The 57671-nt window shown below is 45.7% G+C and carries 39 protein-coding genes and 1 pseudogene (2 of these 40 cut by a window edge); 21 read left to right on the forward strand and 19 right to left on the reverse strand.

All coding sequences use genetic code 11. The features are described from left to right. The 3 genes from BQ7997_RS18740 to rsmA form a co-directional block, all read right to left on the reverse strand. Positions 1–827: the start of a DUF349 domain-containing protein gene (locus BQ7997_RS18740; RefSeq protein WP_073347635.1), read on the reverse strand. It extends 1027 nt beyond the left edge of the window; 827 of the gene's 1854 nt are visible here — the first part of the coding sequence; its start codon is at positions 825–827; the stop codon falls past the left edge of the window. 85 nt (positions 828–912) lie between these two features. Further along, a complete protein-coding gene (gene mgtE, locus BQ7997_RS18745) occupies positions 913–2253 on the reverse strand; it encodes a magnesium transporter (protein ID WP_022137001.1) in 1341 nt (446 codons plus the stop codon). Positions 2254–2262: 9 nt separating this feature from the next. After that, entirely contained in the window at positions 2263–3051 is a 789-nt protein-coding gene (gene rsmA, locus BQ7997_RS18750) for a 16S rRNA (adenine(1518)-N(6)/adenine(1519)-N(6))-dimethyltransferase RsmA (RefSeq protein WP_022137000.1), read from the reverse strand. A 115-nt stretch (positions 3052–3166) separates the two neighbouring features. Between rsmA and BQ7997_RS18755 the strand changes: the two genes are divergently transcribed. After that, positions 3167–4153, forward strand: coding sequence for a lysylphosphatidylglycerol synthase transmembrane domain-containing protein (locus BQ7997_RS18755; protein WP_073347636.1), 987 nt, complete (start codon positions 3167–3169; stop codon positions 4151–4153). Positions 4154–4299: 146 nt separating this feature from the next. Continuing rightward, a complete protein-coding gene (locus BQ7997_RS18760) occupies positions 4300–5757 on the forward strand; it encodes an aminoacyl-histidine dipeptidase (RefSeq protein WP_022136998.1) in 1458 nt (485 codons plus the stop codon). 631 nt (positions 5758–6388) lie between these two features. Here the strand turns inward: BQ7997_RS18760 and BQ7997_RS18765 are convergent. Next, complete coding sequence (locus tag BQ7997_RS18765; protein ID WP_044656928.1) at positions 6389–6820, reverse strand: hypothetical protein; 432 nt, start codon at positions 6818–6820, stop codon at positions 6389–6391. Between the two features lie 1540 nt (positions 6821–8360). Between BQ7997_RS18765 and BQ7997_RS18775 the strand changes: the two genes are divergently transcribed. From BQ7997_RS18775 to BQ7997_RS18805, 7 genes and pseudogenes are all read left to right on the forward strand, one after another. After that, positions 8361–8582, forward strand: coding sequence for a DUF3791 domain-containing protein (locus BQ7997_RS18775; protein WP_083589302.1), 222 nt, complete (start codon positions 8361–8363; stop codon positions 8580–8582). A gap of 3 nt (positions 8583–8585) precedes the next feature. Then, complete coding sequence (locus BQ7997_RS18780) at positions 8586–9077, forward strand: DUF3990 domain-containing protein (RefSeq protein ID WP_022139845.1); 492 nt, start codon at positions 8586–8588, stop codon at positions 9075–9077. A 9-nt stretch (positions 9078–9086) separates the two neighbouring features. Further along, complete coding sequence (locus tag BQ7997_RS18785; RefSeq protein WP_022139844.1) at positions 9087–9296, forward strand: DUF3791 domain-containing protein; 210 nt, start codon at positions 9087–9089, stop codon at positions 9294–9296. A gap of 194 nt (positions 9297–9490) precedes the next feature. After that, positions 9491–15235: an alpha-2-macroglobulin family protein gene (locus tag BQ7997_RS18790; protein ID WP_073347639.1), complete on the forward strand. Its 5745-nt coding sequence runs from the start codon at positions 9491–9493 to the stop codon at positions 15233–15235. A gap of 108 nt (positions 15236–15343) precedes the next feature. Next, on the forward strand, positions 15344–16411 hold the full coding sequence (locus BQ7997_RS18795) for a DUF1573 domain-containing protein (protein ID WP_044653345.1): 1068 nt from the start codon (positions 15344–15346) through the stop codon (positions 16409–16411). Between the two features lie 12 nt (positions 16412–16423). Beyond that, on the forward strand, positions 16424–17515 hold the full coding sequence (gene meaB / locus BQ7997_RS18800; protein WP_073347640.1) for a methylmalonyl Co-A mutase-associated GTPase MeaB: 1092 nt from the start codon (positions 16424–16426) through the stop codon (positions 17513–17515). Between the two features lie 256 nt (positions 17516–17771). Next, positions 17772–21725 (forward strand): annotated as a pseudogene (locus BQ7997_RS18805) (glycoside hydrolase family 2 TIM barrel-domain containing protein); the annotation flags it as partial. 108 nt (positions 21726–21833) lie between these two features. Here the strand turns inward: BQ7997_RS18805 and BQ7997_RS18810 are convergent. Beyond that, positions 21834–22751 carry a DMT family transporter gene (locus tag BQ7997_RS18810; protein ID WP_044653343.1) on the reverse strand — a complete coding sequence of 306 codons (918 nt, stop codon included), beginning with the start codon at positions 22749–22751 and terminating at the stop codon, positions 21834–21836. 167 nt (positions 22752–22918) lie between these two features. Between BQ7997_RS18810 and BQ7997_RS18815 the strand changes: the two genes are divergently transcribed. The 7 genes from BQ7997_RS18815 to BQ7997_RS18850 all read left to right on the forward strand — a co-directional run bounded on the left by BQ7997_RS18815 (position 22919) and on the right by BQ7997_RS18850 (position 34490). Next, on the forward strand, positions 22919–23770 hold the full coding sequence (locus tag BQ7997_RS18815) for an AAA family ATPase (RefSeq protein WP_073347642.1): 852 nt from the start codon (positions 22919–22921) through the stop codon (positions 23768–23770). A 61-nt stretch (positions 23771–23831) separates the two neighbouring features. After that, a complete protein-coding gene (locus BQ7997_RS18820) occupies positions 23832–24833 on the forward strand; it encodes a DUF4435 domain-containing protein (RefSeq protein WP_022139837.1) in 1002 nt (333 codons plus the stop codon). 31 nt (positions 24834–24864) lie between these two features. Continuing rightward, entirely contained in the window at positions 24865–26205 is a 1341-nt protein-coding gene (locus BQ7997_RS18825; protein ID WP_082073356.1) for a mechanosensitive ion channel family protein, read from the forward strand. 56 nt (positions 26206–26261) lie between these two features. Further along, complete coding sequence (locus BQ7997_RS18830; protein ID WP_044653341.1) at positions 26262–27158, forward strand: AraC family transcriptional regulator; 897 nt, start codon at positions 26262–26264, stop codon at positions 27156–27158. Between the two features lie 365 nt (positions 27159–27523). Next, on the forward strand, positions 27524–30235 hold the full coding sequence (locus BQ7997_RS18840; protein WP_073347644.1) for a TonB-dependent receptor: 2712 nt from the start codon (positions 27524–27526) through the stop codon (positions 30233–30235). Between the two features lie 43 nt (positions 30236–30278). After that, the gene (locus tag BQ7997_RS18845; RefSeq protein ID WP_073347645.1) at positions 30279–31487 is read left to right on the forward strand and encodes a hypothetical protein; all 1209 of its coding nucleotides are present in this window, start codon (positions 30279–30281) and stop codon (positions 31485–31487) included. 192 nt (positions 31488–31679) lie between these two features. After that, entirely contained in the window at positions 31680–34490 is a 2811-nt protein-coding gene (locus BQ7997_RS18850; RefSeq protein WP_073347646.1) for a sensor histidine kinase, read from the forward strand. 110 nt (positions 34491–34600) lie between these two features. Here the strand turns inward: BQ7997_RS18850 and BQ7997_RS18855 are convergent, their stop codons facing one another. The 14 genes from BQ7997_RS18855 to dxs form a co-directional block, all read right to left on the reverse strand. Next, positions 34601–36040: an NADH-quinone oxidoreductase subunit N gene (locus BQ7997_RS18855; protein ID WP_022139831.1), complete on the reverse strand. Its 1440-nt coding sequence runs from the start codon at positions 36038–36040 to the stop codon at positions 34601–34603. A 37-nt stretch (positions 36041–36077) separates the two neighbouring features. Next, positions 36078–37562: a complex I subunit 4 family protein gene (locus BQ7997_RS18860; protein ID WP_022139830.1), complete on the reverse strand. Its 1485-nt coding sequence runs from the start codon at positions 37560–37562 to the stop codon at positions 36078–36080. A gap of 13 nt (positions 37563–37575) precedes the next feature. After that, complete coding sequence (nuoL, locus tag BQ7997_RS18865) at positions 37576–39465, reverse strand: NADH-quinone oxidoreductase subunit L (protein ID WP_073347647.1); 1890 nt, start codon at positions 39463–39465, stop codon at positions 37576–37578. A gap of 92 nt (positions 39466–39557) precedes the next feature. Then, positions 39558–39866 carry an NADH-quinone oxidoreductase subunit NuoK gene (nuoK, locus tag BQ7997_RS18870; RefSeq protein ID WP_022139828.1) on the reverse strand — a complete coding sequence of 103 codons (309 nt, stop codon included), beginning with the start codon at positions 39864–39866 and terminating at the stop codon, positions 39558–39560. 36 nt (positions 39867–39902) lie between these two features. Continuing rightward, positions 39903–40415: an NADH-quinone oxidoreductase subunit J family protein gene (locus tag BQ7997_RS18875; RefSeq protein ID WP_022139827.1), complete on the reverse strand. Its 513-nt coding sequence runs from the start codon at positions 40413–40415 to the stop codon at positions 39903–39905. Positions 40416–40417: 2 nt separating this feature from the next. Continuing rightward, positions 40418–40906, reverse strand: coding sequence for a 4Fe-4S binding protein (locus BQ7997_RS18880; protein ID WP_022139826.1), 489 nt, complete (start codon positions 40904–40906; stop codon positions 40418–40420). An 11-nt stretch (positions 40907–40917) separates the two neighbouring features. Then, complete coding sequence (gene nuoH / locus BQ7997_RS18885; RefSeq protein ID WP_044653268.1) at positions 40918–41994, reverse strand: NADH-quinone oxidoreductase subunit NuoH; 1077 nt, start codon at positions 41992–41994, stop codon at positions 40918–40920. 92 nt (positions 41995–42086) lie between these two features. Continuing rightward, positions 42087–43679 carry an NADH-quinone oxidoreductase subunit D gene (locus tag BQ7997_RS18890; protein WP_022139824.1) on the reverse strand — a complete coding sequence of 531 codons (1593 nt, stop codon included), beginning with the start codon at positions 43677–43679 and terminating at the stop codon, positions 42087–42089. Between the two features lie 27 nt (positions 43680–43706). Next, entirely contained in the window at positions 43707–44309 is a 603-nt protein-coding gene (locus BQ7997_RS18895; protein ID WP_005677205.1) for an NADH-quinone oxidoreductase subunit B, read from the reverse strand. Then, a complete protein-coding gene (locus tag BQ7997_RS18900) occupies positions 44300–44650 on the reverse strand; it encodes an NADH-quinone oxidoreductase subunit A (RefSeq protein WP_022139822.1) in 351 nt (116 codons plus the stop codon). Before BQ7997_RS18900 ends, BQ7997_RS18895 begins: the two co-directional genes overlap by 10 nt. A 116-nt stretch (positions 44651–44766) precedes the next feature. Continuing rightward, positions 44767–45144, reverse strand: coding sequence for a hypothetical protein (locus BQ7997_RS18905; RefSeq protein ID WP_022139821.1), 378 nt, complete (start codon positions 45142–45144; stop codon positions 44767–44769). A gap of 111 nt (positions 45145–45255) precedes the next feature. Continuing rightward, positions 45256–46707, reverse strand: a complete 1452-nt coding sequence (locus BQ7997_RS18910) for a TrkH family potassium uptake protein (protein ID WP_097677838.1) — start codon at positions 46705–46707, stop codon at positions 45256–45258. 23 nt (positions 46708–46730) lie between these two features. Beyond that, complete coding sequence (trkA, locus tag BQ7997_RS18915) at positions 46731–48071, reverse strand: Trk system potassium transporter TrkA (RefSeq protein ID WP_044653265.1); 1341 nt, start codon at positions 48069–48071, stop codon at positions 46731–46733. A 1-nt stretch (position 48072) separates the two neighbouring features. After that, positions 48073–49977: a 1-deoxy-D-xylulose-5-phosphate synthase gene (dxs, locus tag BQ7997_RS18920; RefSeq protein ID WP_073348454.1), complete on the reverse strand. Its 1905-nt coding sequence runs from the start codon at positions 49975–49977 to the stop codon at positions 48073–48075. Positions 49978–50058: 81 nt separating this feature from the next. On the opposite strand from dxs, the gene BQ7997_RS18925 reads away from it, so the two are divergent. The 5 genes from BQ7997_RS18925 to BQ7997_RS18945 all read left to right on the forward strand — a co-directional run. Then, positions 50059–51048 carry a GSCFA domain-containing protein gene (locus tag BQ7997_RS18925; protein WP_073348455.1) on the forward strand — a complete coding sequence of 330 codons (990 nt, stop codon included), beginning with the start codon at positions 50059–50061 and terminating at the stop codon, positions 51046–51048. Further along, on the forward strand, positions 51024–53507 hold the full coding sequence (locus BQ7997_RS18930) for a bifunctional UDP-N-acetylmuramoyl-tripeptide:D-alanyl-D-alanine ligase/alanine racemase (protein ID WP_073347648.1): 2484 nt from the start codon (positions 51024–51026) through the stop codon (positions 53505–53507). Before BQ7997_RS18925 ends, BQ7997_RS18930 begins: the two co-directional genes overlap by 25 nt. A 191-nt stretch (positions 53508–53698) precedes the next feature. Continuing rightward, positions 53699–53917, forward strand: a complete 219-nt coding sequence (locus BQ7997_RS18935; RefSeq protein ID WP_007751163.1) for a Sec-independent protein translocase subunit TatA/TatB — start codon at positions 53699–53701, stop codon at positions 53915–53917. Between the two features lie 11 nt (positions 53918–53928). Further along, positions 53929–54753 (forward strand): twin-arginine translocase subunit TatC, encoded by an 825-nt coding sequence (tatC, locus tag BQ7997_RS18940; protein ID WP_073347649.1) that lies wholly within the window; start codon positions 53929–53931, stop codon positions 54751–54753. Beyond that, positions 54728–57671, forward strand: the 5' portion of a protein-coding gene (locus BQ7997_RS18945; protein WP_073347650.1) for a DEAD/DEAH box helicase. It continues 467 nt past the right edge of the window; 2944 of the gene's 3411 nt are visible here — the first part of the coding sequence; its start codon is at positions 54728–54730; its stop codon lies off the right edge, out of view. The genes tatC and BQ7997_RS18945 overlap by 26 nt, the downstream gene beginning before the upstream one ends.

Below are 57671 nucleotides of genomic sequence, written 5' to 3' on the forward strand. Positions count from 1 at the left end.
GACGCAGCCTTGAAGCGGTTCCAGATTTCATCGCGCAACTCTTTCGTTACCGGGCCCGTATCACGGAATTCCTGATGCAATTTCTGAAGTTGGTGGAAAGCGGAAACCACATCTTCCTCGTCAGCCAGTTTTTCGGCAGCTTCGCAGAGATGCGTCTTTATTTCCAGGTTCTTCTTGAAGTCATATTCGCGGAATTCGTTATTCAGTTTCAACAAATCGTAGAACTTCTCTACATATAATTGGTAATTCTTCCAAAGTTCATTCACTTTGCCTTGCGGAACCAATTTCGTCTCATTCCATTGCTGTTGCAGCTTCTTGAATTCTGTATAAGACTTGTTGGCATCGTCTCCGGATTCCACCAACTCCTTCAGTTCTTCGATAATGGAAAGTTTAACTTGCAGATTCTCTTCCTTCTGTCGTTCCTGCTCGGCAACCAGTTTGCTTCGCCTGTCTTTGATGACTCCCATCAGACGCTTGAACTCTTCTTCTGTCGGGTCTTCTTGCGGGGCAAAGTCCTCAACCGCGCCACCGTTGTCTGTAAACTCCTTTTTGGCAGCTTCCAGTTCGGCATTATGTAACTTGTAGAATGATTGTTTCAGATTGTCAATTTCCTGCTTGTTCGCATTCTCGGCATCCTGCGCAAGCTCTTTCAACAGGTTTAGTACATCTTCCTTCGTGGCAGGTTTAGGAGCTGCTTCAGGTTGAACTTCGGCAGTAACTTCTTCAGTCGGAGTCTCTGTAATAGGTTCAGAAACCTCGGCTGTTTTCTTTTCTTCTTCTAATTCCCCTTGGTTCAAGGGTTGATTAGTGTCATGAGCGTCCATCATTGTATATTAGTTTTGGGTCACAAATTAATGAAATAAAACGATTACTTCATACTATTTCGCTTATTTTTTTTTGTTTATCTTGTTTTTATGACAATAAAACCGTAATTCCCATGTACAACATCATACCGATGATGTCATTTGTAATGGCTATAAAGGGGCCTGTCGCGATGGCAGGGTCGATTTTTAGTTTCTCAAGCGTCATCGGTACCAGTGTTCCGAAAATAGAAGCGAACATCACCACGGCAAACAAGCTGATGGATACGGAATAAGTGACCGTAGCCGTCGCGCCGAACCGGATAAAGTTGTAAGTATATACCAATAACGAAATAATAGTGGCATTGATTAAAGCCACCACTGCTTCTTTCGTGATTTGCTTGAAAGTGTCTTTGGCGTCCAGTGAACTGTTAGCCAATCCCTGCACGATGATGGCCGAAGATTGTGTACCGACATTTCCACCCGTACCGCCGATGAGCGGGATATATAATGCCATCTCGGGATGAGCCGCGAAAGTAGAGTCGAAATTACCTAATATCATGGAGTTCCCGATTCCGCCAATCATACCGATAAGCAGCCACGGAAGACGTGCCGTTGTCTGTTTGAGCACGTTGTCATCGGTTTCTACGTCCTGTGAAAGACCGGAAGCCAACTGGTAGTCACGTTCCGACTGTTCACGGACTTCGTCCATGACGTCGTCGACGGTGATTTGCCCGACAAGCCTGCCGATACTGTCGACAACGGGAATCGCCACCAGGTCATATTTCTCAATCGCCTGCACCACTTCGTCGATAGGCGTATCCACATGTACGGAAGTCGGGTCTTTCTGCATCACATGTTTCACTTTCGATACAGACGGAGAAGTAATCATCTTCTTCAATGGAAAAATACCCCGCAGACGTTCGTCATCGTCGATGACATACACATAATAGATTTCGTCCAGTTCTTCCGCCTGTTGGCGCATTTCTTTCAGACATTCGGGCATACTCCAGTTCTCATTGACAAGCACCATTTCCGTACCCATCAAACCACCGGCGGTATTCTCGTCATACTTCAACAAGTCAACGATATCTCCCGCCTGTTCGATATCTTCAATGTGTGAAAGAACCTCTTCCTGTTTGTCCTCGTCAAGTTCACGCATCAGGTCTACGGCATCATCCGTATCCATGTAGTCGACGAAACGCTTGGCGATAGTCTCCGAAGGAAGCATTTCGAGAAGTTCCTTACGGGCGTCCTCGTCCATCTCGACCAGTACGTCGGCGGCTACCTCGTTATCGAGCAGCCGGTAGACTGCCTTGGCTTCTTCCGGGTTCAGGTCGTTGCATAATTCAGCGATGTCGGCCGGATGAAGGTCGATGAGAAGTTCTTTTACCTTATCTTCCTCTTTCTGTTCGATAAGATGCTTTACGTTGTCAATGTATTCCTCGTTCATTGTTGTCGATCATAAAAGTTTTAATGCTTGTTCCACTTTATTGGTCAAGTCGATAAATTCTTCTACCGATAGTTGCTCCGGGCGTTTATTGAATAATATGTCTTCTGTCAGCGGACAGTCTTTTCCTAAAATCGGCTTGATGGAGTTGCGCAATGTCTTGCGGCGTTGGTTGAAAGTTGTTTTCACCACTTGCTTGAACAGTTTCGGGTCGCATCCCAACTCTTTCGTGTCGTTGCGCGTCATTCGGATAACGGCACTTTTCACTTTTGGGGGCGGATTGAATACATGCTCGCTCACCGTGAACAGATATTCCACTTTGTACCATGCCTGTATCAGTACGCTGAGGATGCCATACGTCTTGCTGCCGGGGCCGGCGGCGATACGTTCGGCCACTTCCTTCTGAATCATACCTGTGCAGCAGGGTATAATATCCTTATTGTCCAGCATCTTGAAAAAAATCTGGCTGGAGATATTATACGGGTAATTACCGGTCAGGACGAAAGGTTTGCCGTCGAACAACCGGTTGAGGTTCATCTTCAGAAAGTCGTCCTCGATGATATGGTCTTCCAGTGACGGATAGGCTTCGCGGAGATAGGCAACCGATTCATAGTCAACTTCCACGACTTTCACCAACCGGTCTTTTTTTACCAGAAACTGGGTCAATACTCCCATGCCCGGCCCCACTTCGAGAATAGGCAATTCCGGGAAGGTGTCGACGGTATCGGCAATATCCTGCGCAACTTTCAAATCTTTCAGAAAGTGCTGTCCGAGAAACTTTTTAGGCTTTACTAATTTCATTTACCAACTAAATAATTACTTTTGCAGCCGACAAAGGTAATTCTTTTAAATGAAGAACGTGCCACTATTTAAAAAAATAAATGATGTGCCGGCGTAGCTAATCGAAGAATAAAGAATGGAGAAACTATTAAAAAAGACGCTGAAGCTAGTGTTACCGATTGTTTTGGGCGGCTTTATCTTGTTTTGGGTATATCGCGACTTTGATTTTGCAAAGGTGGGCGATGTATTGATGCACGGCACAAACTGGTGGTGGATGCTTTTCTCACTATTGTTCGGAGTCCTTGCCCAAGTGTTTCGTGGCTGGCGATGGCGGCAGACGCTGGATCCGCTGGACGCTTTTCCGAAAAGAAGCGATTGTGTGAACGCTATCTTTGTCTCTTATGCGGCCAGTCTGGTTATCCCTAGAATCGGCGAAGTGAGCCGCTGTGGCATATTAGCCAAATATGACAATGTGTCATTTGCCAAATCACTGGGGACGGTTGTGACCGAACGGCTGGTCGATACACTGACCATCCTTCTGATAACAGGCGTTACCGTATTGCTGCAAATGCCGGTATTTGTCACTTTCCTTCAGCAGACCGGAACGAAGATACCTTCCCTTCTGCATCTTCTGACGTCTGTTTGGTTTTACATTGTCCTGTTTTGTTTTATCGGGGTGGGAGTACTTCTTTATTATTTAAGAAAGACATTGTTTTTCTACGAAAAAGTGAAAGGCTTTGTACTTAATATTTGGGAAGGCATCATGTCGTTGAAGGGCGTGCGCAATATCCCCCTCTTTATTTTTTATACATTGGCCATTTGGGCATGCTACTTTTTCCATTTCTATTTTACATTCTATTGCTTCGCTTTCACCGCTCACCTGGACATGATGGCGGCATTGGTCATGTTTGTAGTCGGTACATTCGCCGTAATTGTACCTACTCCCAACGGGGCGGGGCCGTGGCACTTCGCCATCATTTCCATGATGATGTTTTATGGGGTTAATGAAGTGGATGCCGGAGTCTTTGCCTTGATTGTACACGGTATCCAAACCCTTCTGGTCGTTTTGCTGGGTATCTATGGCTTTGCAGCTTTACCGTTTACCAATAGGCATCGGGAATGATATTTTCTTAAAGAATCTACTTGGATGATATGCGAATGTTGGCTTTGGAATGAATGTTTTTGCTAACGTCCTTTGTCATCTGAAAACTTTTCCATAACTTGCCACTGTTTAATTATTAGATTTAAAACAGTTTTAAAATATTTGTTATGAGTACAATTCTTTCTTTAGCTCCACAGAACGTGTGGAAGCATTTTTATTCGTTGACTCAAATTCCCCGTCCGTCAGGACATATGGAAAAAGTGACTGACTTCCTGATTAATTTCGGAAAAGGCCTGGGGCTGGAATCGTTTGTTGACGAAGCAGGCAACGTGATTATCCGCAAACCTGCGACTCCGGGCATGGAAAACCGGAAAGGTGTAATTCTTCAGGCGCATATGGATATGGTTCCTCAAAAGAACAACGATACCGTGCATGATTTTGAAAAAGACCCGATTGAAACGTATATAGATGGCGACTGGGTGAAAGCGAAAGGCACTACCCTAGGTGCTGACAACGGACTTGGCGTAGCTGCCATCATGGCCGTACTGGAAGCCAAAGACCTGAAACACGGCCCGTTGGAAGCCCTCATCACCAAAGACGAAGAAACCGGAATGTTCGGTGCATTCGGATTGAAACCGGGTACGGTGAATGGGGAAATCCTTCTGAACCTCGACTCGGAAGACGAAGGCGAACTGTACATCGGTTGTGCCGGCGGTATGGACGTCACTGCTACATTGGAATATAAGGAAGTAGCTCCCGAAGCAGGCGACATCGCTGTAAAAGTTACCTTGAAAGGCTTGCGTGGCGGACATTCCGGATTGGAAATCAATGAAGGCCGTGCCAATGCCAATAAATTGCTGGTTCGCTTTATCCGTGAGGCCGTTGCCAGTTATGAAGCCCGTCTGGCTAGTTGGGAAGGTGGCAATATGCGAAATGCCATTCCACGTGAAGCGCACGCCATCGTTACTATCCCTGCTGAGAATGAAGAAGAATTGCTGGGCTTGGTGAAATACTGCGAAGACTTGTTCAATGAAGAATATTCGGCTATCGAAACTCCGATCAGCTTTACGGCGGAACGTGTGGAACTTCCGGCAGGTCAGGTGCCCGAAGAAATTCAGGATAACCTGATTGATGCCATCTTTGCTTGTCAGAATGGCGTGACGCGTATGATTCCTACTGTGCCCGATACAGTGGAAACTTCTTCCAATCTTGCTATAATAACGATTGGCGAAGGCAAGGCGGCTATTAAGATTTTGGCTCGCAGCTCCTCTGATAGCATGAAGGAGTATCTGACTACCAGTCTTGAGTCTTGTTTCTCTATGGCAGGAATGAAGGTAGAGATGACAGGCGGCTATTCCGGTTGGCAGCCCGATGTTAATTCACCGATTCTGCACGCGATGAAATCATCTTATAAGCAGCAGTTTGGAGTAGAACCCGCGGTGAAAGTGATTCATGCAGGTTTGGAATGTGGTATTATCGGCGCTATCATTCCGGGGTTGGACATGATTTCCTTCGGCCCGACATTGCGTTCTCCGCACTCGCCGGACGAAAGAGCATTGATTCCTACCGTACAGAAGTTCTATGACTTCCTCGTAGCAACTTTGGAACAGACTCCAATGAAGTAAAAAAACGTATGATATAACGTATTCTTTCCTGTTATATAGCTTATTCCTTTCTATTATATAATAGGTATCGTATAGAAAAAGGCACGGATGACATTTCATCCGTGCCTTTTTGTCTTATTTGCTGCCACTTTGTTATCGGTTTACTGCCATTTATGTTACGAAATAGTTTCTTAAGAATTAAATTAATTGATGCAAATCAATTAATATGCTATAAAACATAAAATTCTGCCTTTTTTAGGTACAACCTATAAACAAAGGCCTTATTTTTGTGTTATAAAACATGTAAATGAAAGGGTAACAAAATGAAAAGGTTAAAAAGATTGTTTAGAAAGTTCGGCGAAGCCGACGTACATGTTTGGGGATATTCAACAATTAATACTCTCCCGAACGAAGAAAAGTAGTTTTAGTTTTCAGGAATTAGTAATTTAAAAGGTTTAAAGATTATGGCAAAGAAAATGAGTTCTTTAGTAAGAAAAATCCTCAGTGAAGTAGGTCGTAACGAAATGCTTGCATGGGGGTACAGAATTGAGAAATGAGAAAAAGTGCATTAACTAAGTTTATAGTGGGGATACGTTATTGAAAACGCTATCCCCACTTTTTTGTATCTATGATATCTCTGGCAGGCTGACCATTATCCCCAAATCTTCAGGCATATTCTTCGCAGCCAACAGTTACGGCAGTTTGTTTGTTCCAGTGACAGTTCCTTTTCCAATTTACATATCCGCTTATACTGTTTAAGGCATCTCGTTTGTAGTGTATCGCGTTGATTTTTTGTTGCTTCATACATTCCGATTTCCTTGTCTTGTTTGCCCAAAAGTGACATATATATGGAGCAAAGTTTCGATTTGTCTATGCAAAATCGCTCTAGTTTCTCAATATACATTAATGTAAGCCCGTGTTTGTTCCGGTTTATAAAGTCCTGAACACTTCCGTCGTCTATGATGTCGACGCCGGGTCGTTCGTAGCATACGGTGATTTCTTTCATTTCTATCAGAATCCAAACGTATTCTTTTTCAAATCCGTACTTCTCGGCTGCTTCTTCTATGGTAATCCATTGTGCCATAACTGTTTGTTTTTTTACGCGTTATACAATAAGGGGTGAATAATGCATCTGTTTGTCCATAAATGCCTTATTCATTTATATTAGTACAACGAGCATTCACACTTCTTGCCGTCCGGTGAGTGAGGACGATTTGGGGAATAATTGCGGGTTATGAAACCGACCGGATACAAGAAAGACGTGAATGCTGTCGCACCATTATCCATCTTCAAGGCTAGCAATACCTTCGCAAAAGATAATGATAACGACAGACATCCACGTCAATCGTTTATATATAACACATCTTTTACGGATATGTTGATATACAGCCGTTCACGTGAAGTATCTGCCGTATCATCCTTCTTTGCTAAGATTTGCTATTTTAGAAGACGAAGGATAATACACTTTTACTTCATAAAGAAATAAAAACCGCTTTCTGCCTATTCATCACGCTGATGAGCGGAAAGCGTATGACAAAGATAAATGATTTATTTGAAATATATCGGAAATAAGGAAAGAAATGCGAGAAGTTTTGTATTAATTCATATGGGAAAGCTCTCTGCGCTACTAGAATAAAAAACAAAATCATTTCTCATGTTCTCATAGCGAAATATATTCATTTGATTACCAGATATATAATGAATGAGAATTAAAATCTTTACATGTATTTCTCATGGTTTATAGCTCTAAAATGCCTTTAGGGAAGGTATTTCTCATGCATTGTTTCGCATTTCTCATGATGCATATTATGCTTGTCCTTGTTTCAGGATACTAATATGTATAGGTCAATATAGTCGTAGTTTGTATGTTAAGTCGGTAGATAAGATATCTTTCACAACTGACATTATTGTGTTTTCCTGCCTTCATTCGTATTATTCCACTCCAGTGGACAGACCTGTGTACTCTAGTAGATAGAACTGTGCACTCTAGTGCACGAGCCTGTTCACTGGAGTGGAACGATAGAGATGCCTTATTGAAAATCTGTTGATTACAGTAGCATAATCTTTGATTGCCAGTTAGTTATAATGAAAATGAACGGTAGCTTTACTACAGTTCATTAAGCATTGATGATCAGGCTATGAGAATACTATTTTTGATGAATGAGAAATGCCGATAATAGTATGAGAAATGCATTGATTTAAGCATATTTTCTTGATAAAACCATGAGAAATGCATGTAAATAATTTTATTCTCATTGTATATAAGGTTAGTAATCAGATGAATATACTTTCCTATGTGAATATGAGAAATGATTTTGTTTTTTATTCTAGAGTATGGGAAGGCTGTAGACTGAATCAGTTCTGCGGATGTCGGAATCACATTCTTGCTGAATATCTACCAGAAAAGCGGAAATGCTGTATGGACATAAGTAACAAAAAAGCAGATTTTGGCATTCTTACAACAAAGGTTAGCGGTAAGTATTTGGTAATTTTATCTGGGATCCTTGAAATCTTTAGCAAACATTGCTATCTTTGTATGTGTTATTATTTAAACAAAGTTGTTTGTCAATTAGTAAATATTGATATAGCCTATGGCAAATACCCTTCATATTAATACTAAAATAATGGAATTCGTTATTTTTGCTATTGAATGTGCAGCCCAAAAAATGAGAATTCCGGCTCCGCTTCTTTATAATCGTCTGGAGAAAGTAAATCTTATCCAACGTTATTTGGTGGAAGGATATGATATGCTTCACACCCAAAGTAAGGAATACATTGCTGACACATTGATAGAGGCATTGGAAAATTGGGAAACTCACTATAATAATAAGGAAAAAGGAATATAAAGTATGAAAGTTTATCATGGAAGTACATTGGTGGTACAATATCCTTTGGCAGGAGTGGGGCGGGATAATCTTGATTTCGGAAAAGGATTTTATGTGACCGATATCTATAATCAGGCCAAACGTTGGGCATCTGTTATGATGCTGCGCCGTCCTGATAGTTCTGCCATGGTCAATGTATATGAATTGGATGTTGCCAGACTGTCTTCCGCTAATTATAAGTTGCTTCGTTTTGAGGGCTATAATAGTGAATGGCTTGACTTTATAGTTAGTAGCCGACAAGGAAAGAAACCATGGATTGGATATGATTTAGTAGAAGGTGGTGTAGCCAATGACCGCGTCTTTGATACGATAGAAAATTATATTGAAGGGCAGATTTCCAAAGATATAGCTTTGGGACGTTTACGTTATGAAAAGCCTAACAATCAGCTCTGTATACTGAATCAGCAACTCATAGATGAATGTCTTTCTTTTGAAGAATGTATAATAATAAAATAGTAAAGGTTTATGATAGATGTATTAGTGTGGAATAAATATACCCGTATCGTGATGCAACTGGCAGAACGCCTGAACATCTCTCCGGAAAGGGCATTGAATCTATTCTATAATAGTAAGGTTTATTCTTTTTTACTCAACAAAGAATATCCGCTAATAACTATGAGTGATGATTATATCACTGATGAAATAATGCTTGAATTACAGCGGAAACAAGAGTAATAATTCTCAAAGGTTGAAATCTGTCGATATAGTTCCTGTGATATTCAATCAGAACGTTTGTTTTGTTTGTGTGGCATCTTTCTCCCATCGGGAAGGATGCTTTTTTATGTGAAAAAAGGTGATTGTTTAAACTTTATTTCTTTACTTTGTTGTTTATACAGTGAGACTTATAGCGAACTTAAACTGGAAAGATTATGAAAATAAGACAGATTTGTATGATGGTGCTGTTATGGCTGGGAATGATTCCGGCAACGCAGGCACAAACTTTCGACAAATTATGGAAAGATGTAGAGCAGGCACAAAAGAAGAGCTTGCCTAAAACGGTAATAAAACTGACTGATGAGATTTATCAGAAAGGAGAGAAGGAGAAGAATTCCGCACAGATGCTGAAGGCATATATGTGGCGGATGAAAAATCAGGAAGCACTGACACCTGATAGTTTTTATGTCGGTCTGAAAGGTCTGGAACAATGGGCGAAGCAGACGGACAAACCCATGGATCGTGCTATATTGCACTCTTTGATAGCAGGAATCTATGCTGACTATGCCGCCCGAAATCAGTGGCAACTCCGGCGAAGAACGGAAATCGTGGGGGAAACCCCTTCCACCGATATGCGTGAATGGACAGCAAATATGTTCGTCGAGAAAGTACGGACGAATACGAAAGAAGCCTTGGCAGACTCGGTACTGCTGCTCAAAACTTCCTCGCGTACCTATATTCCTTTTGTAGAACTGGGCGAAACCAGTGAGTACTATCATCATGATATGTATCATCTGCTGGCTTCCCGTGCCATAAGTGCGCTGAACCAGATAGAAAGACTGGCGCGGAACAACGGTTTTAATGAGAACACGCCTTCCCTTGTGAAGCAAGATATAATAAACATCTACGGAAGCATGATTGCCGCTTATAAAGCTGCCGGCCTGAAAGAAGGGTATATATTGACCGCGCTCAATTATTTGGAATGGAGACGCAATGCGGATAGGAGTTTTGTACCTTTCAAGGCACAGGAAGGACTTTTGGGATTGACGGAAGATACGTTTCTGACTGCATTGAATACACTGAAAAGTAAGTTTGCGTCAGAACCCGTCACTGCGGAAGTCTATTTGGCGCAAGCCCGCTATGCCATCGAGAAACAACAGCAGGTCAACGCCTTGCAACTTTGTGACGAAGCGATTCGCCTTTATCCGAATTATCGCAGGATAAATGCGCTGAAGAATCTTCGCGAGGAGATTTTGGCACCTTACTTGAACGTCAGGGCGGAAAGTCAGGCTTTCCCGAATGAAGAGATAAAGTTGAATGTTGCACATAAGAATCTGGATGGTTTCACCGTACGGTTGTATCAGGCGAAAAAACTGGTGAAGGAACAACATTATTCGGTTCTTCGTCCGGAGGACTACCGCTCGCAAGATACGGTATTCACTTTCAAGTCTCCCGACTTAGGCTCTTATGTAATGCGTATCGTACCCGATATTCGTGCCAAGAGGGATAGCGAAAGCGCCTTTAACGTGACACGTTTCAAAGTGTTGACGTGCCGCCTGCCTGAAAAGCAATATGAAGTGGCGACGCTCGACGGACAGACCGGGCATCCTATACCGAATGCGAAAGTCACGCTGTATAGCAATGACGAAAAAGTGTTGCAGGAGTTCACGACCGGAGAAAATGGTAAGGTCGTATTCCCTTGGAAATCCGAATACCGCTATCTGAAGGCATCGAAAGGAAAGGATACAGCTATGCCGAGACAGGGTATTTACGGAGGAAGTTTCGGATATTACGGTGATGAAAATAAGGCGACTGAAAGCATGACGCTGCTGACCGACCGTTCCCTGTATCGTCCGGGACAGACGGTATATGTGAAAGGGATTGCTTATATGCAGAAATCGGATACTGCCAATGTGCTGCCGAACAAGGATTATACAGTCGTTTTATTGGACGCAAACAATCAGGAAGTGGGACAAAAGTCTGTACGTACCAATGAGTTCGGTTCATTTACCGCTGATTTTGCGTTACCTTCCGCCTGCCTGAACGGGATGTTCTCTTTAACGGCGGGGGATGGCAGGACGAGCATCCGTGTAGAGGATTATAAACGTCCGACATTTGATATCACTTTTGAGAAACAGACCGGAAGTTACAAACTCGGAGATGAAGTACAAGTGAAAGGTAAGATACAGTCTTATAGTGGTGTGCTGCTTCAAGACCTTCCGGTGAAATATACGGTGAAGCGTTCTACTTATAGTTTTTGGAGAATCTCGGAATCCACGCAGATTGCTTCAGGAGAAGTGATTGCCGACGCGAATGGGGAATTTACAATTCCGGTTCGCCTGGAAGAGAGCGATGCTTACAAGAATAATGATAAAGTCTATTACCGCTATTCCGTTGAAGCCACCGCTACCAATGTGGCGGGGGAGACGCAATCATCTACGGATGTGATTTCGGCGGGCAACCGTTCGTTGGTCTTGCAGATGGAATTGCAGGAAAAGACTTGTAAGGATAAACCGTTCAATATTGTGTTTAAAGCGCAGAATCTGAACGGGCAGCCTGTGGAAGTGAAAGGAAACTATGCGTTGTATCCTGCCAATGAAAAGGATTTCAAGGTATCGGGCGAGACTCCGGTAGCGACAGGGACATTTACTTCCAATGAGGAAATGACGCTCGACTGGAAGAATATCCCGTCGGGAGCTTATGTGCTGAAAGCATCGGTAAAGGATAATCAGGGAAAAGAAGTGACGGCAGATGCTAACACGGTGCTTTTCTCACGGGAAGACAAACGTCCGCCTGTGCAGTCTACCGTATGGTTCTATGCACCGAATACGGAATTTGATGCAACGCATCCGGCTGTGTTCTGTTTCGGAACTTCGGAAAAGGATGCTTATGTGATGATGAACGTATTCTGCGGTGACAAGCTGTTGGAAAGCAAGGCGCTGAATTTGTCCGATACGATTATGCGCTTTACCTATCCGTATCAGGAAAGTTATGGCGACGGTATCTTTGTGAACTTCTGTATGGTAAGAGACGGACAAGTTTATCAGGAACAGGTTCAGGTGAAGAAGCGGTTGCCGGACAAGACGCTGGCGATGAAGTGGGAAGTGTTCCGTGATAAATTGCGTCCCGGACAGAAGGAAGAATGGAAACTGACGATTAAGACGCCGCAAGGACAAGCCGCCAATGCGGAGATGCTGGCAACGATGTATGATGCTTCACTCGACAAAATATGGAACCGCCGCCAAGATTTTCAGGTTTATTATAATCAGATACTTCCTTATTCTAATTGGATGAGCGGGTATTTCGGAGGTAATTCATTTAATTATTGGTGGAACAATAAGGCTCTTAAAGTGCCGGTGATGGCGTATGATTATTTCGTGATATCGTCAGGTATAGGAAATGTATATGCATTATCGGAGTCTTTGGCTGATGGAGTGGTGATTAGAGGTGTGTCGGTTCAGAAAAAGATGTCGATGACAGGAAGTGTTGCAAGCCGGAGCAATGCGGCGGAAGTGAAATATGTACCGGTTTCAGTCTCCGAAGCTGCTGATGAGGCTGAATTTGAATCAGGATGGGGGCAAACAGGAGTACTTGGTAAACTTGATAATATATATGGAGAAGAAACACTCTCCGAAGCGCCTGCTGACCTGCGTACAAATCTTGCCGAAACAGCCTTCTTCTATCCGCAACTTCGCACGAACGAGCAGGGGGAAGTCTCTTTCACTTTCACCATGCCCGAAAGTCTGACACGTTGGAACTTCCGCGGATATTCTCATACAAAGGGAATGTTGACGGGGACATTGGACGGTGAAGCCACTACGAGCAAGGAATTTATGCTGACTCCTAATCTTCCGCGCTTCGTACGTGTGGGTGATAAGACTTCGATTGCGGCTTCTATCTCGAATATGACAGGCAAACCGCAGGCGGGAACAGTAAGCATGATTCTGTTCGACCCGATGACGGAAAAGGTTATCAGTACGCAAAAGCAGAAATTCTCGATAGCTGCCGGAAAGACGGTGGGTGTGAATTTCATGTTTGCCGTAAGTGATAAATACGAGATACTGGGTTGCCGGATGATAGCCGACAGCGGCACGTTCAGCGACGGGGAACAACAATTGCTTCCGGTACTTAGTGACAAGGAACATTTGGTGGAAACCCTTCCGATGCCTGTGCGCGGGGAAGAAACCCGTACATTCTCTCTTGATAGTTTGTTCAATCAGCACAGTAAAACGGCAACTGACCGTAAACTGACGATTGAATTTACCGGAAATCCTGCGTGGTATGCTATTCAGGCATTGCCTTCCTTGAGCCTTCCGGTGAATAACAATGCCATTTCATGGGCTACTGCCTATTATGCGAATACACTGGCTTCATTTATAATGAACAGTCAGCCGCGCATCAAGGCGGTATTCGATAGCTGGAAACTTCAAGGTGGTACAAAAGAAACGTTCTTGAGCAACTTGCAGAAGAATCAGGAAGTAAAGAACATCTTGTTGTTCGAATCGCCGTGGGTGCTCGAAGCACAGACCGAAGAACAACAGAAAGAGCGTATCGCTACGTTGTTCGATTTGAATAATATCCGCAGCAACAATATCGCTGCCTTGACAAGATTGCAGGAATTGCAGAATTCAAGCGGTGCATGGTCATGGTATAAAGGTATGAGCGGTAGTAATTATGTTACCGCTTATATTGCAGAATTGAACGCCCGTCTTGCTTTGTTGACAGGTGAGAAGTTGAGCGGAACCGCGCTTACTTTGCAGACTAATGCGCTGAAATATCTGCATCAGTCGGCTTTGGAAGAATACAAGAATATTCTGAAAGAGCAGAAAAAGGGGACGAAGTTCACAGGAGTTTCGGGCAGTATCCTGCAATATCTATATATTATCGCCATTTCCGGTGAACAGGTTCCTGCGGCCAATAAAGCAGCGTATGCTTATTATCTCTCCAAAGTGAAAGAATTGCTTCCGTCGGCTTCGATGGATACCAAGGCTATTGCGGCTATCGTGCTTGACAAGGCGGGACATAAGAAAGAAGCGCAGGAATTTGTCGCTTCCCTGAAAGAGCATCTGACGAAAACGGATGAACAGGGTATGTTCTTCGCTTTCAACGAGAATCCTTACACATGGGGCGGAATGAAGATGCAAGCTCATGTAGATGTGATGGAAGCATTGGAACTGATTGGCGGCAATAACGATACGGTGGAAGAGATGAAACTTTGGCTGTTGAAGCAGAAGCAGACGCAGCAATGGGATTCACCGGTGGCTACGGCGGACGCTGTGTATGCGTTGCTGATGAAAGGTACCAATCTGCTCGATAATCAGGGTGATGTACGTATCGTGATTGCTAATGAAGTATTGGAAACGGTTTCACCAAGCAAGACTACCGTTCCGGGACTGGGATATATCAAGCGTTCGTTCACACAGAAAGATGTGGTGGATGCCCGCAAGATTGAAGTGGAAAAGAGAAATCCGGGCATTGCGTGGGGAGCTGTATATGCGGAATACGAATCGCCCATTCGTGATGTGAAACAACAAGGCGGTGAGTTGAATGTACAGAAACAGTTGTATGTGGAACGCACGGTCGGTAATACGCCGCAACTGCAACCGATTACGTCGAAGACAGTGCTTCAGGTAGGTGATAAGGTCGTTTCACGGTTGAGCATCCGCGCAGACCGTCCAATGGACTTTGTACAGTTGAAAGACCAGCGCGGCGCTTGCTTCGAACCTATCGGCAGCATCTCCGGCTATCGCTGGAACAACGGTATCGGCTACTATGTGGATATCAAGGATGCTTCCACCAATTTCTTCTTTGACCATCTTGGAAAAGGGGTATATGTGTTGGAATACAGCTACCGTGTGAGCCGTGCAGGTACTTACGAGACGGGGCTGGCAACCATGCAATGTGCCTATGCACCGGAATATGCCACTCATTCCGCTTCGATGACGGTAGAAGTGAAATAATTATTTATTAACGGTGAACGGTCAACGTTCACCGTTAATAATCCTTTCAATCCATACGATATCTCATCTAAAACAGCTACATTTGTGCACCAAAATAAAATGTATCGCATGAAACGTAGTTTACTATCCATATTTTTTCTGCTTTCTGTCGCTTTGGCAGCCGTTGCCCAACCCCGTATCTCTTCGAATAAAGAGACACACAACTTTGGACAAATAGAGTGGAAACGCCCGGTGACAGTGGAATATACAATCACTAATACCGGTAACCAGCCATTGGTTCTCACCAATGTCACCACTTCCTGCGCCTGCTCCGTAGCCGACTGGACGAAGGAACCGATTGCTCCGGGAGCAAAGGGAACGGTGAAGGCTTCCTTTGACGCAAAGGCGTTGGGACGTTTTGAAAAGTCGGTCGGGATATACAGCAATGCTACTCCGAATCTGGTTTATCTGAAGTTTACCGGAGAGGTGGTGCAGGAAGTGAAGGATTTTACAAAGATTCTTCCGTATGCTATCGGGAATATCCGCCTGGATCGTGACGAGTTTGCTTTCCCTGATGTATATCACGGTCAGCAGCCTTCAATGACTTTCAACATAGCTAACTTGTCCGACCGTCCGTATGAACCGGTATTGATGCATCTGCCCCCTTATCTTAAAATGGAAGCGGAACCGAAAGTCCTGCTGAAAGGCAAGAAAGGAACTGTCAAACTGACATTGGATGCCAGCCAGTTGAAAGATTACGGTTTGACGCAGACTTCTGTTTATCTTTCCCGCTTCTCCGGCGACAAGGTGAGCGAAGAAAATGAAATCCCTGTTTCTGCCATTCTTCTTCCCGATTTCTCACGTATGACGGCTACGGATTCGCTGAATGCCCCTGCCATACGTATCTCGGAAACGGATATTGACCTGAGTGTACCGTTAATCAAGAAGAAAAAGGCAAGCTATGATATATTGATTGCTAACGCGGGTAAGACTCCGTTGATTATCAGTAAATTGCAGGTGTTCAATTCATCAGTAGGGGTAAGCCTGAAGAAAACGGTACTTCCGCCGGATGGAATGACGAAACTGAAAGTGACGATTCGCAAGCGTGATGTGGGTAATAAGAAACATCATTTACGTATTTTGATGATAACGAACGACCCGATGCGCCCGAAAGTCGAAATCAATATCAAACGCTAAATCTTATTTGTCATGGAACATCCTGAAAATAGTGAAGAATATAAGGGACTCGTTGTCAACAAAGGCATTGAGCAACCTTCGTCTGTGAATCCTTACTTGAAACGGAAACCTAAGAAACGTCAACTTTCGGTAGCTGAGTTTGTAGAGGGTATTACAAAAGGCGATGTCACTATATTGAGTCAGGCCGTGACATTGGTGGAAAGTGTGAAGCCTGAACATCAGGCTGTTGCCCAGGAAGTGATAGAGAAGTGCCTGCCTTATTCCGGCAATTCTATCCGGGTGGGTATCAGTGGCGTTCCCGGTGCGGGAAAGAGTACGTCGATTGATGTGTTCGGTTTGCATGTGCTCGAAAAAGGGGGGAAGTTGGCTGTATTGGCTATCGACCCGAGTAGCGAGCGCAGTAAAGGGAGTATTCTGGGAGACAAGACCCGTATGGAGCAGCTTTCTGTACATCCGAAGTCATTTATACGCCCTAGCCCGTCAGCGGGTTCGTTGGGCGGCGTGGCACGTAAGACGCGTGAGACGATTGTGCTTTGTGAAGCTGCCGGATTCGATAAGATTTTTGTGGAAACCGTCGGTGTGGGACAGAGTGAAACGGCTGTTCATTCGATGGTGGATTTCTTCCTGTTGATTCAACTGGCGGGGACGGGGGATGAATTGCAGGGAATCAAACGCGGTATCATGGAAATGGCGGACGGCATTGTGATAAACAAGGCGGACGGTGATAATCTGGAACGTGCAAAATTGGCCGCTACGCAATTCCGCAGCGCTTTGCATCTGTTTCCTGCACCCGAATCAGGTTGGACGCCACAGGTGCTGACCTATTCCGGCTTTTATAATATTGGTGTCAAGGAAGTGTGGGACATGGTCTATGCCTATATGGATTTCGTGAAGAAGAACGGTTATTTTGAATATCGCCGCAACGAGCAAAGCAAATACTGGATGTATGAAAGCATCAACGAGCAACTGCGTGACAGTTTCTATCATAATCCGAAGATTGAAGCGAGGCTTCAGGAAAAGGAACGCCAGGTGTTGAGTGGTAACTTGACTTCGTTTATCGCCGCGAAGAGTTTGCTCGATACTTATTTTGAAGATTTGAAGTAAGGATACCGGTAAAGTTTGGTGGCGGGAGCCGCTTGCTGAATAAACTTTTTATCTTTAAACTAGAGAAAATACGTTAAAATTTTCGTTTTCATGTAGGACTCTATGCTTTTTGCGTGTATTTATTATAAAGCGGAAAGCATAGATATAGATACATGGCATGAATAATTTTTATCGACTTAAATACCTTATGAACAAAACCTTGTTAACCGGTCTTTTGTGCTGTACCCTGACAACACAAAGTTTTGCAGGCCAACCATTAGAGGGCTTCACGTATGCTTCGGTGAGTGCTCCGGCAGGAAATGAGTGGGAATCTCCCGAAAATCTGGCATTGAATAAGGAACAGCCGCATGCTTATTTCTTTTCATTCCAGAATTTGGAAAGTGCACGTAAAGTATTGCCTGAGAACAGTAAGTTCTGGCAATCACTGGATGGTGACTGGAAGTTCCATTGGGCACCCGATCCCGATGCCCGCCCGAAAGATTTTTATCAGACAGATTTTGATGTTACTTCGTGGGATGTAATCCCCGTGCCGTCCAGTTGGAATATTTATGGTATTCAGAAAGACGGAAGCCGGAAGTATGGAACGCCTATTTATGTCAATCAACCGGTTATTTTCCAGCATAGTGTGAAGGTGGACGACTGGCGTGGGGGAGTGATGCGCACGCCGCCTGCTAATTGGACTACCTATAAAGACCGCAATGAAGTGGGTTCGTTCCGCCGCGATTTTGATATACCGCAGGATTGGGACGGACGGGAAATCTTTATCAGTTTCGATGGGGTGGATTCTTTCTTCTATCTGTGGATTAACGGCAAGTATGTGGGCTTTTCCAAGAACTCACGCAATACTGCTAATTTTAATATCACCCCGTATCTGCAAAAAGGTAAGAACACGGTGGCTGCCGAAGTATATCGCAGCTCGGACGGTTCGTTCCTGGAAGCGCAGGATATGTTCCGTTTGCCGGGCATCTTCCGTACGGTAGCTTTGTATTCGGTGCCTAAAGTTCACTTCCGCGACTTGGTGGCTACTCCCGATTTGGATGCGGCTTATACGGACGGTTCTCTGACTATCAATGCCGATATTCGTAATTTGGATAAGAAAGCGGCCAAGAATTATAAAGTGTATTATTCTTTGTATGCCAACAAGCTCTACTCTGACGAGAATACGTTGGTGGATGGTGTCTTGTCTCCTGTGATAGAGAAGATTGAGCCGAATGAAACGGGGCGGATTCAGACGGTCTTTAACGTAAAAGCTCCGAATAAATGGTCGGCAGAGTTTCCGTATCGCTATACGTTGGTAGCCGAGCTGAAGGACAAGAAGAACAAGACGATTGAGACGGTTTCTACGATTGTGGGATTCCGCAAGGTGGAAATCAAGGATACGCCTGCATCGGCGGATGAATTCGGGCTTGCGGGACGTTATTATTATATCAATGGAAAAACGGTCAAGCTGAAAGGGGTGAACCGCCATGAATCCAATCCGGCGGTGGGACATGCCATCACCCGTGAGATGATGGAAAAAGAGATAATGCTGATGAAACGTGCGAATATCAACCATGTGCGTAATTCGCATTATCCCGATGATCCTTATTGGTATTTCCTGTGTAATAAATACGGCATTTATCTGGAAGATGAGGCGAATATCGAATCACATGAATATTATTATGGCGCTGCTTCCCTTTCTCATCCGGTGGAATGGAAGAATGCGCATGTAGCCCGTGTGATGGAGATGGTACACGCTAATGTGAATAATCCGTCTATCGTTATTTGGTCGTTGGGCAACGAAGCAGGGCCGGGTAAGAACTTTGTGGCTGCTTATGATGCGTTGAAGAAGTTTGATTTGTCCCGTCCTGTGCAGTATGAACGTAATAATGATATTGTGGATATGGGCTCTAACCAGTATCCGTCTATCGGCTGGGTACGCGGTGCGGTGAAGGGAAAATATGATATTAAGTATCCTTTCCATATTTCGGAATATGCTCATTCGATGGGTAATGCCTGTGGTAACCTGGTGGATTACTGGGATGCGATGGAGTCTACCAATTTCTTCTGTGGTGGCGCTATCTGGGATTGGGTAGACCAGTCTATGTATAATTATGACCCGAAGACGGGTACTCGCTACTTGGCTTATGGCGGTGACTTTGGGGATACTCCTAATGACGGGCAGTTTGTAATGAACGGCATTGTATTTGGTGATTTGGAGCCGAAACCGCAATATTATGAAGTGAAGAAAGTATATCAGAATATAGATGTAAAAGCGGTTAACCTTGAAAAAGGCATATTCGAAGTCTTCAATAAGTATTATTTCAAAAACTTGGCGGATGATTATCAATTGGTGTGGTCATTGTACGAGGATGGAAAATCGGTACAAACCAGTCAACCGATGGATATTAATGTAGCACCCCGTCAACGTATGCAGGTTACGCTGCCTTATAACCAAACTCTTAAAAAGGATGCCGAATACTTTGTAAAAGTGCAGTTTGTCCTGAAAGACAAGATGCCTTGGGCTGCTAAGGATTTTGTGATGGCGGAAGAACAGATTCAAGTCAAAGCGGCTACTGACCGTCCGTCAATCAGCGAAGTGGTTGCTGGTTCAGAAGAACTGAAAAGCCTTATTGACCCTAAAACAAGGAATGTTCAGATAACAGGAACAGGCTTCGAAGTGAATTTTGATTCACAGACCGGAAGCATCTATAACCTGACTTATGGCGGTGAGAAAGTAATAACAGACGGGAATGGCCCGAAACTGGATGCTCTCCGTGCTTTCACGAATAATGATAACTGGTTCTATCAGCCTTGGTTTGAACATGGCTTGCACAACTTGATTCATACAGTGAAGGAAGTAACGGTAGTCGGAAAAGATAATACCGTTATGGTGAGCTATACGGTAGAATCTCAAGCTCCGAACGGTGCACGCATCAAAGGCGGCACAAGCTCCGGTAAAAACAGCATTGAGGAACTGACAGACCGGAAGTTTGATAATAACGACTTTAAGTTTACTACCAATCAGATATGGACTGTTTATCAGGATGGTTCTATCGAGTTACAGGCAAGCATTACTTCCAATCGTTCGAGTCTCGTTCTCCCTCGTTTGGGTTATATGGTGAAAATGCCGCAGCAATATGCAGACTTTACGTATTATGGCCGTGGCCCGATAGATAATTATGCAGACCGCAAGACAGGGCAGTTCATTGAACAATATACCAATACCGTGGCCGGAGAGTTTGTGAACTTCCCGAAACCACAGGATATGGGTAACCATGAGGATGTCCGTTGGTGTGCATTGACCAATCAAGCCGGTAAGGGTGCTATCTTTATTGCTACCGACCGTCTGTCGGCTTCTGCTCTTCAGTATTCTGCTCTCGACCTGATTTTGGCTTCACATCCTTATCAGTTACCGAAAGCAGGTGATACTTATCTGCATTTGGATTGTGCGGTTACCGGATTGGGTGGAAACAGTTGCGGTCAGGGCGGCCCGCTCGTACATGACCGTGTATTGGCAGACCAGCATAATATGGGCTTCATTATCCGTCCTGCGAATAAGGCGGATTTGACTGCTATTGCCAATGTCGCTCCTGCCGGTGAAATACCTCTTTCCATTATACGTGACCGTGCCGGTCGGGTAGAATTGAAGTCTGCGAAGAAGGATGCCGTGATTCTTTATTCACTGAATGGAGACAAAAAGGCGAACAGGTACACAACTCCTATTCCGATGCGTGACGGGGGTACTATAAAGGCATGGTATGAACATGACCCGAGAGTAAACGCTACGATGACATTCGAAAAGATAGAAAGTATCCGTACGGAAGTGGTATATGCCAGTAGTCAGGAATCGGGCGATGGTGATGCTTCCAACCTGACGGACAATGACCCGAATACCATTTGGCATACCATGTATTCTGTTACGGTAGCCAAGTATCCGCATTGGGTGGATTTGGATGCGGGAGAGGTAAAGGAAATCAAAGGATTCACCTACCTGCCACGTCAGAATGGAAATAACGGTAATATTAAAGACTACTCCATTCAAGTCAGTATGGACGGAAAAGAATGGGGAACGCCCGTTAAGAAAGGAGCCTTTGCCAACAACTCAAAAGAAAAGAGAGTATTGTTCGACAAACCTGTCAAAGCACGTTATATCCGCTTTACTGCGTTGAGTTCGCAGAACGGGCAGGATTTTGCGTCGGGAGCAGAACTTACGATTCTGGCAAACTAAAAGGCTTTCTCCAAAAACATATTTCTTCTTATAAATAACAAACACCCGCGCTATATCTCTGTAGCGTGGGTGTTTTGTTAAAAGGGAATTTTGACATTCCCTCAAGTTTTATAATTCTTTCCCTAGTTTCTCGAAATCAGCTTTCGACTTACTTTGTGTCACGATATATACCCCAAGAAATACAAGCGCAATGGCAAGTCCTTTCTGCCAGCCAAAACTACCGATTCCCATGATAATGGCAGCAATAGTAGCCACAATCGGTTGCATGTAATTATACATGCTGACAACCGTAGGACGAAGCAGTTTTTGTGCCGTCATGATGCAGAGATAAGCGAGGAAACTTCCCCCTAACACTACATAAAGCACTTGAATGATAGCGACAGTAGAAATTGAGGCCCACTGGATAGTGGAAATATCGTAATAAGAGAACGGTATATAACACATTGAAGCATAAACGAACATCCACTTGTTGATGGTCACTGCCGAATATTGCTGAGTCATCCCCTTGAATACGGTTAAATAAATAGAAAAGCTGATTTGTGCAATCAGGCAAAGCAAGTCACCAATCAGGCTTCCGTTGCCATTACTTCCTGCCTGACTGCTCAGGATAAGAATAAGTGCTCCCATAGCACCTACAAAAATTCCCAGTACTTTCTTATTGGTAATCGGCTCTTTCAGATAGATAGCAGCTACAATCATAGTCACAATTGGTAAAGTCGTTGTAACAATCGAAGCGTCGATAGGCGAAGTCATAGACAGCCCGAAAATAAATACTCCCTGATTGAACACCAAAGCAAATAGGGAAGCGAAGAAGATTTTCAGCATATCCCGGTGATTCACATGCTCCTGTTTGCAAAATATAGAAAGTATCCAAAAAGCTGCTGCTGCTCCCACCATACGAAATGTGGTCACGGAAAGGGCAGAAAACTCTTGGAGAGCTGATTTCCCTATAGGAGCCATCAATCCCCACATAATGTTAGCTGTAAGTGCAAATAGATGACCGTGCAGATTCTTGCTATTGTTCATGTTGATAAGATTTAGTTTGCGATATATTTTCTTAATAGAATAACATCTGAAAAGAGAAAACGGTTGCAAAGGTAGTTTTTTATTCTTGTATTTTCTGAATTTGATGAGTTTGCTAGCCACTTTGTCATATGATTTATTTATATTTGCCTTGATTAATACTGAATATTATGGAACAACAGGCTAATTATATCCGTCGTATCGAAATCCACGGACTATGGGAACGCTTTAATATAGGATGGGATTTACGTCCCGATGTGAATATTCTTTCCGGCATCAACGGAGTGGGGAAGACCACCATTCTGAACCGTTCCGTCGGCTATCTCGAAGAACTTTCCGGTGAAATGAAAAGTGACGAAAAGAACGGAGTACGTCTTTTCTTTGACAATCCCGAAGCAACCTATATCCCCTACGACGTCATCCGGAGCTACGACCGTCCCCTGATAATGGGAGACTTCACCGCCCGCATGGCCGATAAGAACGTAAAGTCCGAACTGGACTGGCAACTCTATCTCCTGCAACGCCGCTACCTCGACTACCAGGTCAACATCGGCAACAAAATGATAGAAATGCTTTCCAGTAACGATGAAGAAGAACGCCGCAGGGCTGCCACCCTGTCCATAGCCAAACGCCGTTTTCAGGATATGATTGACGAACTTTTCAGCTACACCCGCAAGAAGATAGATCGCAAACGTAACGATATTGCCTTCTATCAGGACGGCGAACTGCTGTTTCCCTACAAACTTTCTTCCGGCGAAAAGCAAATGCTCGTCATCCTGCTCACCGTACTCGTGCAGGACAACAGCCATTGCGTACTCTTTATGGACGAACCGGAAGCCTCTCTTCACATAGAATGGCAACAGAAGTTGATTGCCATGATACGTGAACTGAATCCGAACGTACAGATCATCCTGACCACCCATTCACCTGCCGTCATCATGGAAGGCTGGCTGGATGCCGTGACGGAAGTAAGTGATATTTCAACGGAAGCGAACGGATTTAAAGTATCCCCCGCTCATTAACCATTAACCATTAACCATTAATCATTAGTCACTAGTCACTAAACCGTTAATCACTATCTACATGGCAACTTCACTACGAGATAACCTGACTTCTTCATACTTCAACGCAGCCCACAAGCTCTACTCGAAGAAAGCCCGTCGTCGCATCATAGCATACGTAGAAAGCTATGACGACATCGCTTTCTGGCGTACCCTGCTCGAAGAGTTTGAAGATGACGAGCACTATTTCCAGGTGATGCTTCCCTCGGCCAACTCCCTTGCAAAAGGGAAAAAGATGGTTCTCATGAACACACTGAACACAGCCGAACTGGGAAGAAGCCTGATAGCCTGCGTAGACAGCGACTATGATTTCCTGTTGCAGGGCGCAACCAATACATCCCGCAAAATCAACCGGAACAGATACATATTCCAAACCTACACGTATGCCATTGAAAACTATCATTGCTTTGCCGAAAGCCTGCATGAAGTATGTGTGCAAGCCACATTGAACGACCGCTTCATCTTCGATTTCAATGCCTACCTGAAACGGTATTCCGAAATTGTATATCCTCTTTTCCTGTGGAACGTGTGGTTCTACCGCCAACGGGATACCTATACTTTCCCGATGTACGACTTCCACACTTATACTGCCTTGCGGGAGATAAGCATCAAGCATCCTGAAAAGAGCCTGGAAGATTTGCAGCGGCGCGTCAACCAAAAACTGTCGGAACTGAAAAAGCGTTTTTCCCGTAGCATCAACCAAGTGAATGCGCTGGGTAATGAATTGAGAGAATTGGGGTTGATGCCGGAAACCACCTATTTATATATGCAGGGACACCATGTGATGGATAGCGTGGTCATGAAACTTCTGACTCCCGTATGTACGGTGCTGCGCCGGGAACGTGAACAGGAAATCAAACGATTGGCCGAACATAATGAACAATTCAAGAATGAACTGACTTGCTATCAGAACAGTCAGGTGAATGTGGAAATCATGCTGAAGAAGAACGTAGCTTACAAACGGCTGTTCCACTATGACTGGCTGAGACAAGATATACATGAATATTTAGAAAAAGGGAAATAAAAACTAAAAAGAAAAAGAGAGAAAACAGCTTATGGAAGAAGTAAAAGAAGTGATAAATACAGTGCCTGTTGCACTGGTGGATGGAGAGACGCAAGATATCGGTAATGCAATGATGCAAGGCGTGAACGATACCTTGTTGTCAATGGGAGTGGATGAAGTGTGGGCGGATAAGATTGATAACTTTATCATATTACTGATTATCATTGGTGTAGCTCTGTTGGCTAACCTGATTTGCCGTAAGATTATCCTGCGCACGGTATCCAGGCTGGTGAAACAAACGAAAGCCACTTGGGACGACATTGTATTTAATGACAAAGTAATGGCGAACGTCAGCCGGATGGTTGCACCGATATTAATCTATATTGCTATCCCTATCGCATTCCCCGACCATGTGGATTCCGCCCTGCTTGACTTCCTTCGCCGGCTCTGCCTGATTTACATACTTGCCGTATTCCTTCGTTTCGTGAGTGCCTTGTTTACTGCCGTCTATCTGGTGTACAGCGCCCGCGAGCAATATAGGGACAAACCTTTGAAAGGACTTCTGCAAACAGCGCAAGGTATTCTCTTCTTTGTAGGAGCTATCATTATCATCAGTATCCTGATAAAGCAGAATCCAGCGGTGTTGCTGACCGGACTCGGCGCTTCCGCCGCCGTCCTGATGTTGGTTTTCAAAGACAGTATCATGGGCTTTGTTTCCGGCATACAGCTTTCCGCCAATAATATGTTGAAAGTAGGAGACTGGATTACGATGCCGAAATATGGTGCCGACGGAACAGTGATAGAAGTTACATTGAATACGGTCAAAGTACGCAACTTCGACAATACCATCACCACCCTTCCCCCTTACCTGCTGGTCAGCGACTCTTTCCAAAACTGGCAGGGGATGCAGGAATCCGGTGGCCGTCGTGTGAAGCGTTCCATCAATATAGACATGACCAGCGTACGCTTCTGCACACCGGAAATGCTGGCGAAGTACCGGAAGATACAAATCCTGAAAGACTACGTGGACGAAACGGAGAAAGTGGTGGAAAACTATAATAAAGAACATGATATTGATAACTCGGTGTTAGTAAACGGTCGCCGGCAGACCAATCTGGGAGTTTTCCGCGCCTATCTCACCAATTATCTGAAGAACCTGCCCACCGTCAATCAGGACATGACTTGCATGGTGCGTCAGCTCCAGCCTACCGAAACCGGTATTCCGTTGGAACTTTATTTCTTCTCCGCCAATAAAGTCTGGGTTGCCTACGAAGGCATACAGGCAGATGTCTTCGACCATGTACTTGCCATCATCCCCGAGTTTGACTTGCAGGTGTTCCAAAATCCTTCGGGAGCGGATTTGCGCCGGATAGGCGTAAAGATAGAGAACTGACAAGCACGATAAGAACAAGCGATATTCCGATAAAATCATAATAAACTACTTATATCATGAACACACCGTTACCTAACCAAATTATCCGCGAGATTACTCCTTTGTCCGACAAAGACTGTTTTTACATTGCGGAACGCTATAAGACTGAATTTACTTATCCCATCCACAACCATTCCGAGTTTGAACTGAACTTCACGGAGAAAGCGGCGGGAGTAAGGCGGGTGGTAGGAGATTCATCCGAAATAATAGGCGACTACGATTTGGTCTTGATAACGGGCAAGGATCTGGAACACGTTTGGGAACAGAACGAGTGCCACTCCAAAGAGATACGGGAGATTACGATTCAGTTCTCTTCCGACCTCTTCTTCAAGAGTTTCATCAATAAGAACCAGTTCGACTCCATCCGCCGGATGCTGGACAGGGCGCAGAAAGGACTGGCTTTCCCGATGTCCGCCATACTCAAAATATATCCGTTGCTGGATACGTTGGCTTCCGAGAAGCAGGGGTTCTATGCAGTCATCAAGTTTATGACGATTCTCTATGAGCTTTCTCTTTTCGAAGAAGAAGCCCGTACCCTGTCCAGTTCGTCTTTCGCCAAGATAGACGTCCATTCGGATAGCCGTCGGGTGCAGAAAGTGCAGGAATATATCAATCTGCATTATCAGGAAGAGATTCGCCTGGGGCAGTTGGCAGCTATGGTCGGAATGACGGATGTGTCGTTCAGCCGATTCTTCAAGTTGCGCACAGGCAAGAACCTTTCCGATTATATCATTGATATCCGTCTGGGGTTCGCTTCCCGCTTGTTGGTGGATTCCACCATGTCGATAGCCGAAATCTGTTACGAGTGCGGATTCAACAACCTTTCCAATTTCAACCGTATATTCAAAAAGAAGAAATCTTGCTCTCCCAAAGAGTTCCGCGAGAACTACCGGAAGAAGAAAAAGCTTATCTAGTGCATTCCTGCGAAACGTTTATAGGGTTAAGAACCAACGCAATAGAGTTTCCTATAGTTTCCTTGTAAGGAAACGCCCGTTTCCCGTAGAGGATACTGTCGTTTCCTTACTGGGATACATTCGTTTCCCGTAATGGATACCGGCGTTTCCCTATAAGGAAACGGAGCTGCCATTAGCGCATTAAAAAACAGGCTTGAGTGTATTAAGAAAAAGGCTCTTATCTTAACGTCAGTTCGATATAAACTTAAGTAATCCTGTAACAAGAATGCAATCGTTCTTTCAACTGTTTGTATTTCCTTCGTCTTCACATTGTAATCCCTGCCCTCTACCTTTGCCGACGTAATCAAAACGTATAGCAAAGTTAGATGAAAAAACAATTTCTAATCCGAATTTCAGTTGCAGCCTTCTTCTGCCTGTTGTGTGTACTTCCCGCGTTGGCTGCCAATATCAAGATTAAAGGAGCTGTGAAAGACAAGCTGTCCAAGGAACCTTTGATAGGAGCTACCATACGGCTGATAGGAACTCAAACCGGTGCAGTGACCGATATGGACGGTAATTTTGAATTGAACGACCGCGGACTTCTGGAAGGAATATATGATGTTGAAATCAAATATATAGGATATAAAGAAGTACGCCGCAAAGTCCGTGTGGAAAACGGGAAACTGGTGATGCTGAACCTCGAACTGGAAACCGACGCGCAAGAACTTGCCGACGTGGTGGTCGTAGCGAAGAAGAACCGCGAGAACGAAAATATGCTCTTGCTCGAACAGCAGAAAGCAGTCATTGCCGTACAGTCCGTCAGCGTGAAGGAACTTTCCCGCAAAGGAGTCTCGGACGCGGAAGGTGCTGTGACCAAAGTTTCCGGTGTATCCAAACAGGACGGCGTGAAGAACGTCTTTGTCCGTGGACTGGGCGACCGCTACAACGCAACTACCTTCAACGGCTTCTCCCTTCCTTCCGAAGACCCCGAATACAAGAATATCTCCCTCGACTTTTTCGGCACGGATATTATCCAGTCCGTAGGCGTGAATAAGGCATTCAGCGCAGGCGGCAGCAGTGATGTTGGTGGAGCGGCCATCGACATCGTATCCAAAGAACTGACAGGCGGCGGAAACTTCGGCTTCTCCCTTTCCGGCGGACTGAATACGCAGACCGTATCATCCGACTTCCTCAAAATGGACGGGGTCAACTTCATGGGCTTTGCCAACCGTACCGAACCTGCCGACGAAACCTCATGGGGCTTCAAGAACAAGCTGAACCCTTCCGGACAGCATCTTCAAATCAACAGAAGTTACAGCATTTCCGGTGGAAAACGCTTCTATGTGGGCAAGGACAAGAACCCGCTCTCTTTCTTCCTGACTGCCGGACATACGACGGACTATCAGTACACTGACGAAACCATACGCAACACGACCACCGGCGGTACTGTCTACAAAGATATGAATGGAAAGAAATCGACGGAGAATATCAGCCAACTGGCACTTGCCAATGTGGACTACGATATGCAGAACCGCCACCATGTCAGCTATAACTTTATGATGATACACGCCAACACCCAGTCGGTAGGCGACTACAACGGCAAGAACTCCATCTTTAGCGACGACTATGAGAACCTGGGATTTACCCGCCGCCAACAAACGAATGACAATCTGCTGATTGTCAATCAGCTAATGACCAATTGGGGACTGACTAAATCAATCAGCCTGGATGCCGGCGCTTCCTATAATATAGTGAAAGGCTACGAACCTGACCGCCGCATCAACAACCTGACAAAAGCTGAAAATGGATATACCTTGCTTAGAGGCAACTCCCAACAACGATATTTCTCTGCTTTGGATGAAAACGACCTGAATGTAAGGGCCGGACTTGTCTATCGGCTGAAAGATAATGTAGAAGAAATCTCGAGCATCCGTCTTGGCTATACAGGCCGGTTTGTAGATGATAACTTCAAAGCAACGGAATACAACCTCACCGTAGGACGCGTTTCCACCATCCCTTCTTTGGACGATTTCTCGCTCGACGATTACTACAATCAGGAGAATCTTTCTTCCGGCTGGTTCGAGATACAGAAGAACCTGGATGAATATACGGTAACGAAGAATATCCATTCGACCTATGCGGAAGCCACCTACCAGTTCAGTCCCCGTTGGATTGTAAACCTGGGAGTGAAATATGACAAGGTAGACATGGAAGTAGACTATAATGTAAACCGTGGCGGTTCTAAAGGTAGCAACAAGATTCAGAAAGACTACTTCCTGCCCAGCTTGAATCTCAAATACAATCTGAACGACAAACACTCCCTGCGTTTGGGAGCAAGCAAGACTTATACACTGCCGCAAGCAAAGGAAATCTCCCCCTACCGCTATGTCGGCGTGAACTTCAACAGTCAGGGTAACCCCCATCTGAAACCTTCGGATAACTACAACCTCGACCTGAAATGGGACTTCAACCCCAGTCCGACCGAATTGATTTCGCTGACCGCTTTCTATAAACTTATCAAGAACCCGATTTCACGTATTGAAGTGGCAAGCGCCGGCGGATACCTCTCTTACGAGAATATAGCGGACGAAGCGACCGTGGCCGGAGTGGAAGTGGAAATACGCAAAAACCTGTTTGTCCGCCCGCTGGGCAGCGCCGCGAACGGAATGAACAAACTCTCCTTCGGACTGAACGGCTCATATATCTATACGAACGCGAAAATGCCTTTGGCTACGGTAACTACCGGTTCGCAACTGGAAGGAGCCGCCCCCTGGATTGCCAACTTCGACCTCTCCCATACATTCACGAAAGGAGAACGCAGCTTCATCAATACATGTGTGCTCAACTACGTGAGCGATAAAATCTATACGATAGGTACGCAAGGCTATCAGGACATCATGGAACGGGGTATCGTAACCCTCGACTTTGTATCCCAAGCCAAACTGAACAAATATCTGTCGCTCAACCTGAAAGCCCGCAACCTGCTGAATCCTTCGTATAAGTTGAGCCGGAAGGCGAATGAAAGCGGAGAGAAAATAACGCTGGGCGACTACAAAAAAGGAATAAATATAAGCCTGGGAGTGTCGTGCACATTCTGAACCGGGCTAAGAAATAAGATTATTAACTAATAATGAAAGCAAAATGAAAAGATTGTTTGTGAACTTTATGACATGTGCCGCAATGGCAACTGCGATTACACTGACTGCATGTAGCAGTGATGGTGACGGCAACGGTAGTGACGATGGAAATGGTGGAAACGGTGGCGGAACGGGTAGTTCTATTGTAGTAGGTGAGAACATCCTGTCGGGAACACTGACCGGAGAGCAGACGCTCGAATCTAAGGAATATATCCTGAACGGGACTGTAATCATTGAAAACGGCGGTCGCCTGAATATCCCTGCCGGAACTACGATTAAAGCCCGTGAAGGTTTCAGCAGTTATCTCCTGGTAGCGCAAGGCGGTAAGCTTTATGCCGACGGAACGGCTGAAAAACCTATCATCTTTACCGCCAACACCACAAGTCCCAAATCCGGCTACTGGGGTGGAATCATCATCAACGGTAAAGCTCCTATCTCCGGTTCGAGCGCGGACAAGAGCGATACAGGTCTGACTGAGATAGACAACAACTATAAGTATGGCGGCAATGTGGATAATGACAATTCCGGTTCATTGACTTACGTACAAATCTGCTATGCCGGTGCCCGTTCCACCGCTGATATCGAACACAACGGATTGACGCTGAATGGCGTAGGTAACGGCACGAAGATTGAAAATATCTACGTGCTCGAAAGTGCCGACGATGCCATCGAATTCTTTGGCGGAACAGTCAATGTAACCAACCTGCTGGCTGTAAATCCGGACGATGATATGTTCGACTTCACGCAAGGATATTCAGGTACATTGAAGAATTGCTATGGTGTTTGGGAAAGCGGTTATAACAGTACGGAAGCAGACCCTCGCGGTATCGAAGCCGACGGTAACCTGGACGGTCTTTATCCCGACCACCTGCGCCAGTCCAACTTTGTAGTTGAGAATATGACGATTGTGAACAATGCTGCCAATACCACGGACAATGTAGACCGTATGCAGGACGTGATTAAGATTCGTCGCGGCGCGAAAGCGACTATCAAGAACGCATTGGTGAAAGGTACAGGCGGCACAATCGACCTGATTGATATGAGCGACAGCAGGGGCGTAGGTAACGCGGCTTCCAGTATCAGCATCACCAACTCATTGCAGTTCAAGACTAAGTTGAACGGGGTGCTGAACACATTCGAAGAAGCGGCAGGAAACACCGGCGCGGATGCTTCCTTGTTCTCCTGGACAGGATACGACTTATCAGCTTTCTGATATCGGGCATAGATTAGAAGTTTGTTATTTTACTCAATTAGCAGGAGGGAATTTGCGGCAAGCAGATTCCCTCACGTTCTGTTTTTATTCTTTTATGTTCTTTTTTATAGGTAATATTTAGGTCTTTATGGTATCGCTGATTTCCTTTTTAGTATATTTGTCGATCTATATATATTGTACACTGATTAAAATATGCAAACAGACTACGAACGATATCGTAAAATGTCTTCCCTGGCTCAGATAGGATGGTGGGAAGTAGACATAACAGCGGGATATTACCTATGTTCGGATTATCTTTGTGACCTCTTGGGGTTGGAGGGCGATACCATTTCTTCTTTGGATTTTCTCAATTTGATACGTGAGGATTACCGGGAGCAGATTGTGCAGGAGTTTTGGGCAAATTCTTCCATTCATAAGGACTTTTATGAGCAGACCTTTCCTGTCATTACTGCCAAATATGGTGAAGTCTGGCTTCACACCCGCCTGGCTTTTCGTGAGAAAGGTACGGGAAATGATGGCGGGGACAAGTCTTTCGGAATCATTCAGCGGGTGGAAGCTCCCAAAGATGTGGAGCAAAGGAACGCACTGATACGTGTAAACAATCTGCTCCGCCGTCAGAATTATATTTCCCAGTCCTTGCTCCGTTTTCTGCGGGATGAGGAAGTGGAGTCCTGTATAACGGAAATCCTGAAGGATATATTAAATCTGTATGACAACAGAGGACGGGTTTATATTTTTGAGTACGATGAAACTTGTACTCATCATAGTTGTACCTATGAAGCTACTTCCGAAGGAGTATCGGAAGAGAAAGAGAGTTTGCAGAATATTCCCACTGCTGAGTCGAAGTGGTGGAGCCGGCAGATATTATCCGGCAAGCCTATCATATTGGATTCATTGAAGCAGTTGCCCGAAGGGGCTGTGGACGAATATGATATTCTTTCAGTACAAGGAATCAAGTCGTTGATGGTGACTCCTTTAATGGCAGGCGACCACGTTTGGGGCTATATGGGAGTGGACTTGGTCGAATCTTACCATGAATGGAGCAATGAAGATTACCAATGGTTCTCTTCGCTGGGCAACATCATCAGCATTTGTATCGAACTGCGGAAAGCGAAGGATAAGGTAATCAGTGAACAGGCCTTTATGAATAATCTCTTCAGTTATATGCCGATGGGGTATATACGTCTGTCGATTATCCGTGATGAGAACGGGAAGTCTTGTGATTACCGGTTGACGGATGCCAATAATGCCAGTGGCAGATTCTTCGGCCGTCCTCCAGAACAATATGTCGGTCGCCTGGCTTCTGAACTGCATACTGATTACAAGCAGAAACTGGAACTTTTAATGGATGTTCTGGATAGCCGTTCATACTTGGAAAAAGATGAATATTTCCCCTTGACGGGACTTTATACTCACTGGATTCTTTATTCGCCGGAAAAGGATGAAGTGGTCGGACTCTTCCTCGATTCTACTGAAACGGTAAAGGCGAATACGGCTTTGGACCGCAGTGAAAAACTCTTTAAGAACATTTTCGCCAACATACCGGCAGGAGTCGAAATATACGATAAGGACGGTTACCTACTCGATTTGAATAATAAAGACCTGGAGATATTCGGCGTGGTTGATAAGTCGGACGTGATTGGAGTCAATTTCTTTGAGAATCCGAATGTTCCGCAGGAGATACGTGACCGGGTGCGTAATGAGGACTTGGTCGACTTCCGTCTCAATTATTGCTTCGAACATGTGGGCAGGTATTATCATACGAGCCGTGCCAATATTATTGACCTGTATTCAAAGGTTACCAAACTATATGATAAGGGCGGCAACTTCAACGGATATATTCTGATTAGCATAGATAATACGGAACGGCTCGACGCTATCAACCGTATCCGTGATTTTGAGAACTTCTTCCTGATGATTTCCGATTACGCGAAAGTGGGCTATGCCAAATTGAATCTTCTTGACCGGAAAGGATATGCCATCAAGCAATGGTATAAGAACTTGGGAGAGGAAGAAGATATTCCTTTGAGCGAAGTTGTGGGAGTGTATGGTAAAATGCATCCCGATGACCGTCAGCGTATACTGGACTTTTATGACGAAGTCAGACAGGGAAAGAGACGGCATTTCCAGGGAGAAATGCGTATTCACCGTCCCGGCACGAAGAATGAGTGGAACTGGGTAAGCAGCAATGTGGTGGTTACCGCTTATGAACCGGAGAATAACGAAATAGAGATTATCGGCATCAATTATGATATTACGGAACTGAAGGAGACGGAAGCCGAACTGATTCAGGCGCGTGACAAAGCGGAAATGATGGATCGCCTGAAAAGTGCTTTCCTTGCCAACATGAGCCATGAGATTCGTACTCCGCTGAATGCGATTGTCGGCTTTTCCGACCTGTTGGTGGAAAACGAGGATATAGAGGAACGAAGGGAATATATTAAAATCGTACGGGAGAATAATGATTTGCTGCTCCAGTTGATTTCGGATATACTCGACTTGTCGAAGATTGAAGCGGGTACGTTCGAGTTTACGAATGGAGATGTGGACGTGAATCTGTTGTGTGAGGATATTGTCTGTTCCATGCAGATGAAGATGGTGAAGGAGACTGTGCAGTTGGTACTCGACCCGCATCTTCCGGTTTGCCGTATTATCAGTGACCGTAACCGTATCCATCAGGTTATTTCCAACTTCGTCAACAATGCCATCAAGTTCACTTCCGAAGGAAGCATCCGCGTGGGTTACAAGCTGAAAGGGGAAGAACTGGAATTCTATGTTCAGGACACGGGTATAGGAATAGAGAAGGAGCAATTGCCGCATATCTTCGAACGTTTTGTGAAACTCAATTCTTTTGTGCATGGTACGGGATTGGGACTTTCCATCTGTCAAAGTATCGTGGAACAACTGGGTGGAAAAATAGGTGTTGACTCTGAAGTGGGAAAAGGCTCGCGGTTCTGGTTTACAATTCCCGGTGTGATTGTGACGGAAGAAGCGCTTGCGTAAGACACGAGGATATATAAAAATAAAAATGGTCTTGATCATCGCCGGTATGAACCGGCATTGAATCAAGACCATTTTTTATTGGGATATGTCTGTCTTTCGGATGTATCCGCTTAGATTCCGAACGATAGTTTGTCGATAGACTGATATACGATACTTGCGATACCCAGTCCGATAATCCCCAGCGTACAAAGTGCGAGTCCCCATTTCGTGCAACGGTCGCTGCGGAAAGCAGGGATCGGATTGTCGGAAGGAGTGATATACATCGCTTTTACAATCAGCAGATAGTAGTACAGAGAAATCACCGTGTTTACCAATGCAATGAATACCAACAGATGGAAGCCTGCATCGAAAGCAGCCATAAAGATAAAGAACTTGGAGAAGAATCCGGCAAACGGCGGGATACCTGCCAGTGAGAACAAAGACAGGGTCATAAGGAATGCTATTTTCGGATTCGTCTTGTAAAGTCCTGCATAATCTTCGAGCGTGAACTTCTGGCTGCGCAGGGCTACGATAGTAATCACGGCGAATACTCCGAGGTTGGCAGCGGCATATACAAGTACGTAATATACCAGTGCCGTCATTCCCTGTGCCGTACCACCAATCACGCCAAGCATAATATATCCGGCCTGTGAGATACTGGAGAATGCCATCAGACGTTTCAGGTTCTGCTGGCGGATGGCGAATATATTGGCAATGGTAATAGATGCGATAGTCACCCAGTAAAGCACTTCCTGCCAGTCGTTTATCATCGGTGCGAATACTTTAATAAGGATAGCCAGCAGAACGAAAGCTGCTGAACCTTTGGATACGACGCTCAGATAAGCGGTGACTGTACTCGGAGCGCCCTCGTAAACGTCTGCCGTCCACAGGTGGAACGGAACGAGCGACAGTTTGAATGCCATGCCCGTGAAGAAGAAGACGAATGCCATAATTTGCAACGGATTTCCGTCGATATGGGCGGGAAGGTCGTCAAAGTACAATGTTCCGGCAGAACCGTAAATCATGGACAGACCGAATAGTAACAGTGCGCTGGAGAAGAGGGCGGTAAGGATATACTTGGCTCCCGCTTCGGCAGAGTTGTGGCGGTATTTGTCGAAGGCAATCAGAGCGGCCATCGGGATAGATGCCGTTTCCAGTCCGATGAAGAACATCAGGAAGTGTCCGGCGGAAATCATGAGATACATGCCGAACAGGGTGGAGAGTGTCAGTACATAGAACTCACCTTGTTTGAAGGAAGTATCTTCACGTTTCATCCATTCGTGTGCCATCAGGAAGACAATCAGTGTACCTATATTCAGGATTGATTTGACAACCGTATGCATGGGTACGTAGTGATACATACCACCGAATACGTCGGCAGCAGTTCCCGGAACGAAGTTGATAGCCGTATGAATTGCCATCAGAATGACAGGTAACATGGTGTTCAGCCGTGCCTTCCCATCATTTTTGTGTGCGTCCGGGCTCATGAAGAGGTCAGCCAGAAACAGTAGTATCAGGACAACTACGAGCGACAGCTCTTCTCGCATATGTAGAAATTGTGAATAATCCATATTGTAATTTACTATTTAACGATTTACAATTTACTAATTAGGGTATCAGTTGTGAGACAACCGGTAATACGCTTTCACCAATCATGTGGCTGACCCAGAAAGGAGCCATACCCAGTCCGGCTACACAAACAATGAGGCAGATGACTGCTACGCGCTCGTCCCAGGTTGCATCCGTTAGTTCGAGGTGGTGCTTGTTGGTGCAGGTTCCGTACAGAATCTTACCTACCAGACGCAGGATGTAGACTGCTGTTATCACAATGGAAGAGCAGGCGATGATAGTCAGTGTGCGGTGGAATACGTCGTTGTTCTGGAAAGAACCCACGAAGATGGTCATTTCGGCAATAAAACCGCTTAGACCCGGCAAACCGAGGTTGGCAAGACCGGCAATCACGTAACATACGCTGAGGAACGGCATAATCTTCATCAGGCCGGCAAGCTCGCGAACGTCACGGGTGTGGGTACGTCCGTAAATCATACCAATCAGGGCAAAGAACAAGGCTGTCATCAATCCGTGCGAAAGCATCTGAAGGATAGCTCCCGTCGCTGCTGTCTGATTGAGCATCAGGATAGCGAAAAGAACCAGTCCGCAGTGGGATACGGAAGAATAGGCATTGATATATTTCAAGTCGGTCTGTACGCAAGCGGAGAAAGCTCCGTAGACAACAGAGATACCTGTCAGTATCAGGAATATCCAGGAAAGTTCATTAGCTGCTTCCGGCATCAGGTACATGGCGATGCGGAAACATCCGTAACCACCCAGTTTCATCAATACTCCGGCATGAAGCATGGACACGGCTGTCGGAGCGGAAGCATGACCGTCGGGACTCCACGTATGGAACGGGAAAAGAGCGCCCAGCACGCCAAAGCCGAGGAAAGTCAGCGGAAACCAAATGCATTGCTGTGCAAAAGGTATATTGTGCAGTTGCGCGATTTCAAGCAAGTTCATGGTGGTAGCTCCCGAACCGAAGTAGATTCCGAGAATACCGATCAGCAGGAAGGCGGAACCGCCCATCAGCATCAGCGTCAGTTTCATGGCGGCGTATTCCTTGCGTCCCGAACCCCATACACCGATTAACAGGTACATAGGTATCAGCGCTATTTCGTAGAACATAAACATGGTGAACAAGTCTACGGAGATAAAGAACCCGAATACTCCCATCGACAGCAGGGTGAACCAAAGGAAATATTCTTTAGTCAGCGGTTGCAGGCGCCAGGAAGCAAATGTTCCGGTGAATACGATGATGGCGGACAGTAACAGCATGGCTACCGAGATTCCGTCGACGCCTACCGAGTATGAGATATGAAGAGGTGCATACCAAAGGGTATCTGCACGGAATAGCATTTCTGCTGTGTTACCGGCACTACGCTCTCCCAAATACATGAATGTAAGTACGACAGAGGCAATCAGAAGTGCCGATGCGCCAGTAACCATAACCCCCCGGATGGCTTTGATTCCTTGTGCTGCCCAAAGTCCGGCAAGCATCAATAAGGGGATAAGTACGAATATTGATAAGAAATTCATATCGTTCTGTGCTTTATAAGATTAATAGTAGGATAAGTGCCAGTGCACCGCAAAGGAACACATACGCATACTGCTGTACCTGGCCACTCTGCAAACCACGGATTTCGTCGCTTGTAGTATTGGTTGCCCATGCCAGGAAGTCAAAGAATCCATCCACTACATGACGATCCCACCATGCGATAGGAGCGGAGATGCAGCGGAAGATAATCTTGTGCGTAATGAACTGGTATATATCATCAATATAGAAACGATTATAAGCAGCCTTGTGCAATCCCTTGAACTGTTTAGCCAGTGAATCGGCAACAGGCTGTTTGGCATTCTTGTACATCCAGGTCGCGATTGCAATAGAAATAATAGCAATAACAACGCTTGTGATAGCTACCGACGGGTCAAGATGAATGGAATAAGATTCGCCGTTCGAACTGATAAAGTGTCCGAAAGGAATAAATCCTGCTCCACAAGTAACGGCTGCCAGGAACATCAAAGGGAATGTCATAGCCAACGGACTTTCATGGGGCGTGTGGTGGGCATGCAACTCTTTGTTTTCTTTCCCCCAGAAGATACCGTAGTATAGGCGAAACATATAGAAAGCAGTCATAGCAGCAATTACCGTCATTACCCAACCCATTACAGGACTGTATTGGAAGCAGGCTGCCAAAATCTCATCTTTTGAGAAGAAACCGGAGAAGGGGGGAATACCCGCAATGGCAAGGCAGGCAATCAGGAATGTCCAGTGAGTGATAGGCATATATTTGCGTAATCCGCCCATAGCCGACATTTCATTGGAGTGTACCGCATGGATAATGCTACCTGCACCCAGGAAGAGCAATGCTTTGAACATGGCGTGTGTGAAAAGGTGGAACATGGATGCCATATATCCCAATCCGCCTTCGTGCGGATTCATCGAAGTACAAACGCCCAAAGCTACCATCATAAAACCAATCTGCGAGATAGTAGAGAAAGCGAGCACACGCTTGATGTCCGATTGTACGCAAGCTACACTTGCCGCGTAGAAAGCAGTAAATGCACCTACCCACGCTACCATATGCAATGTATTCGGAGCATAAGCGATGAAAAGCGGGAACATACGTGCCACTAAATAAACTCCGGCAACTACCATCGTAGCCGCATGAATCAATGCGCTGACCGGAGTCGGGCCTTCCATAGCGTCGGGCAACCAAATGTGCAACGGGAACATCGCACTCTTACCGGCACCACCCACGAACATCAGTCCGAGAGCTAACGGAAGCATCGCAGCTCCACCGCTTACCAACGATACCGTATCGGGAGTGAAACCGAACGTTCCGCCATAATATCCGTAAATCAGGATACCGATAAGGAAGCCTAAGTCAGCAAAACGAGTGACAATAAATGCTTTCTTGGAAGCGGAAATTGCGGCAGGTTTTGTGTAGTAGAATCCGATTAATAAATAAGAACTTACACCCACCAACTCCCAAAAGAGATACATTTGGAAGATATTTGTAGCTACCACCAATCCCAGCATAGACATGGTAAACAGGGAAAGGAAAGCATAATAACGTTGAAAACCAGTCTCGCCTTTCATGTAGCCGAAAGAGTAGATATGCACCATCAGCGACACGGTGGAGATGACAATCAACATCATCACAGATATAGGATCGAGCAGGATACCCAGGTCGAAGTGTAATGTCTCTGTAAAAGGAAGCCACGTGAAGTTATAAGGTATCAATGTGGCAAATGTTCCGTCTTCCAGTCTCGGGGCGGAGAAATATTGGAAAGCAGTCACGTAAGACAGTACCGCTACCGTTCCCAGTACCAAAGTACCGATGATACCCGCTGTCCGATGCGACATCCATTTTCCCCCGATTCCCAGTATAAGGAAGGAGAAGAAAGGAAGAAGGAGTATTAGAATTGTTAGTTCCATACAGTTTTATTTAATTACTTGTTTTATTATTACTTATACTATCATATCTTACGAATCCATCCGAATGGAAACCTGGCTAAAGCGCCTCGCTTTTACCATTTCAGGTCATCGAGGTTGCGGACTTGGATGCTTCGGAGGTTACGGTAGATATTGATCATGATGGCGATAGCTATGGCAGTTTCCGCAGCCGAGATGGCGATGGAAAACAGGGCAAAGAAATAGCCTTCCAATCCTGCGGGGAAGAGAAAACGGTTGAACACGGCGAAGTTGATGTCCGTGGCGTTCAGCATTAACTCTACGGAAATCAGGATAGCCAGTGTGTTACGACGGGTAAAGAATCCATAGATTCCTGCAAACATCATGATGGTAGAGACTACCAGGTAATATTCCATGTGTATCATATTCAATTCAATGTTTGATAGTTAATACTTTCGTTCTTATCTCTTTCGGGCAATCATGATACCACCGATGATACAAGCCAGTAATAAGATACTGACTGCTTCGAAAGGTAATACATAGCCGTATTTGTCACTACTTAGCAAGGCATGTCCGATGGTGTGGATGTTTATCTCCAGTGGGGCAAGATTCGTGGTTTGCAGGAAATTATGCTTCAATGTGATAAACAGGATAATTGCCAGACCGGCAACCATCGTAAATAGTCCTGCCAGAAACCTGCTTCGTTTTAGTTTTTCGGCTCGGTCGCCCTCTCCACTGGTCAGCAGGATGGAGAATACATACAGAACGACGATACCACCGGCGTAAACCATAATCTGGACAGAACCCAAAAAGGTATAACCCAGCAAGAAGTAGATGCCGGCCGTGCCGAAAAGCACGAAGAGCAGGTAGGTAGCCGAGCGGACAATACGTTGGGTAGTCACCGTCATGATGGACATGGCAATAATAAATGCTGCCAAAAAGTAGAATACTACTGTTTCAAGTGTTGATCCCATATCTAAACTTCTTTTTTCTTTTCTATTACTTTACTACCGTCATGATTCAGTTTCAGGACTAGCTTCGTCCGGTCGAATACGGCATGTTCGAAGTTCTGGTCGAACGTAATCGCATCGTGCGGACAAGCATTCACACAAAGCTGACAGAACATACAAGCGCCCAGGTCATATTCATAGGTCGCCAGTATTTTCTTTTTCTTGCCGTCTTCTGTTTCGATAGTTTCGCTCGTCACAGTGATTGTGTCGTTCGGACAAGCCATCTGACACAATCCGCAGGCTACGCAGCGGTGTTCATTATTCTCATTATGGGGCATATTCAGCGTCCCGCGGAATCGGTCGAACATCTTCAGTTCTTTCCGGTTCTCGGGATATTGCTCGGTCACTTTCTTGCGGAAGTAAACCTTAATGCTGGTTTTCATACCCGTTGCCAGTGTGCTGATGCCATGCACCAGACCACCTAAGTACGTATATTTTTTATCTTTATATTCCATAATCTAATCTGCTAGAAGTGAAAGCCGAAGGCTACGCAACATGCCATTAATAATAGATTTACCATAGAAATAGGAACCAGGTATTTCCATTCCAAGTTCAGAATCTGGTCGATACGCAGACGTGGGAACGTCCATTTAATCCACATCAGCAGGAATACCACAAAGAATGCTTTACCGAAGAACCAGATGAAGCCGGGGATATAATCCATTACGGCATTGAATCCATCCAGTCCGACGATGTGTAGCGGCATCCATCCCCCCAGGAAGATAGTAGCGGCAACACTCGCTACGATAAACAGATTCAGATATTCCGCCAGATAGAAGAAACCGAAACCCATACCTGAATATTCGGTATGGTATCCGGCAGTCAGTTCACTTTCCGCTTCGGGAAGGTCGAACGGGCCACGGTTACATTCAGCGTTTCCGGCAATCAGGTAGATGATAAAGGCAATCACGGCAGGGATATGTCCCTTGAAGATAAACCAGCCATTGGCTTGTCCTTCCACGATTTCAGAGAACTGCATGGTTCCCATCAGTACCACCATCGTCATGATGCTCATACCGACAGAAAGCTCGTAACTGATAATCTGCGCACCGCTTCGCATGGCGCCAATCAGGGAAAACTTATTGTTACTACCCCAACCGGCAAGCAAAATACCAACCACTCCGATACTGGAAGCTGCCAGCAGGAAGAATACACCCACATTGAAATTCAGAATCTCCGCTCCCTTATTAAAAGGAATACAGGCGAAAGTGAGGAACGAGGCGATAATTACCATGAACGGAGCCAGGTTGTAGAGGAAACGGTCAGCGCCCTTCGGCATGAAGATTTCCTTGGTCATCATTTTGAGCACGTCGCATACCACTTGGATAGAACCCCATTTGCCAACACGGTTCGGGCCGAGACGGCACTGGAAGAAACCGCAAACCTTACGTTCCATGTAAATTAAGATGATGGCGAGAATGGCATACAATGCAACGATACACACGCCGACAGCCACACATTCTATAAAGATGGCCAATCCTTCCGGCATAACGGAGAGGAGCAGCTCATGTATCCAGTTTGTTACTATACTAAAGTCGAACATATTTAATTAGTGTTTAGTGTTTAGTGATTAGTGATTAACATGCTTGTGTCTTCTTTTCGTTAATCGTTCATCACTAAACGTTAATCGTTAGCTTACCTGTCAATATCAGGAACCACATAGTCTAGTGTTCCGCCGATAGCAATCAAGTCGGCAATCTTCGCTCCACGGCAGATGGTGTCGATTGCTGCAACGAGCGGCAGTCCCGTAGCGCGGTAGTGCAGACGATAAGGCATCTTGTCACCCTGGCTTTCGAGGAAAACACCGAACTCACCACGGCTTCCTTCCACAGCAGCATAGTAACTGCCTTCGGGAACACGGATGATGGGCTTCATCTTCTCCTGATACGGCCCTTCGGGGATATTGTCTATTAATTGCTCAATGATGTTCATACTTTCCATGATTTCATCCATACGCACGAGGTAGCGGGCGAAGCAGTCGCCTTCCGTATAGACGATTTCTTTGAAATCCACTTTGTCATATACACCGTAAGGGATTCGCTTGCGCACGTCGCAAGCCCAGCCCGAAGCACGGCCTGTACCACCGGTACAACCGAAAGAGATGGCATCCTCGCGACTTAGCACACCCACACCCTTCATACGGCTTTGAGCAATGACATTGCCTGTGAATATATCGTGGTATTCGTGGATAATTCCTCTCATATAGGGAATGAACTCTTTTACCCGTTTGACGAAGTTAGGATGAAGGTCAGCTTGTACGCCGCCAATCGTGTTGTAGTTCATAATCAAACGTCCACCGCACGTTTCTTCGAAAATATCGAGAATCTTCTCACGGTCACGGAATCCGTAGAAGAAAGCCGTCAATGCTCCCAAATCCATGGCAAGAGCAGAGAAAAACAACAAGTGAGAGTCGATACGTTGCAATTCATCCATAATCGTACGGATATACTGCACACGTTCGCTGACTTCGATACCCATCGCCTTCTCGATACACATACATAATGCATGACGGTTCTGATGCGCGCCCAAATAATCAAGACGGTCTGTCAGAGCCAGTGTCTGCGGATAAGTAAGACTTTCATTCATCTTCTCGATACCGCGGTGGATATATCCACAGTTCGCGTCAATCTTACGGATGATTTCACCTTCAAGGGAAACACGGAAACGCATGACACCGTGGGTTGCAGGGTGCTGCGGGCCGATATTGACTACATATTCTTCTTCTCCGAAGAGTTTGGTTTCTTTGTTTTTGATTGTTCCGTCCGGGTTCAACTCAATTTCCTGAGTCGTATCGAACGTCTCTTCATTGGTCATGCAGAGCGGATTATCTTTCTCCGGGTCGTTGTCTTTGCGCATCGGATAACCTATCCAGTCGTTACGCAGATACAGACGGCGCATATCGGGATGACCGACAAAGGTGATACCATAATAATCGAAAACTTCGCGTTCGTAGAAGTCGGCTATCTTCCATATGTCGCTGACAGACGGAATTTCCGGCAGGTCACGGTTGGTAGTCGCAGTTTTCAATGCTATCCGTTCACCCGTGACGGTAGATTCCAGATGATAGACTACGCCTAAACCGCGGAGTTTCTCCGGAGCGTCTTTCTCATCCGCCACTCCCCAGTCCATACCGGTGAGGCTTTCGAGAAAGTCCATCTGCTTTTCATTTCGCAAGCGCAGCATCTCGTCGTGTAGTGCTGCCGGGGCTATAAATTGTATTTCTTGCATAAATCCTTATTAATTAAGAATGTAGGCTCATTCTTCATTTTTGATATAATCCGGTTTCTTCTCTTTTCTGTTCACTCCACCAAAGAACTTCTCTATCTTCACTTTGCGTTGCAACTGCATCATGCCATAATAGAAAGCCTCGGGACGCGGCGGACATCCGGGGATATACACATCTACCGGAAGAATCTTGTCCACTCCGTTCACTACGTGGTAGGACTTCTTGAAAGGGCCACCGCTGACAGCGCATCCGCCTACGGCAACCACATATTTCGGGTCGGGCATCTGATCGTAAAGCCGCTTCAATACCGGAGCCATTTTATTGGTGATTGTTCCGCATACCATAATCATATCAGCCTGGCGCGGACTGGCACGGGCTACTTCAAACCCAAAACGGGCCATATCATAACGCGCGGCACCCAGTGCCATAAATTCGATACCACAACAACTGGTAGCGAAAGTAAGCGGCCACAGCGAATTGCTGCGTCCCCAGTTGATAAAGTCATCGAGAACTCCGAGAGCGACGTTTGCCCCTCCGGCATTGAGTTCCCTGACCAACTTTTCCAATGATTCATTGTCGATGAACTCCTCATACGGAATTGATTTTATTTTTGGCTTTTTGGTTATTTCCATTCCAAAGCTCCTTTCCTCCAGGCATAAGCAAGGCCCAGAACTAGAATAACAAAGAAGAAGAGAACACTGATAAGTCCCTGCGGCCCCATTTCACGCATGACCACCGCCCACGGAAACAGAAAAGCTGTTTCAACGTCGAACATCAGGAACAGGATAGCAAACAGGTAGTAACCTACACGGAACTGCATCCATGATTTACCACGTGTCGGTATACCACATTCGTAAGCTTCAAACTTTTGCACATTGTACGAACGGGGTGAAATAGCACGCGAAAGGGCTATCACTACACCGACAAAAGCAAGTGCTGTCAGTAAAACAACAACTAAAAATGTAAAATTCATAATTCAATAGCTGTTTAGATTGAATATTATAGAAATCAACAACTAGCTTATCCACCCTCCGGGGGAAAACCAACTGTAATATAGATGACGAGCAAAAAAGCCGACTGTACTGTTGTCTAAACCACAATCTTTCTTAACCCATATATATAATAGGAGATAGGATCGTAGAAATAAGTAGGAGTTCGAGGCGACGCAGAATCGGGCGGACTTTGAAGTCTGTAATGTTCGCAAAAATAAGCTATCAGCAATAGCATACTCTTATCTGCCGGAACATTTGCAATTTCCGTATGACTCATATCGCAGGATTGGGTAGAATAGAAGTTATAAAGACGTTCCAAAGCGTTGTGTACCGGATGGTCTTGGGACACATAGCACTTCTCATGCCGGTAAGTCGGCAAGGAAACCTTGCAAATATTTTCCATTGCCCCGTCTGTGGCACAATGAATAAGCAAAGTCAGTACTAAAAGTAGTCCGAATTTTAAGCTTTGTTTCATCTTTCTCTTTTAACGGCTGCAAATATAGGACTTATATTTATACTTTTTGCAAAGTCGGGGTGGCAAAAAAGGTTTTTTTAGCACTCGACTTGATTTATATCAACTCTTTACTTAGTTTTTCTTCCAAAAGTCGGAAGTAAAGAGCAATAGCACTGTAAATAATTCCAAACGTCCTAAAAGCATCAGGAAAGAAAGCAGCCATTTGGCAAGAACCGGTAATTCGCTCCATGAAAAAGCAGGGCCGCAGGTACCAAGTCCCGGCCCCATATTACCCATGCTTGAAATAACTGTTCCCACCGATTCCAGAAAACCGACTCCAAGTCCCATCATGACAAGTATGCTGATGAGGGCAATCACCGCATACAAAAAGGTGAAAGCCAACACTGTGGACTGGATGGAAGGGGAGATAACCTGCTTGTTTACCCGTACCGGAAGCACGGCATTGGGGTGCAGGATATGTTTGAATTCATTTTTCACTACCTTGAACAGGATAACCATGCGGATACACTTGATGCCGCCAGTCGTACTGCCGGCACAAGCTCCGATAATCATTACGATAATAAGGCATCCCCAAAGAATGGAAGGCCAAAGCATATAGTCGGCTGTGGCAAATCCCGTGGAAGTCTGCAACGAAATCACCTGGAAGAGTGATTTGCGGAATGCTTCTTCTATACCCATTGAAGAAGTAAAGTGGAGCCAGGCAGCAATAAATATCGTGAAGAAGGAAACGCAAATAAAATAGAACTTCAGTTCCGCGTCGTGGATAAACTTCTTTATCTTACCGTTAAACATTAACAGCAACAGCGTGAAGTTGATACCTGACAGAAACATGAAAATGGAGATAACATAATCTATATAAGGGGAGTGGTAATACTCAATACTAGCCTGTTTGGTTGAGAAGCCGCCGGTACTGGTCGTTGTGAACGCGTGACATATACTGTCGAATACCCCCATGCCACCGAATACTAACAGTACAATCAATGTTCCCGTCATTCCGGCATAAATACCCCAAATCCATTTGGCGGTAATGCCGATGCGGGGGTGTACCTTGTCGTGAGTAGGGCCACTGGCTTCTGCGGCAAATACCTGGATACCGCCCACACCGAAGATAGGCAGGACAGCAATGGTAAAGAATACAATACCCAAACCGCCTATCCATTGCGTCATGGCACGCCAGAAGAGTATTCCGTGCGGCATTGATTCGATATTGTTCAGGATAGTGGCGCCCGTACTACTGAAACCGGACATGGTTTCAAAGAACGCGTCGGTGACACTTGGGATATATCCCCCTATATAATAAGGTAGCATTCCGAAAAAAGAGAATGCGACCCACGCTGCACTGACAATGACATATCCGTCACGGCGGTTGAGTGATTTCACCGCACCTTTGCCGATGGCAAGCAATATAAAACCGATACTGGCTGTGATAGCTGATGAAATCAGGAAGCTTTGCAAATCATCCTCTTTGTAGAAAAGAGAGACAACGCTGCAACATAGCAACATAACTGTCTCTATGAGCAGCAGAAAGCCCAAAATCCGGAATATCATCTTTGAATTAATCATAAATAATACCTGATACTTAATACCTAATTAAAGAATTTCTCGATTTTCTTAATCATCATACTCAAGCAGAATACCACTACATGGTCACCCGGCTGAATCAGCGTATCACCGGTTACCAGTATTCCTTCTCCGTTGCGAATCATACCGCCGATGGTAGTCCCTTTCGGGAGTCCCAGGTCTTTGATCAGATGTTTGGTTATTTTTGCTCCGGCAGGTACAGTAAATTCTGCAACATCCGCATTGGCAAATGTAAGACATTTCACATTGGAAACGTCAGCATCCAGCATCATTTGATAAATATGGCTGGCGGCAATCATCTTCTTGTTGATAACCGTACCAATGTCAAGGCTTTCCGCCATGCCGATATAGTCGATATTCTCCACTTCCGCCACTGTCTTGTCCACGCCCATGCGTTTGGCGGCAAGACAAGCCAGGATATTCGTTTCGGAATTTCCGGTCAGGGCAACGAAGGCTTCGGTATTCTTCAATCCTTCTTCGATAAGAAGATCCATGTCGCGGCCGTCGCCGTTGATAATCATTGTTTTGTCATCCAATAATTCTGTCAACCGGTTACATCGGTTGATGTCGTTGTCTACGATTTTCACCTGCATATAGTCAGGTACGTATTGAGCGGTACGGACGGCGATGCGGCTTCCGCCCATAATCATCACGTTGCGCACGTCGGCATAATCTTCCTTGCCGGCAATCTTACGTATATAAGGAATATATTTACGGGTGGTAGTGAAGTAAACAATGTCATGCAATTTAATCACATCGTCTCCACGCGGGATAATCGTTTCCGTACCGCGTTTGATGGCTACTACGTGATAAGGGATGTCCGGTGCGCCCAGTTCATAAAGCGGGATATTCAGAATCTCCGCCTTTTCGCGCATCTTCGTACCAATCAGTACGAGAGCGCCGCCGCAGAATTCCCACCATTGGCGTACCCAACTCATGCGCATGGAAGATACAATTTCTTTGGCAGCCAGCATTTCCGGATAAATCAGGGAGTCCACTCCCAACTTTTGGAAGAACTCTTTATTTTTGGGCAGAAGATATTCATAGTTGTCGATACGTGCCACCGTCTTTTTGGCTCCGAGGTTGGTAGCCAGCATACAGGCGGTCATGTTACGGCTTTCGTCCGGGGTGACTGCGATAAACAAGTCGGCTTCTTTGACACCTACCTCTTTTAAACCGGAGATAGAAGAAGGAGAGGCGGCAACTGTCAGCAAGTCGAAGTTGGCGCTAAGGGCACTCAGTTTCTCCTCGTCGTCATCCATCAGGATAATATCTTGCTTTTCGCGCGATAACAGTTTGGCCAAATGGGTGCCTACGTTGCCGGCACCGGCAATAATAATCTTCATGTCAATTGATAAATTCTTTTATTTTAGTCAGAATACCTTCCTCGTCCATGCCGCAGACATGATAAAGCTCATTCACCGCACCATGTTCCACAAATATATTGGGGATGCCGATACGCTTCACGGTCGGCTTGTATTCATTGTCCGCCATAAATTCAAGGACAGCGCTCCCCATACCCCCTCTGACAATGCCATCTTCAATGGTAAGGATACGCTCGAACTTGCGGCCGACTTCGTGCAGCAACTCTTCATCCAGCGGTTTCAGGAAACGCAAATCATAATGGGCGATGGATTTGCCAAGCCCGGCTTCCGCCTTGGTGATGGCACGTGCGGCTGTATTCCCTATCGGGCCGATTGTAATCACCGCAAGGTCTTCTCCATCCTTCAACTTCCTTCCTTTCCCTACCGGAATTTCTTCCAGCGGACATTGCCAGTCTACCAGCACTCCACGTCCCCGCGGGTAACGGATTACGAACGGACCCTTATCCGGCAACTGTGCCGTGTACATCAGTCGACGTAACTCGTGTTCATCCATTGGCGAAGAAATAGTAAGATTGGGTATCGGACGCAGGCAAGCCATATCGAATGCTCCGTGGTGTGTAGGGCCATCCTCGCCAACCAGTCCGGCACGGTCGAGACATAATACCACAGGAAGATTCTGTATTGCTACGTCATGGATGATATTATCATGCGCCCGCTGCAAGAAAGAAGAATAAATATTACAGAACGGTATCAACCCGTCCTTTGCCATACCGCCGGAGAAAGTAACGGCATGCCCTTCGGCAATACCGACATCAAATGCCCGTTTCGGCATTTTTTCCATCAGTATATTCATCGAACAGCCACTGGGCATGGCAGGAGTCACACCGACAATCTTCGGATTGGCTTCAGCCAACTCTACCAATGTATTTCCGAATACATCCTGGAAAAGCGGTGGCATTCCTTCCGTGTTGACAATGAAACGTTCACCGGTGACGGGGTCGAACTTGCCCGGAGCATGCCATTCGGTGGCGTGTTCTTCCGCCGGAGCGAACCCTTTTCCTTTTATAGTGTGCAAATGCAGGATTTTGGGGCCCTGCAAATCTTTGATATCATGCAGTACGCGGGCGAGATTCCTTACATCGTGTCCGTCTATCGGACCGAAATAACGGATATTCATTCCCTCGAAAATATTCTGTTGCTGTGCAGCCATCGACTTCAGGCTGTTGCCGAAACGTATCAGCGCCTTGCGGCGTTCCTCATTCAGGATACCGAGCTTGAACAATACGCGCGACATTCTGAAACGTAACTGGTTGTAACGGTTGGAAGTCGTCAGGTTGAAAAGATACTGCTTCATGCCGCCGACACTACGGTCGATGGCCATATCATTATCATTCAGGATGATAAGCAGGTTGTTCGGGGTGGCAGACGCATTGTTCAGTCCTTCGAAAGCCAGTCCGCCACTCATGGAACCATCACCGATGATGGCTACCACATGACGCTTGGAATCTCCTTTTTGCGCAGCGGCAACAGCCATGCCGAGAGCGGCGGAGATAGAGTTGGAAGCGTGTCCGCACGTGAAAGTATCGTATTCGCTCTCTTCCGGTGATGGGAAAGGGCGTATTCCGCCAAACTTCCGGTTGGTGGAAAAAGCTTCACGGCGTCCTGTCAGAATTTTATGGCCGTAAGCCTGATGTCCCACATCCCACACAATACGGTCATAAGGTGTATTGTAGATGTAGTGCAGGGCTACAGTCAGTTCCACTGTCCCAAGACTGGCGGCAAAATGTCCCGGATTGCAGCAGAGCTCTTTAATAATGTCCTGCCTTAGTTCATCGCATACTTCCGGCAGTTGCTCTACGGTTAGTTTTCGCAGGTCTTCGGGGTAATTAATGGATTTTAGCAAGTTATATATCGGTTCACTATTCATGATTCTAGGAAATTTAGTGCAAAAGTACGAAAAGAAAGTATACTTTTGCATACGAAATGTAATAAAGTGATGGAAAATCATATGAACTTTCAAACATCTGTGGAATTGCCCGCCGGACTTCCGGCAATCCGACATACAGACCATATACTTTTGATAGGGTCTTGTTTCGCCGAAAATATAGGTGCCTTGCTTGCAGATGCCAAATTCCGGTTGGATCTGAATCCTTTCGGTATTCTTTATAATCCTTTATCTATCTCATCCGCTTTGCGGGAGATTGCAACGAAAAAAGAATACACGGAGAAAGACCTGTTTGCTTATCGGGGGCTATGGCATAGCCCCATGCATCATGGCTTCTTTTCCGCATCCACTCAGGAAGAAACCTTGCAGCATATCAACGTGCGACTTCAACAAGCCCGTCAGGCTATGCAACAACTTGATTGGCTGATGCTGACTTTCGGTACGGCTTACGTCTATGAACAAAAAGAAACGGGAAAGGTTGTTGCCAATTGTCATAAACTGCCCGAGAGCAACTTTAACCGCAGGCTTCTTCTTGTAGACGAAATAGTAGACGAATATACTTCGTTGATTACCAGCCTGGCAGCCCGTAATCCGAATCTGAAGATCCTGTTCACAGTAAGTCCTATCCGTCATATCCGCGACGGGATGCACGCCAACCAGTTAAGCAAATCCACTTTATTACTTGCTATCGACCGCTTGCAACAACTTTTCCCGCAACACGTCTTCTATTTCCCTTCCTATGAAATAGTCTTGGACGAATTACGTGATTACCGCTTTTATGCGGATGATATGCTGCATCCGTCCCCATTGGCAGTCCGTTACCTGTGGGAACGCTTCTCCGAAACCTTCTTTTCCGCTGACACAAAGCAGATTATGGCAGAGGTCGAAGATATCCGGCGGGACTTGGCTCATAAGCCCTTTCATCCCGCTTCAGAAGCGTATCAACGCTTTTTAGGACAAATAGTGTTAAAAATAGAACGACTTATCGGAAAATACCCGTACTTAGATTTTCAAAAAGAAACAGAACTATGTCATATGCGATTGAATCCATAGCCAAAAGTATCGGTGCCCGCCGTGTGGGCGAATATGAAACGACTATTGATTGGCTGTTAACAGACAGCCGTTCCCTGAGTTTTCCAGAAGAAACTCTTTTTTTCGCTTTAGCTACCAAACGAAATAGTGGAGCACGCTATATTCCCGATTTATACGACCGGGGAGTGCGCAATTTTGTAGTCTCCGAAGAGGATTGGACTACCCTTGCCGGGCAGAGATATGAAGAAGCCAATTTCCTCATCGTCCCCAATCCCTTGAAAGCCTTGCAGAAACTGGCTGAAGTACACCGTGAGAATTTCAAGATACCCGTTATCGGCATTACCGGCAGTAACGGAAAAACCATTGTGAAAGAATGGTTGCACCAGTTGCTTAGTCCGGATCGCCGTATTGTCCGTTCTCCGCGTAGTTATAATTCTCAAATCGGCGTTCCGCTTTCTGTGTGGCAACTCGACGAAGAAGCTGAACTGGGAATCTTCGAGGCCGGTATCTCCGAAATGGGAGAGATGGGAGCTTTGAAACGGATGATAAAGCCCACCATCGGTATTCTGACTAATATCGGCGGCGCTCATCAGGAAAACTTCTTCTCATTGCAGGAGAAGTGCATGGAAAAACTGACGCTTTTCAAAGACTGCGATGTCGTGATTTACAACGGCGATAATGAATTAATCAGCAACTGCGTGGCAAAGTCAATGCTGACAGCCCGTGAGATTGCCTGGAGTAAAAAGGATATCGAACGTCCGCTTCATATCAGCCGCATAACGAAGAAAGAAGACCACACCGTCATTTCCTACCGTTATCTGGATATGGATAATACTTTCTGTATTCCTTTTATTGACGATGCTTCCATCGAAAACGTCTTGAACTGCCTGGCAGCCTGTCTCTACCTGATGACTCCCGCCGACCAGATCACCGAACGGATGGCACGCCTCGAACCGATTGCCATGCGCCTGGAAGTAAAAGAAGGAAAGAACAACAGTGTCTTGATAAATGACAGCTATAATTCGGACTTGGCATCCCTGGATATAGCCCTTGACTTCCTTGTCCGCCGTTCTGAAAAGAAAGGACTGAACCGGACGCTTATCCTGTCCGACATACTGGAAACCGGACAAAGTACAGCCACGCTCTACCGCCGTGTAGCCCAGTTGGTGCAAAGCCGGGGCATTAATAAACTGATTGGCGTAGGCCCGGAGATTTCCTCGTGTGCCGCCCGGTTTAGTGATGACATCGAACGCTATTTCTTCCCCAATACCGAAGCCCTTCTCGCGTCGGACATACTCAAATCCCTTCATTCGGAAGTCATTCTGATAAAAGGTTCGCGTGTGTTCAACTTCGACAGGGTATCCGAAGCCTTGGAGTTGAAAGTGCATGAAACTATCCTGGAAGTAAACCTGCACGCCATGGTAGACAACCTGAACCACTACCGTTCCATGCTCCGCCATCCTGAAACGAAAATGATTTGTATGGTGAAAGCATCTGCCTACGGAGCCGGTTCTTATGAGATAGCCAAGACCTTACAGGAACATCATGTTGATTACCTTGCAGTAGCCGTTGCCGACGAAGGTTCCGAACTCCGCAAAGCAGGCATTACTTCCTCTATCATGATTATGGATCCGGAGCTTACGGCATTCAAAACCATGTTCGACTATAAACTGGAACCGGAAGTTTATAATTTCCATCTGCTCGACGCGCTTATCAAAGCCGCCAAAAAAGAAGGAATCACCAACTTCCCGATTCATATAAAACTGGATACGGGTATGCACCGTCTCGGCTTTGCCGTGGAAGATATACCCTTGCTTATCCGCCGCCTGAAGAATCAAAGCGCGGTTATTCCCCGTTCGGTATTCTCTCATTTCGTAGGAAGTGATTCTCCCCAGTTCGATGCCTTTACGCGCCAGCAGATAGAACTGTTTGAAAAGGGCTCTCAGGAGTTGCAGGCCGCTTTCTCGCATAAGATTCTGCGCCATATCTGCAATACGGCGGGAATCGAGCGTTTCCCCGGTGCGCAGTTTGATATGGTGCGGCTGGGAATCGGACTTTACGGAGTCAGCCCGATAGACAACTCGATTATTCATAATGTAAGTACCCTCAAGACAACGATACTCCAGATTCGCAATGTGCCCGAAGAAGATACGGTTGGGTATAGCCGGATGGGACATCTGGCACGTCCTTCACGCATCGCCGCCATTCCTATCGGTTATGCCGACGGGCTGAACCGCCATTTGGGACGGGGAAACGCCTACTGCCTGGTGAACGGAAAGAAAGCGCCTTATGTGGGCAATATCTGTATGGACGTCTGCATGATAGACGTTACCGACATCGACTGCCGTGAAGGCGACCAGGCGATTATTTTCGGTGACGACCTGCCGATAACAGTTCTCTCCGACAAGCTGGATACTATTCCTTATGAAGTTCTTACTAGTATATCGACACGGGTGAAACGGGTATATTATCAGGAATAAAACCGTGAGAGATAAATGAAAACTGAGAACCGATAAACGGATAATCAGTAAATAATAAAACGGTAGACAGTAAGCGGTAAATGATGAATGAAAGTGAACTAACATAAATAATTCATTGTTTACCGTTTACAGTTTGCCGTTTTTCTTTATATTTGCACCAACTAATAAAAACCTCTTTATCAAATAAACGTATGACAAACTTATTATTATTAGGTTTCTTGCCTAGTGGTTCCGAATGGATTATTATAGCTTTGGTTATTCTCCTTCTCTTTGGTGGAAAGAAAATTCCTGAACTGATGCGCGGCTTGGGCAAAGGCGTGAAGAGCTTCAAGGATGGAGTGAACGATGCAAAAGAAGAAATAAATAAGGCAAAAGAAGACCTGGACAAACCGGCGGACTCAAGTAAGTAAAATAAGTACGGATGGCAGAAATGACCTTTTGGGATCATTTGGATGAACTGCGCAAGGTACTTTTTCGGGTGATTGGAGTTTGGTTTGTATTGGCAATAGGTTATTTTATTGCTATGCCCTACCTTTTCGATCATGTGATTCTGGCGCCATGCCACAATGATTTCATATTCTACGATTTATTACGGCATATCGGACAGACATTCGATCTGACCGATGACTTTTTCACACAAGAGTTTCAGGTGAAGCTGGTCAATATAAACTTGGCGGCTCCCTTCTTTATACACATGTCGACAGCCTTCTGGATGTCGGTCGTGACCGCCATGCCCTATATTTTCTTTGAAGTATGGCGTTTTATCGCCCCTGCCCTTTATCCCAACGAAAGGAAAGGAGTGCGTAAGGCATTAACCATCGGGACGGTGATGTTCTTTATCGGTGTCTTGCTGGGTTATTTTATGGTTTATCCGTTGACGCTCCGCTTCCTTTCCACCTATCAGTTAAGTTCGGAAGTGGAGAACATCCTGTCACTCAATTCCTATATTGACAATTTCATGATGCTGATTCTATGCATGGGACTGGCGTTTGAATTACCATTAGTAACGTGGTTGCTTTCATTGCTGGGAGTAGTCAACAAGTCCTTCTTGCGGAAATACCGTCGTCATGCTGTTGTCATCATCGTGATAGCTGCTGCCATCATCACTCCGACAGGCGACCCGTTCACATTGAGCGTCGTAGCCATTCCACTTTATCTGCTCTATGAAATGAGCATCCTGATGATAAAGGACAAGAAGAAAACAGAAGAAGAGATAGAAGATGAAATTGCCTTGTCAGAAGAGTGAAGCGATAGAATCTTATGAATTACTTTTAGCCGTTTGTCGGGCGGAAGATGCCCGACTTGCCGTAGGATACAAGCAAATGCGTGACTTGCTGGAACGCATTTGCCGTTCACAAATGCAGAACGAAAGTCTGCAAATGACCGACCTTTCCGCCCGTATCAGCTTTATCGCCGCAAAGATAGACCTTTCGGCAGGCGAGCAGAACCGGCTGCATACTTTCCGCCTGACTTCCAATCAAATACTGAACCGCCGTCTCGAACCGACCAGGGAGAACCTGTTGCGGGATGCCAAGACACTGGCTTTCTTGATCCGTAAACTCTCGGACGAAGATATACCGGATGTACTCTACCGCTTGCTGCCACGTGCGGACGCTACCTACATAGTTGCTCCCCCTGCTCGTGAACGGGTGCAACGGATGCGTGTTTGCTTTCAATATGCCGACGAACAATATCTGTATGTCACCCCATTGGATGAAGTCTCGGAGAAACCGCTACTCGTCCGCTACAATATCCCTCAGATTAATGAAGAATTTGCAGAAACGTGCAAGCTACTTTGGCGCCATGCCCAAGTGAATCTCCTGGATGTAGCCATTGATAATGAAGGAGTGCTGACACCTTCATTTATTGTTCTCGAACCAGACTATCTGATTGACATCAGTTCCCTTGCCGAGTGTTTCCGCGACTACGGGCATCATCCGGCAAATTATTACCTGTCCCGTCTCCAGCCGATTGAAAACGCCCGACCTTTGTTACTGGGAAATATAGCCAACCTTTTTCTCGACGAATGGATTCATGCGCAGGACGAAGAAGATATCGACTACCGGACTTGTATGCAAAAAGCCTTCCGGCGTTATCCTATCGAATTGGCAGCCTGCCCCGATTTGCGGGACAGGGAGAAAGAACGTCAGTTCTTTGACGACTGCAAACTGCACTTTGAGCATATCCGTGAGACGGTGAATGATACCTTTCATGCCGCCGGATACGAACTCGATAAGACGGACGCAGTACTCGAACCTTCTTATATCTGCGAAGCGCTCGGATTGCAAGGCCGTCTCGACTATATGCAACGGGATATGTCTTCCTTCATAGAAATGAAATCCGGCAAAGCCGACGAATACGCCATCCGCGGCAAAGTGGAACCCAAGGAAAACAATAAAGTGCAGATGCTTCTCTATCAGGCCGTCCTTCAATACTCGATGGGGATGGATCACCGGAAAGTGAAAGCCTATCTGCTCTATACCCGTTACCCGCTTCTGTACCCATCCCGCCCTTCCTGGGCGATGGTGCGCCGGGTAATTGATTTGCGAAACCGGATTGTAGCCAATGAATACAGTATCCAATTACGGAACAGTCTGGAATATACCGAAGAGAAACTGTCAGAAATAAACGCTACCACTCTGAATGAACGTGGACTGAAGGGTCGCTTTTGGGAAACCTGGCTGCGCCCGTCTATCGACAATTTTCAGGAGAAATTGAAAGTTCTTTCGCCACTGGAAAAGAAATATTTCTATGCCGTATATAATTTCCTGACTAAAGAACTCTATACCTCTAAATCCGGTGATGTCGACTATGAAGGACGTACGGGAGCAGCTTCTTTATGGCTTTCCACACTGGCGGAAAAGTGCGAGGCAGGAGAGATAATCTATGATTTACGAATCAAGGAAAACCATGCCGCCGACGAGCATAAAGCTCATTTATTATTGGTTCGTTCTGAAGAATGTGAGTCTCGATTAGAATCTGTACTTCCCAACTTCCGTCAAGGCGATGCTATTATCCTGTATGAACGTAACAGTGAGACGGATAATGTAACCAACAAAATGGTATTCAAGGGGAACATCGAGCATCTGACAGATAATGAAATTGGTATCCGTCTGCGTTCTACACAGCAGAATCCTTCCGTTCTTCCTGCCGAAAGCCTTTATGCCATAGAGCACGATACGATGGATACGACATTCCGTTCCATGTATCAGGGATTGTACGCTTATCTTTCTGCTACACAGGAGCGTCGCGACCTGTTGCTATCGCAACGCCCGCCGAAATTTGACGAATCATTGGATACCCTTATTTCACAAGCGGAAGACGATTTTGCCCGTGTTGCACTGAAAGCGAAAGCCGCACAAGACTATTTCCTTCTCGTCGGCCCTCCGGGGACAGGCAAGACTTCCTGCGCCCTGAAGAAGATGGTAGAGACTTTTCACGCTGATAAAGAAGCGCAGATTTTGTTGCTTTCATACACCAATCGGGCAGTTGATGAAATATGTAAGTCGCTGGTTTCCATTCGTCCCGCTGTTGATTTTATCCGTGTCGGAAGTGAATTGTCCTGTGACGAGAACTACCGTTCACATCTGATAGAAAATGAACTGTCGTCCTGCAATCGTCGTTCGGAAGTCTACGAACGTATCCGGAACTGCCGTATTATTGTAGGAACAGTCGCTGCCATTTCCGGCAAACCGGAACTTTTCCGTCTGAAACATTTCAATGTAGCCATCATAGATGAGGCTACGCAGATACTCGAACCTCAATTACTGGGAATCCTTTGTGCCCGCGGTGAAGATGACCGGAACGCCATTGACAAGTTTATCCTGATTGGCGACCATAAACAGCTTCCTGCCGTTGTGCTGCAAAATACGGAACAATCAGCCATCTATGACGAATCATTGCTCTCTGTCGGATTGACAAATTTGAAAGACTCGCTGTTCGAGCGTCTTTACCGGAATTGTTCTTCTGGCAACGACAGCTCGTCGTCCATTATTGCCGATAACACATCGTCTGCCACTGGTCGTTCATTCGACATGCTTTGCCGTCAAGGGCGCATGCATCCCGAAGTTGCCTTGTTTGCCAACCGTGCTTTCTATGGCGGGCGCTTGATTCCTGTCGGATTACCTCACCAGTTGGAAGATTCCGGACATATCTCCCGTGTCG

The sequence above is a fragment of the Bacteroides congonensis genome, from assembly GCF_900130125.1.
In the GTDB taxonomy this organism is placed as follows: Bacteria; Bacteroidota; Bacteroidia; order Bacteroidales; family Bacteroidaceae; genus Bacteroides; species Bacteroides congonensis.

What these genes read in the sequence shown, in the direction of transcription:
- BQ7997_RS18875 (WP_022139827.1), bottom strand. Translation starts at nt 40,415, where the DNA reads ATGGGATCAACACTTGAAACAGTAGTATTCTACTTTTTGGCAGCATTT.
- nuoL (WP_073347647.1), bottom strand. Translation starts at nt 39,465, where the DNA reads ATGGAACTAACAATTCTAATACTCCTTCTTCCTTTCTTCTCCTTCCTT.
- BQ7997_RS18815 (WP_073347642.1), top strand. Translation starts at nt 22,919, where the DNA reads ATGGAACAACAGGCTAATTATATCCGTCGTATCGAAATCCACGGACTA.
- BQ7997_RS18795 (WP_044653345.1), top strand. Translation starts at nt 15,344, where the DNA reads ATGAAACGTAGTTTACTATCCATATTTTTTCTGCTTTCTGTCGCTTTG.
- BQ7997_RS18830 (WP_044653341.1), top strand. Translation starts at nt 26,262, where the DNA reads ATGAACACACCGTTACCTAACCAAATTATCCGCGAGATTACTCCTTTG.
- BQ7997_RS18925 (WP_073348455.1), top strand. Translation starts at nt 50,059, where the DNA reads ATGAACTTTCAAACATCTGTGGAATTGCCCGCCGGACTTCCGGCAATC.
- BQ7997_RS18890 (WP_022139824.1), bottom strand. Translation starts at nt 43,679, where the DNA reads ATGCAAGAAATACAATTTATAGCCCCGGCAGCACTACACGACGAGATG.
- BQ7997_RS18825 (WP_082073356.1), top strand. Translation starts at nt 24,865, where the DNA reads ATGGAAGAAGTAAAAGAAGTGATAAATACAGTGCCTGTTGCACTGGTG.
- BQ7997_RS18860 (WP_022139830.1), bottom strand. Translation starts at nt 37,562, where the DNA reads ATGAATTTCTTATCAATATTCGTACTTATCCCCTTATTGATGCTTGCC.
- BQ7997_RS18855 (WP_022139831.1), bottom strand. Translation starts at nt 36,040, where the DNA reads ATGGATTATTCACAATTTCTACATATGCGAGAAGAGCTGTCGCTCGTA.
- BQ7997_RS18905 (WP_022139821.1), bottom strand. Translation starts at nt 45,144, where the DNA reads ATGAAACAAAGCTTAAAATTCGGACTACTTTTAGTACTGACTTTGCTT.
- nuoH (WP_044653268.1), bottom strand. Translation starts at nt 41,994, where the DNA reads ATGTTCGACTTTAGTATAGTAACAAACTGGATACATGAGCTGCTCCTC.
- BQ7997_RS18820 (WP_022139837.1), top strand. Translation starts at nt 23,832, where the DNA reads ATGGCAACTTCACTACGAGATAACCTGACTTCTTCATACTTCAACGCA.
- BQ7997_RS18935 (WP_007751163.1), top strand. Translation starts at nt 53,699, where the DNA reads ATGACAAACTTATTATTATTAGGTTTCTTGCCTAGTGGTTCCGAATGG.
- tatC (WP_073347649.1), top strand. Translation starts at nt 53,929, where the DNA reads ATGGCAGAAATGACCTTTTGGGATCATTTGGATGAACTGCGCAAGGTA.
- meaB (WP_073347640.1), top strand. Translation starts at nt 16,424, where the DNA reads ATGGAACATCCTGAAAATAGTGAAGAATATAAGGGACTCGTTGTCAAC.
- BQ7997_RS18755 (WP_073347636.1), top strand. Translation starts at nt 3,167, where the DNA reads ATGGAGAAACTATTAAAAAAGACGCTGAAGCTAGTGTTACCGATTGTT.
- BQ7997_RS18780 (WP_022139845.1), top strand. Translation starts at nt 8,586, where the DNA reads ATGAAAGTTTATCATGGAAGTACATTGGTGGTACAATATCCTTTGGCA.
- nuoK (WP_022139828.1), bottom strand. Translation starts at nt 39,866, where the DNA reads ATGATACACATGGAATATTACCTGGTAGTCTCTACCATCATGATGTTT.
- BQ7997_RS18810 (WP_044653343.1), bottom strand. Translation starts at nt 22,751, where the DNA reads ATGAACAATAGCAAGAATCTGCACGGTCATCTATTTGCACTTACAGCT.
- BQ7997_RS18845 (WP_073347645.1), top strand. Translation starts at nt 30,279, where the DNA reads ATGAAAAGATTGTTTGTGAACTTTATGACATGTGCCGCAATGGCAACT.
- trkA (WP_044653265.1), bottom strand. Translation starts at nt 48,071, where the DNA reads ATGAAGATTATTATTGCCGGTGCCGGCAACGTAGGCACCCATTTGGCC.
- BQ7997_RS18790 (WP_073347639.1), top strand. Translation starts at nt 9,491, where the DNA reads ATGAAAATAAGACAGATTTGTATGATGGTGCTGTTATGGCTGGGAATG.
- rsmA (WP_022137000.1), bottom strand. Translation starts at nt 3,051, where the DNA reads ATGAAATTAGTAAAGCCTAAAAAGTTTCTCGGACAGCACTTTCTGAAA.
- BQ7997_RS18910 (WP_097677838.1), bottom strand. Translation starts at nt 46,707, where the DNA reads ATGATTAATTCAAAGATGATATTCCGGATTTTGGGCTTTCTGCTGCTC.
- dxs (WP_073348454.1), bottom strand. Translation starts at nt 49,977, where the DNA reads ATGAATAGTGAACCGATATATAACTTGCTAAAATCCATTAATTACCCC.
- BQ7997_RS18775 (WP_083589302.1), top strand. Translation starts at nt 8,361, where the DNA reads ATGGAATTCGTTATTTTTGCTATTGAATGTGCAGCCCAAAAAATGAGA.
- BQ7997_RS18850 (WP_073347646.1), top strand. Translation starts at nt 31,680, where the DNA reads ATGCAAACAGACTACGAACGATATCGTAAAATGTCTTCCCTGGCTCAG.
- BQ7997_RS18840 (WP_073347644.1), top strand. Translation starts at nt 27,524, where the DNA reads ATGAAAAAACAATTTCTAATCCGAATTTCAGTTGCAGCCTTCTTCTGC.
- mgtE (WP_022137001.1), bottom strand. Translation starts at nt 2,253, where the DNA reads ATGAACGAGGAATACATTGACAACGTAAAGCATCTTATCGAACAGAAA.
- BQ7997_RS18765 (WP_044656928.1), bottom strand. Translation starts at nt 6,820, where the DNA reads ATGGCACAATGGATTACCATAGAAGAAGCAGCCGAGAAGTACGGATTT.
- BQ7997_RS18900 (WP_022139822.1), bottom strand. Translation starts at nt 44,650, where the DNA reads ATGAATTTTACATTTTTAGTTGTTGTTTTACTGACAGCACTTGCTTTT.
- BQ7997_RS18785 (WP_022139844.1), top strand. Translation starts at nt 9,087, where the DNA reads ATGATAGATGTATTAGTGTGGAATAAATATACCCGTATCGTGATGCAA.
- BQ7997_RS18895 (WP_005677205.1), bottom strand. Translation starts at nt 44,309, where the DNA reads ATGGAAATAACCAAAAAGCCAAAAATAAAATCAATTCCGTATGAGGAG.
- BQ7997_RS18880 (WP_022139826.1), bottom strand. Translation starts at nt 40,906, where the DNA reads ATGGAATATAAAGATAAAAAATATACGTACTTAGGTGGTCTGGTGCAT.
- BQ7997_RS18930 (WP_073347648.1), top strand. Translation starts at nt 51,024, where the DNA reads ATGTCATATGCGATTGAATCCATAGCCAAAAGTATCGGTGCCCGCCGT.
- BQ7997_RS18760 (WP_022136998.1), top strand. Translation starts at nt 4,300, where the DNA reads ATGAGTACAATTCTTTCTTTAGCTCCACAGAACGTGTGGAAGCATTTT.